Source organism: Flavobacterium sufflavum (assembly GCF_004016525.1).
Taxonomy (GTDB): domain Bacteria; phylum Bacteroidota; class Bacteroidia; order Flavobacteriales; family Flavobacteriaceae; genus Flavobacterium; species Flavobacterium sufflavum.
Genome location: NZ_SACJ01000001.1, coordinates 1 through 57671, shown reverse-complemented (window position 1 = coordinate 57671; position 57671 = coordinate 1). Strand labels below are relative to the sequence as shown.

Below are 57671 nucleotides of genomic sequence, written 5' to 3'. Positions count from 1 at the left end.
GACCTTTTGTGCCTTCTTCAATTTCGTGTACTCCAAAAACTTCCTGACCTGGAGTTTCAGGATCTAAATCGCTCACATGAAGGGCGTCACCATGTCTAAAACCTGTTGTGTACAAACCTTTTCCATCATTGTCAACAACCATTGAGCCATATACAATTTCGTCTTTTCCGTCATTATCCACATCGGCAACTGAGAGGCCGTGATTCCCCATTCCGGAGAACGGATTGTTCCCGTCTTTAGAATCAAAAATCCATTTTGAGCTTAGTTTTTTGTCTTTAAAATCCCAGGCTGCCATAACAATTCGGCCATAATAGCCTCTGCACATTACTACACTTGGATGTATGCCGTCAAGATAGGCAACGCAAGCGGTAAAACGATCCACTCTGTTTCCGGTTCGGTCATTTTTCCCGTTTCCGCCTTTTCCTCCCCATTTTCCAATATCGCCTCTTTCAGGAATATAAGGGACTGTATTAATAATTTTTCCCGTTTTACCATCAAATACAGTCAGGTATTCAGGGCCCTGTAAAATTTTACCAAAAGTAGCCGATTTTTGATCGGTATCTCTCCAGTCTTTTGAGGCGTCTCCAACTACATTATTGGCACTGTCGGTTGTTCCGTCGGCAGTTTTACAAACAAATTCGGCTATGCCATCTCCGTCTAAATCATAAACCATGAATTGGGTATAATGCGCGCCTTCGCGAATGTTTTTGCCTAAATTAATTTCCCATAAAAATTTCCCATCCAGAGTATAGGCTTGAAAAATAGGAGGGTCAGTTAATCCTGTAAAAGAATTGTCTTTTCCTATACCCGTCATGTGAACAATTAAATCATAACGTCCGTCTCCGTCTAAATCTCCCGTGGAACAATCATTAGGAGTATAACCGGATATCCCTTTTAACGGAATGGATAAATAGTTTTTATCGGGACTGTTGGCTGGAATGGTGAAGCTTCCTTTGGCTTCTTTTTCTACTCCGTTGATAACGGTTTTTACAAACCAACTATTCTCTTCGGCTGGATTGGCTTTATCATCAATAAGATTGGTTGCGCCGGTAATTGGTTGGTCGTTTACACGAACTGCTGCGTTGGTTCCGCTTTTTCGATACAAATTGAAAGCTAAATTATCGGCATCCGTACCTAAAACTCTCCAGCTCATATAAAAATGACCATTTTCTTTTACTGCAATCAATCCTCTGTCTAGGGATTCCATTTGTTTTTGACTGAATAATAAAGAACTGGATAGTTGGAAGACCAGTGCTATTATTAGGTTTTTATTCCAGGTATTTTTCATGTTTTTTTGTTGGTTTGGTTATAGAAAAAGCTGTATTTATCAATTTCTATACCATAGGACTAGAGAAAAGGGAATATGTTTAATGAGATAGCATCTTTTTTGTTAAATTTTTTTAAATGCATTAGCAATGATATTCTGTTTAGACTGATAAATTTTCGTTTTAATAGTTATAATTTTCTTTTTTGCTTGATCAAAAAAGAAACAAAAAAATCAAGTCTTTGCACCCTCGTCGGTCAAATTAGTTTTCGAATGCTAAAAGAAAAGAACTCGCTACGCTCAAACAGCTTTTCTTTTTACGCATTCTTCAAACATTTGACGCTCGACTGCGGCTGCTGAGGACGCTTAAACCTCACAATAATTGTAATAAAACAGATGTAAAAAAAAATCCTGAGAATTAAAAACTCTCAGGATTTAGCATATTAAAACATTTTTTCAAGACCTTCCCAGCGTACATCCCACTTCCCATCTTTAGGGAAACCCGGATTTTTTTCGGTAGTGCCATCCCAGCCCGCACACATCATCGCTACTGCCGTAAGCAGTCCTCCATTTCCTGGTAGGTAAATAGGCAAACGACCTTCCTGATAATTGTGTCCGTTAACCAAATACGTATTGGTTTGTACATTCATAAACAAGGCATCAACAGCTTTTTCAGGCATTTGTAAACGAGCTGCAGTCATGGCGGTCATTGGGAAATCCCAACCCCAGGTTTCTTTCCAGGACCAGGTTTTCCAAATCAAATCGAAGGTGTTCTTCATGATATTTTTGTCCAATAAAGTAGTTTCCGGCAGCATTCCGTATGTTCCAAAAACAGAAGGATGGTCGGTTTTGTATTCCGGATTGGTATAAGAATCGGTAGCACTTTCAGTAGCTAAATACACATTTTCCTGAACAGGCAGTTTAGATAATTGAGCAACAACATCCTTCCATTTGGCAACTTCCGGTTCGCCTAAACGTTTTTTCCATTCTAAGGCTGTATTTAAAGCCCAATTCCAATAAGCCAGTTCGTAGGTTGGGTTAAAGGTTTCTGAGGCTTTAAAGCGCTCCTGCGCCGGAATTACGCCGGGACCCAGAATGTATCTTTTTTTCTCTTTGTCATAATAAGCAAAAGAAGCCATGAAATCAGCAGTGGCAAAAACACGTTTTTTGTATAAATCCAAAGTGGCTTTGTCTTTATGATCGCGATACATTAATTCGGCAAAAGTGATAAAATGTGGCTGTTGCCAAATTAATAAGGCACCAATAGAAGAAGGTGCTTCGTTGCCATCAGGATCCGTCATTTTTTGCCATCTTACGCCATCATAACCTTGTCTTACGGCAATTTTTTTAGCATTGTCATAGACTTTGTTATACCAAGGCAGGCTTTTTTCTAACAAATTAGTCCTTCCCCATAGCGGATAATGAACGCCATGCCACCAGTGCATTTCTAAATGCGGTTTTCCATACCAACTATTGTAAGTCAGTCCTGTTTCCTGCGGCGGTTCGTTTCCTGCGCATTGAATTTTGGTTAAATATTGAGATAAAATTACTCTTCGTTCCAATTCGAAAGCACGGCTATCGGTACACTTAGAAAAATCGACTGCTGCTCCGCTTTTCCAGAATTTTTCCCATCCCGAAATGCTGCTGGATTGTATGGCTGCAATATCTGTAGTTGCCAATTTCCCTTTATGTGCCGGTGCAAATTCGCAGCTGAAAGCAAATTCACTGTTTTTTGATGGAGTCAGGATATAATAATGCACTTCTTTTTGGGCAATAGCCGCATTTCCGTTCCATTTCAGACCGATGTTATACGTAATCGAATCCATTTTATGCGTAATAATGGCTTCGTTTTTTCCTTTATTCGAAAGGGTGCTGGTATAAGCCAAATCGGCTTTCCACAGATTTCCGTTATCGCCCCATTTCATTGTTGGATAAGGAATGCGAAGGCGAATTTTCAATTGCCCTTTTTTCATCAAGTCAGAAGAGACTTTAACCCCAATAGCATCTTTTTCCTGATGCGAAGCCGTCCAGACTTTTACTGGAGTTCCTTCAAAAGTAAACGTACTTACAATTTCTCCTGTCCAGACATTCAGCGTTTGTTTGATATTTTTAATATCCGATGGATTGGCTAAAGCACCATCTTTTTTGTACAATTCAAAGCCTAAATTCCCTAATTGCAAACGATGTGCATTGGCACGAAAATATTCCACAGCTTTTGCAGCATGATCCGGTGTTTTTTGCTGTACAGAATAGGAAACTTTTCTCCCATTTTGGTCGAAATCCCTCAAGGTTTCTTCAAATTTATAATTTTCAGTATTGGGAACAGCGTTCCATCCCCATTCGGATTGCGTTCCCAATGGAACACCTGCCTGATAATAATCGGGGAAAGTTTGTAAACCGGTAGCGTCAACGGTAAAGGCAAAAGTTCCGTTTCCAACAGACAAAGATCCCAAGGTGTCAATTTTTGTAATATTAACATTGTGCCTGCTTACTAATGCTTTTCGGTCAATTTTTTCCTGTGCTTTTGCTGTGGTTATCAGCAAACACAAGGAGACTGCGATGAATACTTTTTTCATAAATTATAATTTAGTTGATTTTAAAGATAAAACCTGAAGCCGTTTCATATTTCCCACCTTGTGAAGCGGTAAACAGATAGGTGGCTTTTCCTTTTTGAAATAATAGTTGCGGTCTTTCGACTCTGCCGTAACGGTTTAAATGTTTTGGAGCCGGTGGTTGTGTAATGTATTTACTCAATTCCTGATAGCCAATTAATGGTTTTGACCAATGCTTACCATCTTTGGATTCCATGTATAGTCCTTTGTCAATTCCGTAAACGCCCATGTCCCGAGCTAACATTTTGAATTTCTTATCCTCGTACCAAACATAAGCATCTTCACATTGTTGATTATTTCCCATGTTGTGAAAATCCACAACCGGATTACCTTCGTATTTGACATAAGGCCCTTCTAGTGATTTGGCTATAGCCAAACCATATTTTCGATTCCCTTTAATCTCAAATTTTGGATGTACATAATCTTCGGTATCCAGTGATTTATAATACAACCAATACTCACCATTAGGATGTTTTATAAACGAAGGATTCGTAGTCAATAAATCATCCCATTCGCCTTCTTTTCCTGGAAGCAATAAAGGTTCGTCTGGTCTTGTCCAGGGGCCGTAAAGAGAATCGGCTGTAGCCAGACCAATGCGTTTGGTGTCCATTTTTCCATTGGAATTCCCTAAAAAGAATAAGGCATATTTTCCATCTACAAAATGAATACTCGGATTGTGGCAAGTAGTTGCATCCCAATAACCAGCGCCTCTCGGCGAAAGCACCGTACTTACATATTCATAAGGCCCTTCGGGTTTGTTGGCAACAGCATGAGCAATTTCAGAACTGCTGATCCATCCTCCCATGCCTTTGGATTTTGGCCAACGGGAAAAAAACACGTGAATTTTACCATCCGGTCCTTCAATGGGACTGTTGCACCAAACATAAAAATCTTCAAATTCTAAAGCGCGACCAACAGGACTCAGACTTTTTGCAAAATCGGAGAGTTTGGGTTGTTCGTCAGTTGTCAAAAAATCATGAGCATGTACAGGAAGTATAGCTGCTAATGAAGCCAGAAATGTGGTGCTGATAAATTCTTTTCTATTCATTTATTCCCGGTTTAATGTTAAACTCATAATCCCAATAATCACATCATTGGCAACGGCTTTGATTGATATGTTTTTTAAACTTTTATTTTTGTTCAACGGTATATCAATAATTGTTCCGGCTCCGCCTTCGATACCAAAATCACTGAAGCCTTTTATCGATTTAAAATCTTTAAAATCTCTGCTAATTGTTCCTGTTTTTAGATATACCCTTGGCGGTTTTTGCGCATCGGTGGTAAAAGCATAACCATCGGTATAATAATCCTGCTCAATAGGCCACCAATTTTCAGGATTTTTCAGTTCCAGTTTCTCGCTGCTTCCATCAGTGTAAGTTACTATAATTTCGCCATTGGTAAAACGGCTTTGCATTGGATTTGTCGTTCCCGCCATCATCAAATAAGCATGAGAGGCTTTTCCCGAAAGGGGAATTGCAAGTGATTCAGGAAAATTATCCCATTGGGAAACAAAAGCAATATTTTTATCGGCAGTGGACGTAGTTGTAAACGGAATACCCTCCGGACTGATAATTTGGTTGTTTGTTCCTGCTTTTGCTCTTAATCCCGAATCATCAATTATGGGTTTTATGAATGGATAACACCAGTTTCCAATTCCTTGTGTAGGAAGCTGAAGGCTTGGCGATTGCGCTCTAGGGCTGAGGTATTTGTTTTCAAAAATATTCGTGATTTTATCATTAAAAAGTCCATCCAGTTTTATAGCTTCCCATTTTGTTGTAGCATTGCTTGCAATATCCCAGTTGGTAAAACTCAATTTTGTTTTAGTTCCATCTTCAAAATTCATTTCAACCTGATTCGTTCCCGAAACCAATTGGTCTAAAGGAATTTCGATGCTGTTTTCTGAATTGGCTTTTAGACTGATTTTAGTATTGCTTGTTTTTTGATTCGAAAGAAGGAATCCATTTACTGTTTTAGACAAGTTGTTTTTGATGTTTACCATTGCATTTTGCCCTTTTATATAATTCGAAACAACTTCAAATTTAGGAGTGATTTTGAGGTCGATGGCTTGCCACCAAATCATTTCTTTTTGTTTCAATTTGACAAAAAATGACTTATTACCAACACCATTTGCCAATGCATTGATTTCATTATTGCTTAAAACAGTTTTTGCCAATGCGTTTTGGGTATCTTTTATTTCCAGAATAGTCGCTTTGTTTGTTGTAATACGAATGTTTTCGCCTTCGCAAATAGAGGAAACTACCGTTGGTTGTTCTAAGGTTTCATTACTCCAGATAATTTCGATTTTATATGCATCAGCATAAGGGCTTTCGATGCTTATTTTTGGACTTCCAACAGTTCCGTCAATCATTTTCCATTGTACTTCTTTTCCATTTATAGTCACTTTACTGATGCTTTCGTGAGTAGAGTTTACTACTAATTTCAAGTTCATTTTTGTTGAAAAATGAGGTGTAATTTGATAAATATCGGTATTTTTTGTTCTTTCGAAAGCAAAAGTTACATCAGGAATTTCAAGTGAAGCGTGATCCCAGGATTTTGGCAAACCGGGCTGAATAGTCAAAGTATTTTTGAGTGCAGCCGGTTGAATTCCGAAAAGACCTTCTACTAATGTTCGTCCTGCCATTCCTACCGGGTCGGCAAAATCGCGATACAATTCGCCACGAATCGCATCCTGAAACAGCAATTGTTCAAATCCACCCGGCGAAGCCCCCAGATACATACTTTCGATTAAACCACTTTCCCAAAGTTGGTATGCTTTTTCCGATTGTCCCCCTTGCCAATAAGCCAGTGAGGTATGCAGAATTTCAGCCAAAGCTACATTGTTTAGCGACCAGTCGTAAGGCTGCCAGTTGGTGGTGGAAATTATTTCCAGATTCTTTTTGTCTAAACCCTCGGCAGCAACCGGGATATGTGGGATTTCAGTATCTACATATCGTAGGACTTGATAGGCCTGAAAAGGATTCGCAATTTCGCTATCCAAGGCGTGATAGATAGTCCAGATAGCAGGCGTATCATGTGTGAATTGGTTGCCTAAAAGATCTTTATATTCGGCAAAAGTTCCTTTGTTGTTTTTCCATAATTTTTCCTGAATGGCCTGGTAAATATGAGCTGCTTCTTTGGTGTAAGGAGTGCCGTCTTCGCCTAGAATTTGAGCTAATTCTCCCGCCATTTTATTGGCAAAATAATTATAAGCGGAAGTATGTGTTACACCGCCACCGCTATATTGCAGTGCATCACTCGCCCAAATAGCCGCATAGGCATCGTACAATCCGTCGCCATCTACATCGTAATTTCTTTTTTCCCAGGCTAGATGTCTTTTGATAACGGGCCACATTTTTTTCAGGAAATCAATATCTCCCGTCCATTTAAAATGACGGATTAATTGGTCAATAAAAACCAAATTCATATCATAATGATGCGCCACTTTGTTGTTGTTCGGATTACGGCTAATGTAACCGCTGCTGAACATTGAAGTGCCCATTTTCTCCAGTTGACGGGCATAATTTCTTGTTGTATCAGGAACAACCGGACCAGATTCCGGCTCAATAACCTGTGAATTTCCATAGCTTTCAAAATGCGTTTTGGCTCTGTCATGCCAACCTAAAGGATCGGCAACATAGGCGCCACGCCAGGCGTTCAAGTACATTCTCCAGGCAACAGCTCCGTGCAGATAGGCTGGGTTTTCCCAAATAGCATCGGCAGCCATAGCTAATGCACCGCCTAAAGTATTGATGTAAGGATCGGGTGTGTTTACCTTGATTCGGTTAGCCAGAAGTTCGCTTTGAGCAAGGGCTTTTTTAAATTTTTCGGCTACAGCTTCCTGGCTGTTATTTTCAATTTTGCCTTTATTTTCAAATAACCAATAATTTCCGTCTTTCGAAAATTGATTCAATTGTCCCACAAGCATTGGAACAGAATCCGCTTTTGAAATATAGTTTTCTAAAGGTGTTTTTAAGAAATTGGCACTGGCTAAATGTGTTTTCGAATCCGGAAAAATGCCACTTATTGTTTGACTGTTCTCTGTTGTTTTTTTGTTGCTTGCAGAACCATAGGAAACACTAAAGCTGTTTTTGTTAATTTGGTATTGATTGTTAATGCAATATTCGGGTTGTAAATAAAACACCGATTCCGGATCACCGCCGATGTCTCCATTTCTTGAGAATTTTTTTCCACTGGCACCACCATAAGCCCAAATAAGCGAAGTGTTTTTAGGTACATTATTTCCAATAACTTTCAGAATAAAACCATCGCTGTCCGCCAAGGCAACAATTTGAATCGTCAAAGTAGCATTAGCGAGTAAGGCATCTTTTATTTGATATTCAACCGTTCCGGGAGTGTATTTTGTATTTATTTTATCGGCTTCGGTAATCCATTTGCTATTTTTTCCGTTGATTAATCCCAGTTTGAAATTACCGCCCATTCCGGGCATGTACATCGCAAATTCTGGTAAATCACCTGCTTCGACCCTAAAAGCGGTGTTTGTTCCGTATAAGGCACGATTGAATTTTCGGGTTCCATTTTTTAAAACAAAACTTTTGCCTTCAGGGGCATAATGGATTTTTCGTGTTTCTCCATGCCATAGTTTTTGACTTTGTGCAGACAAATTGGGTATAGCAAGAGAAAGACAGATAAGGGAAATGGAAACTTTAAATTTCATCGTATTCTTTGGTATCAAATAAAGTTTAAAAACGATGTACTTCAGTACATTTTTTACTTTAGCTTTTAAAATTTACACCGCAAATTCGCAAATTTTAAAAATAGTTGTAATTAGAATAATTTGCGAATTTGCGGTAAATATCGTTAATCCAATTTTGCTGATTTTGAAAAATCTACATTCTTTGAGTTTTCAATTTTCAGAGTCGAATGGTCTAAAGCATTTATAGTTACATTGTCTAAAATCCAATTGCTGCTATACGCAATGTTTCCAGCAGTTTCAGCTGTAATCTGTACGTTTTTCAGGTTTACGTTTTCGACAATGGATTCCTTTAATCCCGCTACCGAAATGGCTTTTTTAGCGCCTTTGATATCGATGTTTTTTAAATAAATATTTCTGAAAATAGGAATTCCTCTGGATTCAGGTTCTACCTTGGTCAACATTTTTTTCCAATGCGGAGGTAAAGTTTCTTCAGTATAACCGGCAGGAAGTTTAGAATAGCTGTAAGCAGGATTCCAATTCATCGAAACGGTGATAAAAGTACCTACACTTTCCATTTTTATATTTTCCATATAAACATCTTCCACAGTTCCTCCTCGATTAGTAGCTGACTTTATGTTCAATCCATTTTTAGTGCCATATCCTTGAATATTGGAAACATAGACATGACGAATACTGCCTGAAGTTTCGCTGCCTAAAGTGAATAAACCAGCGCCTTGACGCGCAATACAATCGCGAACCACCACATATTCAGTCGGGCGATTGACTCTTAATCCGTCCCAGTCACGCCCTGCTTTTAGACAGAAATTATCATCATTACAATCAATATCGCAGTTTTGAACTAATATCCATTTTGACGAATCGATATCTACTCCATCGGTGCTTGGACCATGTCCACCGATGTTGTTTCTTATTTTGATGCTATCAACGGTAATGTATTCCGAATACAATACCTGAACTGTCCAAAATCCTGCTCTTTGGATGTTTAAATCTTTAAGAAATACATTTTTGGAATTCGTGATTAAGATTGTTCTCGGACGTTTGGCATCATAATCTACAATCCATCGTAAATCTTTGGCTTCGTATTCTTTGCGCAAATTCCAATAATAATCCCAATGGACTTTTCCCTGACCATCGATAGTTCCTTCTCCATCAAGAGTTACATTTTTTTGATCTAAAACATTGACTAAAGCTGCTGGCCATTTCATTTCGATTCCAGCCACACGGGTATCGATTTCCGGGTAATCGGCAATGTTTTCGCTGCCCAAAATAGTAACTCCTTTCGGGACATTAAAATGCACGCCTTCTTTGATGAATAATGAACCGCTTAAGTAATTTCCGGGTTTGAAAGTAAGTGTTCCACCACCATTTTTACTGCATTCGTCTATGGCTTTTTGAATATTTTTAGTCGAAAGTGTTTTTCCATCATTTATTGCTCCAAAATCGTTCGCATAATAAATTTTAGACTTGATTTTGTTTTCTTTAGCGCCTACTTTGTTAATCCACTCAGGCTCAAAATTAGTCGAATGAGATGTTACCTGAGCTGTTTCTTTGCATGAAAAAAGCAAGAATAGTAAGGAGCTTAAAATGATATGGTATTGTTTCATTACAATTGATTTTATCTCCGAAAATCTTTATTTCATATCAAAAAGGTATCCTGTACTTGCCTGATTTTAAACTAAAATTATATAAATTGATAAAAACGGGATAGTTTTGGATAATTTAGTTTTGATTTTCGAACAAGTTATAGCTGTTTTAGTTTATTCACCGCCTAAGTTTACTTCTTTTGCGTCTTTTTGGAATTGTTCTTCCAGTTTATTTTTTAGTTTATTGGCTAAATTTTCGTGTTCCAGAATCAGGTTTTGTTTCTCTTCAGGATCTTTTTCGATATTGAAAAGTTCAAAAATGGTTGGGGCATTTTTATGTCTGGTACGGATTAATTTCCAGGGTTTTTCAGTAATACTTTCCTGTAAATGTCCTCGAATGTAGATGGATTGATTCGGGATAGAATCGTTAGTAACAATGGAGTTCCAAATGTTTTTTCCTTCCACTGTTTTAGGGATTGTTTTGGCTCCGGCCAAAGACAAAATAGTAGGCATTAAATCGTTTACCGAGATGTAATTTTGATTTAAAGAGCTGTTAATTTTGTTTTTCCAATAGATAATTGCCGGTACTCTTACTGCTCCTTCATAATTTGTGGTTTTCCAGTCTCGCAGCGGATAGTTGCTTCCTAAAACGTCATTTGCAGCATGTCTTCCTTGGTATTGGTTTCCCGGAATCCATTTGTCCATTGCACCATTGTCGCTCATGAAAATAACAACGGTATTTTTGTCTAAATGCTGTTGTTTTAAAGTTTTTAATATTTGCCCGATGCTGTAATCTAAATGCGACATTGCAGCGGCATAATCTCTTCGGGAGTTGTTTTTAATGGTTTTTAAATAAGGTTTTTTCCATTTGTCTTCTTCCTGCAAAGGAAAGTGCGGAGCGCTATAACTCAGCTGAATGTAGAAATTTTTAGAAGGGTCTCTTTTAGTTTTAAGCCAGCTAATGGCTTCGTTTTCGACCAAATCAGTAACGTGTCCTTTTTCGGTAATAAACTGTCCATTTCTGTGCCAACTTGGATCTCCGTTTTTGTATTCGTGGCTGTATTGGTCAATTTGCCCATGCAAAAAGCCATAGGAATAATCAAATCCATAGACTTTAGGACCACTGGATGGATTTAAGCCCAAATGCCATTTGCCAAACAAAGCGGTTTGGTAATTTTGCTGGTGTAAGGCTTGTGGTAAAGTGGTAACATCACTTGGAAGACTTAAATTGCTTTTGTCACTTATAGGCGCTACAATTCCCATACGACTGGAAGGTCTTCCTGTAAAAAAGCTGGCTCTGGATGGAGAGCAGGTAGGAGCAGCGTACAAGCGGTTGAGTTGTGCGCCGTTTTTGGCAAGCCAATCAATATTCGGAGTGTGAATTTCCGAACCATTATAGCCCACATCATTCCAGCCTGCATCATCAGCAACAATAACTACAAAATTAGGTGTAACAGGAGGAACGGTTTTCTTTTCAGTTGTTTGACTAAAAGTTGAACTCCATAAAAATAATGTTGTTATGCTGCTGATGACGAGTCTGTTCATGAATTGTATTTGAAAATTATTTACTGGCTTTTTAATTGTAATGAGCTGTCGTTGATATCAAAATTATTGTTTTTAAGCATCAGAATAATTTCTGATCCGGCTAAAATTACTGGTCCATAACCATGAGCTGCAAAAACATTAATTGGACGGTAGTAGTAAAAAGCAGGGTCAAATCCCATTCCGGTTCCTACACAAGTTCCTTCCACTTCTCCTTTGTCGTTTACTTTTGTAGCAACGGCATTCCAGGCTAATAATGCCGCAGGAGCATAAGCTGCTTTGTCAATATAGCCTCTGTTGATAGCGCGGGTAATAGAATAAGCATAAATGGCAGTTGCCGATGTTTCTAAGTAAGTATCATTACGGTCAATCAACTGATGCCAAAAACCGGTTCCATCCTGATAAGAAACCAAACCTTTGATATGTGCTCTTAGCTGATTTAAAACCATATTGTATCCCGGATGGTCTTTTGGTAAAACTTCTAATAGTTCCACCATCGTCATTACTGCCCAGCCATTGGCACGAGCCCAATGAAATTGTGGATGTTCTTCCATTGATTGCACCCAGCCGTGCATGTATAAGTTTTTTTGGCTGTTAAACATTCGTTCTGAGAATTGTTTTACTTGTTTAACGGCATCATCATAATATTTGACATCTCCTGTTAGTTTACCCATTTGTGCCAAAGCTGGAACTGCCATAAATAAATCGTCTAGCCATAAAGTGTTGGGTTGCGGTCTGTTTCTGGCCAAGGTTCCATCGGTAAGACGAAATTCCTTAGTACTGATGTAGTTCATGAAATCATCAATTAGTGGTCTCAAATCAGTTTTTGATCCTGCTCTTTGTGCTTTAATCATCGAGGCAGTAACTGCACCACCATCATCCAAAGCATGCGGCATTAAAAAACCATGAACTGGTGAAGGGAATTTACTGTTTTTTTGCAGTTCTTTTTTGTAATAAGGAGCAATATCAGCGATTAATTTTAATCGTTTGTTAGTATAATCGGCATATTTTGGATCGCCTGTTGCTTCAGTAGCCAAAAGCATTCCGGCATAAGTTACTCCCCATTCGTAGCTGGTTAGTCTAAAAGTTCCGGGAGCAAATATGGTGTTTTCATTCAGTTTTTTCAGGTCGGTTACTTCCTGCTTTGTTTTGCTGTCTATCAGGCTGGCAGGAGTTGTTTTTTCTAAAAAAGTATATATTTTATCTATAGTTGCTTTGATTTCCTGCGTTGTTTTTGCTCCATAAGGAGTTGGATAATCGGGTTGCAAAAGATGCAACGGTGCTGTAACATCGTTAGCGGGTTGCTGCGCATTTGCAAGCGTTGGAATTGCCATTATTGCTGCCGCAACGCCTATTTTAATTCCAGTGGTGAATGCTTTGGTTCTCATTTTACTAAAATTTTGGTGGTTAGTTAGATTTTTAATAGCTATCATTTTACGGCCACATCCCAGACTTTTGACAATTGGGAAGTCCCTTTTGGTCCTTGAATTTTTAAAATTACAACATATTTTCCGGCTTCTTTATATTGATGAATCGGATTTTGTTCAGTTGAGGTAGTTTTGTCTCCAAAATCCCAATTCCAGGATTGGATTTCGCCTTCAGATTCATCGACAAAGGCGACTTCTCTTTTGTCCATATTGACTACTTTAAAAGACCATTTGGCTTCGATATCTTTTTTGAATTGTTTTTCCAAAGGCATTAGTTTAAAAGGCAGACTGTAGGAAGCATTTCCATACATTTTATGTTCTTTTGAAAGGTTCCAAAAGCCGTTGTTTTCCTCTTTTTTAACATTGTCATAATCGATAATTGCCCAGCAAAGACCTATGTTTTTGTTTTCTGTCAATATGGATTCCACCGCTCTTGAAGGATCATTTCCTGCATAATCAAAAGGAGTTATCCAGAATTCCAGGGTTAATTTTCCGCCTTGTCCCGGTTTAAAATCATAATGATACGATGCATTGGCATAAGGCAGATTTTTAATCCAAGGCTGACTGCCCCAAACCATAGTCCAGTCTTTTTCGACGGCAGGAGTAAAAATATGATAGTTTTGTGCATGAACTCCTTGATAGGAAAAATAGGCGTCCATTGTGTTTGTCAGAGTTGGATTTGGATGAAAACGATCAATAAACGGACCGCCAGACTGGTCGGCATCGACTATGAGTTCGAAAGTATCGTTATGTAATCCCGGAAGCGAGAAATCCCAATAATCATCATAAGCTTCATAAAGAAAATACAAACGATTGAGTCCTTTTACCCAGCCTACTTTTACGCTAACATCAAGGTTTTTTGAGTCGGCTTTGGGCTGTTTTCCACTGTCGTCCCATAATTGATCCATGCCTACCACGTAGTTTTTAGGGACCATTTGCCAATCCTCGCTATTTCCATCAATCGTTGGAATTTTATTGGCAGGAAATTGAAAAACCTGAAAACTTCTATTGTCCTGAGCATTGGTTTGGATGCCAATGAATAGCAGTAATGTTAAAGACAAGCCGTATTTTGCTTTTGTTTTAAAATTGAAAAAGGATTTGATTCGAAAAATCATTAGTTGTTGATTGAGAACTGTTTGGATAGTAAAAATATTTATAAATATTTGATTGTTAAAATAATGTTTTCTGTTTTCTAAAAAGCCCCAACAAAATGTCGGGGCTTAAACTAAAAACTCACTCTAAAACTAAACTAAAAACTAAATTATTATTGTCCTAAAAGGATTAAATTTCTCTTTTCTTGAACTTGATAAAAAATCAAGTTTGACTTTTTTTATAATATTCAAAAAATTAAACTGAATTAATTTTGATATTATTAATACAACAATATTAGAGTTTTGATTTGATATTAGAGTCCTGTACTATCCTGTTTTTTAAAGAATAAGGGAGGTTTTGTGAAAAAAAACAGCCAACAGTATTAAAAAAATACTGTTGGCTGTTTTAAAATGGGGCGTATTAAATTTAAAAAGATGTTTTTTAAATATACTGATTGATGATATTTTCGAAAAGTTCTTGTTTTCCGCTTTTTAAATCCAATTCACCGTTTTCTAAGGCAATTTTGTATAGATCTTCTAAGCCTAATTTCCCGTTTTCGAAGTCTTTCCCTTTTCCAGCGTCAAAAGAGCTGTATCTTTCAGTTCTTAATTTGTCATAAGGAGAAGAAGAGATGATTTTATCAGCAGTTAGTAAGGCTCTTGCAAAAGTATCTGCACCACCAATGTGAGCTAAGAATACATCTTCCATATCAGTTGAGTTTCTTCTGATTTTAGCATCAAAATTAACTCCACCACCTTGTAATCCACCTGCTTTTAAGAAAACTAGCATCGCTTCAGTAGTTTCCTGGATATTGTTAGGGAATTGGTCTGTATCCCATCCGTTTTGATAATCGCCACGGTTTGCATCTAAACTTCCAAGCATTCCGGCATTGGCAGCTACTTCAATTTCGTGTTGGAAAGTATGTTGTGCCAGTGTAGCGTGATTTACTTCGATGTTGATTTTGAAATCTTTCTCTAAACCGTATTTATGCAAGAAACCAATTGCTGTAGCCGAATCAAAATCATATTGATGTTTCATTGGTTCCATTGGTTTTGGCTCGATAAAGAAGTTTCCTTTAAATCCTTGAGCACGTGCATAATCTCTGGCTTTTACTAAAAATTGTCCCATGTGGTCTAATTCACGTCCCATATCAGTATTTAACAAAGACATATAACCTTCACGACCTCCCCAGAAAACGTAGTTTTCACCGTTTAATGCAATAGTCGCATCCAAGGCTAATTTTACCTGTCCACCAGCTCTGGCTAATACATTAAAATCAGGATTAGTAGAAGCTCCATTCATGTAACGTGGATTTGAAAAACAGTTTGCAGTTCCCCAAAGCAATTTAATTCCTGACTCGGCTTTCTTTTGTTTTAGATATTCAGTGATAGCTGCTAATCTGCTTTCTGATTCTGTAAATGTTGCTCCTTCCTGAACTAAATCGTAATCATGGAAACAGAAATAATCAAATCCCATTTTGCTAATGAATTCAAAAGCTGCATCGGCTTTGTCTTTAGCTGCCTGAATTGGGTCGTTTGATTTATCCCAGGCAAAGTTTTGAGTTCCAGGTCCAAATGGATCTGAACCTTGTCCGCAGAAGGTGTGCCAGTAAGCAATAGAAAATTTAAAATGCTCACGCATTGTTTTTCCAGCTACGATTTGGTCTGGATTATAATATTTGAATGCTAACGGATTGTCAGATTCTTTTCCTTCAAATTTGATTTCGCCAATACCCTTAAAGTATTCTTTACTTCCTATAATTGCCATTTTTTTGTTTTTAGTTTATTTATTTATAATTAGTTCTAGTTCTTTTTTCCAGTTTTGATATGCTATTAAATAAGGAGTGCTATTTTTTAATGGCATAAATGTCATTACGTGGTCGTTTTTGATGATGTTATCACCAAAAGTTTCGTAATCACCATCAATTAAACCCACTGCTCTTGCAGCTCCAACAGCTCCGGTGGTGTTGTAGATTTCTATTTCGTGTCCAATTAATGTGGCTACGGTATTCGAAAAAATTTCGGAGCGGAATAGATTGTCGTTTCCCGCTCGGATAACATTTATTTGTGCATTATCGGCTTTCATGATTTCCATTCCGTAAACAAAAGCAAAGGCAATTCCTTCCAGAGTAGCGCGGTACAAATGTCCATGCCCGTGTTTGTTGAGGTTTAAATTCAAGAAATGACTATCAATGTTTTTATTGTTAAACATTCTTTCAGCTCCGTTTCCAAAAGGAATCACAATAACACCATCTGAACCTACCGAAACTTCTTCGGCTTTAAGGTTCATGTTTTCATAAGAATCCATTCCGCAATGGTTGCGTAACCAGCGGTATTGAATTCCTGCTCCATTAATACACAATAATTTACCTACTGTAGGCTTTTCGTTGGTATAATTAACATGTACAAAGCTGTTGATTCTGGAAGTTTCTTTCGATTTTAATTTATCAGTAACTGCATAAATAACTCCCGATGTTCCTCCAGTTGCGGCTACTTCTCCAGGTTTTAAAATATTCAGTGATAAGGCATTGTTGGGTTGGTCACCAGCACGATATACTACAGGAATACCAACAGGAAGTCCTGATTCTTTAGCTCCTTTTTCGTTCAGGAAACTTTGGTTTGTGAAATTGTCTACAATCGTTGGGGTCATTGATGAGTCAATTCCATAATATCTCAACAGCCAATCGGCTACTTCGTTTTCTTTGTAATCCCAAAGCATTCCTTCGGACAGACCGTTTTTGGTTGTGTTTATTTCACCTGTCAATTTGTAAGCTATAAAATCGCCAGGCAACATGTATTTGTAAATTTGATCGTAAATTTCAGGTTCGTTTTCTTTTACCCAAGTCAATTTGGATGCCGTGAAATTTCCCGGTGAATTCAGTAGGTGAATGGCACATTGCTCTTCGCCTAAGTCTTCAAATGCTTTGTCGCCAATTTCTACTGCCCGGCTATCGCACCAGATAATGGAATTTCGCAACGATTTTCCATCTTTGTCTACTACAACTAATCCGTGCATTTGGTACGAAATACCAACGCCGGTTATTTTTGAAGCATCAATATTGGCTTCTTTGATAGCTCTTTTGCTGGCAATACAACAGTATTCCCACCACATTTCAGGATCTTGTTCCGCCCAGTCTTTATGATAAGCTGTAATTGCCATTTCATCGGCTGGTTCATGCAACGTGATGATTTTTTTTCCAGTTGCTGCTTCAACCAAGGCAACTTTGACTGAGGAGCTGCCTATATCATATCCTATATAATACATAATTTATAATGATTCTCTTATTATTAAGTTTGTTGGTACGTATGTTTTTAAAGGTTCATCTTTAGTGACAAATTCGGCTGCTTTTATTCCTAATTGGTTAAAATCAGTTGTAACAACTGAAATTCCTTTGTAGATGAATTTTTTCATTGGGGTTTCATTATAGGATAAGAAACCAATGTCTTTTCCGGGTTCTAATTTTTTTTCTCTACATTGTTCTAAGAATATTCCCAGAATGCGGTCACTTACACTTATATATGCTGTGTTTTCCTGAAGAATGAAATCGCTAAGTTTGTAGATGATTTTATGTTTGAAATTAAAATCAGAACAGAATTTTTTGAAATAATCCAAAGTCTCTTTAGGGTGATATGTAAATGACGGATAGACAAAGATTATTTCTTTGTATTTTTTAAATAAATCCTCTCCTTGTTTTAGGGCATCATAAAAAGCTTTACCAAAATCTTGAAACACATAATTGTTTTTAGATTTTGAATGAATATTCCAGTCAATCAATAATAATTTTTCGTTGGATATTGATGTTAATGTCGAGGCGACTTCTTTGTCATCAAAGTTCATCACAACATATTTATAGTATTTCCCAATGCTGTTGTTAATGATAGTTTTGAAATTATCAATATTATAATGATGGAATTGTACATCTACAATGATGTTGTCGGCCAAATTATCAATGAAAGAATGATAAAGTACTTCTTTGTATGCTTTGAAGGTATCAAGGACTAATAATACTTTTCTGGTTTCCCCTGCAACAAAGTAACCTTTGTTGGGTACGGAGTCAATTAATTTTTGCTCTTTTAAAATTGAATAGGCCTTGAAAACAGTGTCTCTTGATAATTTGTTTTTTTGACAGATGCTATTGACAGAAGGTAGGAGTTGGCCTTTTGCGAGTATGTTTTCGGCAATGGCGTTGTTTATAGAATTGACTAATTGCTGATATTTAGGAATATCGCTTTCGTGATTAATTTTGAAAGTAAAATTGCTTTTCATTTTTGTGCTGTTCTGTTCCGGTATGCAAATTTAAACTTTATTTCTAATAAATAATATAGGTAGAGGTGTTTTTTTAATTTTTTTTAGGTTTTTTGATTTTGATGATAAGTTGTTGAGGTTGTTTTGTGTTTGTTGGATTTTTAATTGAAATGATTGCGTTTTTTTTAAGTGCCTGATAGTTAGGTGATTTGTGTTTTTTATCTTTATTGTTGTTTTGATGAAATCTTCTTGTTTAGTTTAATCAGAAAGGTAAATATTTTAAGGTGTAGTTATAAAAATGAAATTCTAACCCTTTGGTTTTTGATTAATTAACATGTTTAATCTTGATAAAAATATATTTGTTTAAGACCTTGGGAATTATTAACAAAAGATTGGTTTTATTTTGGTACAGGACAGTATAGCGAAATTCTGTATTATGATTTGAAATATTTTCTTAATTACAAAATATATGTTAAATTAATATATATGTTTTTTGTGCATTTATTTAGGGGGGTGTAATGTTTTATAAGCCTAATAAATTCAATGTTTTTTCTATTCTTAAAATATTAGGAAATACAATGTGATATGTATATTTAATGTTGTTTTTTTTTATATATACATGAAAAACAGGATACGGCAGGATAGATGTAATAAGTTGAACATATAACTTTGAAAAGTTAAAACTTAGCAAAAAATAGTTAAAAAAAACACAAATTAATTTATTCACCACTTTATAAGCTAACCAAATAATGAAGAGAAAAATTAACTACTATTTATTAATCATGCCACTTCTGGCTTTATTTGCCAGTTGTAGTCGAGACGCATTTGATGAGTACTATGGGCGTCCGGATTATCTCGAAGATCCAATTTACCAGCAGTTGGATACCAGAGGTAATTTTAAAAATTTTACTGCTTTAATTGAAAAAGCAGGCTACAAAGATATCTTGAGTAAATCAGGATATTGGACTATGTTTGCACCTAATGATGCTGCTTTTACTAAGTATTTTCAGGAAAAAGGAATATCTGACGTAAGCAAGATTGATGATGCTACTGCATCTAAAATTGTTAAATACGCACTTGTTTATAATGCTTTTAGAAAAGACCAGCTTTCGGATTACCAATCATCAAAAGGATGGGTGGCAGATAATGCTTTTAGAAGGAGAACTGCCTTTTATGATGGTTACGTTACAAGAGATGTTAATGGAGTTCCTACCGTTACAGTAGCCGCTAATCGTAATGGAGCCTGGTTTGCAGGAGATAATAATAATAAGTATGTTACTTATTTTACAGATGAATATTTTGCTGCTAAAAATTTGAGTGCTACTGATTTTAATTTTTTCTATCCAAGTGGTCAATATACGGGTTTTAATCTTTTTGACTCTAAAGTAGTACAAACTGATATTGTTGCTGAGAATGGTATTATCCATGAGGTTGATAAAGTAAATCTTCCATTATTGAATATCGAACAGTATTTAGAAGAAGATAGTAAAAAAGCAGTTAGCAAATACAGCGAGTTTCGTAAACTTATAGAGAATAATTTAATTATTTATGGTCTTAGTCAGACTGCTACAACTAATTACTACAACTACACTGGTAAATCGGATAATGTTTATGTAAGGTTTTATGATCCTACTTTGGCATTCTCACCTAATAATGAAAATTATGTGAAATTAGAAGATAATGATGGTCAGGCCGATGCCTATACTTTGTTCGCACCTGAGAATAATGCTTTTATAGATTTTAGAGATAAAATTTTGCTTAAGCATTACTCCTCTGTTGCTGCGCTGCCTAGATATGTGATACAGGATTTAGTCAATGCTCACATGGTTCAGGGGGCTGTATGGCCAAGTTTAAAAGAGAATTATATCAATGGTTTAAAAGAAGAATTACGATTTGATTTCAATACTGATATTACAGATAAACAAGTTTTAAGTAATGGATTCTTTTACGGAACTAATAAAGTTCAAAAATCTGATTTATTCTATAGCGTTTATACTTCGGCATATTTAGATCCTGATTTTTTGCTTGCTACAAGATTGTTGAATGAAACTCCGGAAAATTATAAAGGAATGGTTAGTGATATCAGTCAGAAATTCACTCTTTTCTTGCCTTCTGATGCAGTGTTGAAAAGTTTAGGGATTAGCTATGATTTTGATAAATCAGCTTGGGTCTATAGTACTAAGACTGATCCCCGTAATAAGTTATTAAGACTTTTGTATAACTGTATTGTTCTTACACCAAATGGAGAGTTGGATAATATTGGAACTACTTCGGGTATCATTCGTACCGGAGATGATGAAATTCCGGGTGAGTACATAAGATGGAATAATAATAAAATTTATGCTGCAGGAAATGATGAGGATGGTACTTATGTTAACATAGTAAAAAAAGAGGTGCAACAAAATGGTACTGTTTATTATATTGATAATTTACCAAAATATGCTGAGAAACTACAAGGTTTGGCAATAGAGAAATTAGCACCAAACAGTACTTCGCAATTTTATAGCTTTGTCCAGTATTTAAAAAATTCATCTATTTATACTGCAGCTACAGGTAAAATTGAAGGTGTTGAGTTGGGTAGTTCTTATACTTTTATAGTGCCAAATAATGCTGCAATTGCGAAGGCGATTACTGATGGAGTACTTCCGTCAAATCCTGCTACTACAGTACAAGGAGAGAAAGATTTAATTGCCGATTTTATCCGTTACCATATTATAGTTAAAACTGTTTCAAATGATGGACTTTCAATAGGACAGTTTGAAACCTTAAGGAAAAATAGTAAAGGAGATAAAACTTATGTTGGAGTGAGTAGCACTCCGGGATCATCTAGTGTCCCTGGAACATTGACATTTAAGGATGTTTCTCCAGTAACTAATAATAATGCGGCTGCTAAAATTATTGTAGCAAGCAGTAATAACTTAGCAGATAGATCTTTAATTCAATTAGTGGACAACTATCTTAAATATACGGAATTCTAATGAGACAACAAATTACAAATATATTACGCAGTTTTACATTTGCCTTAGTTATTTTGGCTGCTTTACCTGCATTAGCACAACAGCCTAGTACTGCTCTATTAGTTCGAGGTCAGGTTATAGATGCTAGTGATAATCAAACCATTCCTATGGTTACTGTTGCTGAACAGGATACTGATAATCGTACTGTAGGAGGTGTGGTAACTGATATTGATGGAAATTTTGCCATTCGTGTTAAAAATCCAAATAATAAATTATTGATTTCAACTATAGGTTATAAATCTCAAGTTGTATCGATTAATGGGAGGCAGTCCATTAAGGTTAAGTTGGTTTCAACGGTAGAATCTTTAAAAGAGATTGTTGTTACTTCTAAAAAATCATCAGATAATGGATTGATGAGAATTGCAGATCGTGATCGTACTACGAGTTCGGTGAGTATTAATGCTGCGGATTTAGAAAATACGCAGGCAGCGTCTATTGATGAGGCTTTACAAGGACGTTTGTCAGGTGTGGATATTGTGGCTAATAGTGGTGATCCAGGAGCAGGTATGCAAATCCGTATTCGTGGTACTTCTTCTATTACAGGTTCTTCAGATCCATTAATTGTTGTTGATGGTATGCCTTATGAAACTTCAGTACCTGAAGATTTTAATTTTGGTTCAGCTGATGAACAAGGTTATGCAGCTTTAATTAATATTGCTCCTTCAGATATTGAAACCATTACTATTTTAAAAGATGCAGCTGCTACTGCTATTTGGGGTTCTCGTGCAGCTAGTGGGGTTTTGTTAATTACTACTAAACGTGGAGGAGTAAGTGCACCAAAGATTACTTATACTTATAGAGGAACTTATTCTAAGTTGCCACCTACTATTCCAATGTTAAATGGAGATCAATACTCGCAATTGATTCCTGAGGAATTTATGAATAGAAATGGAGTGCCTTTGAATACTTTAAACGTAAAGGAGTTTCAATACGATCCACAAGATGTATACTACTATAAAAACTATAGCCAAAATACCAATTGGGTAGATGCTATTACTCAAGTTGGTATGACTGGTGATCACAACCTTTCTTTAAGTGGAGGAGGACAAAAAGCCAGATATTTTACTTCTGTAGGTTATCTTAAACAGAAAGGGGTTACTATAGGTACTGGTTTAGAAAGGGTAAATGCAAGGTTGAACTTAGATTATGTGGTTTCTGATCGTATTAAGTTCAAGACCGATATTTCTTATACTCATACAGATACTGAACGTAATTATGTTAATTCAAAGGATACTGAAGACAAAATAAGAAGTGTTGCTTATACTAAAATGCCTAATATGAGTATTTATGAATTTGATGCATCAGGTAATTTAACACCTAATTACTTCTCCCCTGCAGGGAATGTTCAGGGAACCTATGGAAGTACTTACAATCCACTTGCTATGGCTGAATTAGCTAGTAACGATATCTCAGAGGATCGTGTTGTACCTCACTTTAATTTGAGTGTAGATATTATTCCTAAAGTATTTATGTCGACTTTCGACTTACAGTTTGATTATTTGTCCAGAAAAAACAAATCTTTTTTACCTCAAAGTGCGACAGGTCGTCCATTTACTGAAACAGTAGTAAACAGAGCTGCAGATGCTGATTCTGATCAGGCTAGTATTATTACTAAGACGAATTTTATTTATACGCCTAACATAGGGGAAAACCAGACTTTTCAAGCTTTATTGTCATTGCAATCTAATGATTTCCGTTATACTTCACATCAGGCAATGACCTCAAATACGGCTTCGTCTTTATTGACTGATCCATCAAATCCTTCCAGAGCAGAAACAGGAACATTGTCTGCTTCTAATACACAGGCAAGAAATGTAGGAGCGGTGTTTAGTGCTCAATATGGCTTGTTAGATCGCTATATTATAAATGTGGGTATAAGAGCTGATGGTAATTCAAAATTTGCTGCAAACAACAGATATGGATATTTTCCTTCTATATCTACCCGTTGGAGGATTTCAGGAGAACCTTTTATGAAGAATATAAAAAATCTGGATGACTTAAGTATGAGGTTGAGTTATGGACATTCTGGAGGAGCACCTAAATATGATTATCGGTTTTTTAATATTTATGATAATTATGACACCCAATATTTAGGTATTAATGGTATTATTCCAACAAATATGCAATTGACTAATTTACGTTGGGAAACAAAAATTGGTAAAAACTTAGGATTCAATCTCCAAATGTTTAACAAACGTTTGAGTATAGATGCCGAAATATACCAAACGACTACTAAGGATCTTCTTTTTAAAGATCTTGATGTGAGTTCGGTTTCTGGGTTTACTAATGTATCTGACCAAAATGTAGGAACAATGAAAAATAGAGGATGGGAAATAGGAATTAATGCCACTCTATTGAAAACTAAAAAATGGAAAATGGATTTTAATTTTAATATTTCTGCTAATCAAAACATGATTACTGAAATATCAGAGTATTATCCAAATGAAAGTGGAAATACGGATAGAAATGGAGAATTCAAACGTTTTCTGCAAGTAGATAATCCTTTTGGGTCATTTTATGGATATAGATTTAAAGGAGTTTATAAAGATCTTGAGGCAACTAAAGCCAGAGATGCCAGAGGAAATGTAATTGTAGGACCTAATGGTCAGGATGTATTGATGCGTTTCAATTACCCATTAACTGATTATACCTTTCAACCAGGAGATGCTATTTATGAAGATATCAATAAAGATGGTAACATTGACAGTCGTGATGTAGTGTATTTAGGAAACAGTAATCCTAAACTATCAGGAGGTTTTGGTCCAAATATAAGTTTGAACAACCAATGGAAACTAAATCTTTTCTTTACGTATCGTTTGAATTATGATATTGTTAATGATACAGATATGAAAACCACTAATATGTATGGCTGGAGCAATCAAAGTACAGCAGTTTTGTCTAGATGGCGTAATCCGGGTGATGTGACTAATATGCCAAGAGCGGTTTATGGTACAGGTTATAACTGGTTAGGTTCTGATCGTTATGTGGAGGATGCTTCTTTTGTTCGTCTTCGTTCAGTAAGTCTTAGCTATAGTTTTGGTAAAAATCTATTGAAAAAATTGAATTTAGATGAAGTAAGGTTGAACGTAATTGCAGATAACCTGTATACTTTTACAAAATACAGAGGTCAAGACCCAGAGGTGAGTATGGGACCTGGTCCTTTTGGGATGGCTTTAGATAAGGCTTCTACACCAGCTACCAAACGTTTTTCATTTGGTCTAACAACTCGTTTTTAAAAAAAATATATTTATGCAAACTAAAATAAAAACAATATTAGCAATCTTTATACTTTTTGTTTCGGCAAGTTCGTGCGACAATTATTTAGATTTGCGTCCTCAGGATGGAATTGTTCGTGATGAATTCTGGAAAACCAAAGAGGATATACAAGCTGCTGTAATAGGAATTTATTCTTCTTTATTGAGTTCTCCTCCAGGTGTAAGTGATAATTTTACAATGACTGAATATTTATTCATGTATGGTGAGTTGAGAGGAGGTATGCTGGCGGAAGGACTTAATGTTACTGAAGATCAGAGGGATATTATGAATTCTAATATTATAGCCTCAAATGAGGTGACTAGTTGGGCAGCTTTTTATAGAACCATCAATTATTGTAATACGGTTATCGATTTAGCTCCGGCAGTTAAAAATGAAGATCCAACTTTGACTGATACGCAATTAAAGCATTTTCTTTCTGAAGCATTGGCAATTAGAGCTTATTTGTACTTTACTTTAGCTCGAACTTTTAAAGATGTACCTTTAAAATTAAAAGCTACTTTAAGTGATGCCGAAAATTTTCAAATCCCTACAAGTACTCAATCTGAAATTTTTACTCAGGTAATTAAGGATTTAAAATTGGCTGATGAATATGCTGTTGAAAATTACGGAAGTGCCGCTTCTAACAAAGGGCGCATTACCACTTATGCTATTAATGCTATGTTAGCGGATGTTTATTTATGGACAGAAGATTATCAGGGAGCTCTTGATGCTACAAAAAAGCTAACGGATTCAGGAAAATTTGCATTGATAGAAACTTCATCGAGTACTTGGTTTAATACTGTATTTGCCAAAGGGAATTCAACTGAAAGCGTATTTGAATTTCAATATACAACATCTAATTTAGGACCGTTTTATAATATTTTTTCATTACGTCCACAATTTAAAGGGGGAGCACTTTTAATGGATCAGGTCTTTGGAATTGATTCTAATAATGCTGAAAATAGAGATATTCGTGGAGATTTTGCATCATTAATTAGTGCAACAGGTGAAATTTATAAATTCACTGGTCTAAATAATTTTGAAAAGAAAACGCTGCAAGAGGCAGATACACATTGGTTTGTGTACCGTTATGCCGACGTACTGTTGATGCAAGCAGAAGCCTTAACAAGATTAGGAGGCCAGGTGAATGGACAAGCAGCACTTGATATTATTGCTGATATCCGATCAAAACGTAGAGCTATTTCACAAACAGCTAAAACTATTACTGCAACTGCAACTAATAAAGATGACATCATAGATTATATCTTAGCTGAACGTGCCCGTGAATTAGCTTTTGAAGGAAAACGTTGGTATGATGTATTGCGTGTTGCTCGAGCTAATAATTACGAACGTAAACAACTGTTAATTGATTTAGCGGTAGCCACTGCACCTGTAAATCAACAACAATCCATTATTGCAAAAATTAAGGATCCAAATAGCCATTATTTACCTATTAATGCGAATGAACTTTATACCAATAAAGCCCTAGTACAAAATCCATTTTATAAATAAAAAAAAATTAAGTCATGAAAAGATTATTAAGATTGCCTAGCCTGTTGAGACTTACTTTAGTATTTTTAATAGCTTTAGTGTTTCAAAATTGTTCTGAACAAAAAATAAAAGAAAGTACCGATGAAACTCTTAATATTACTGGATATATAAGAGAAAATCCAAATTATTCTATGTTTTTAAAAATTTTGGATCTTACTAATTCTGCATCATTTATGAATACTTATGGTACTTATACCTTATTTCTTCCTACTAATGATGCGGTAAAGCAATATTTAACAGATGTTGGTGCTACTTCATTAAGTGATGTGCCATTAAAAGATTTGCAGGATATAGTTAAACTGCATATTTTAGATAAAAAAATCAGTACTACTGAATTTACTGATGGAAAAATTGCTGTCCCAAGTTTATATGGTCAATATTTGATAACCGGTGCTGCTAATATTAATGGAGTTTCCAGTGCAACGATTAACAAAACTTCCAATGTTTTAACCTCAAACCTAGTAGTAGGAAATGGTGTGATTCATGTAATTGACAAAGTGTTACGTGTTGCCGATAAAACTCTGGCTCAAACTATTGAAGCTAATCCAAATCTTTCATTGTTTACTGAGGTTTTAAAAGCTACAGGATGGTATGCTAAATTAAACCAGCCAGTTACTTATGATGCAAACAATGTAGGTAGCCATCTAACTGTTTTAGCACAAACAAATGCGGTGTTTGAAGCAGCTGGTTTAGGGACTTTAGATAAAATTAAAACAAGATACAGTAAGCCAATTGCACCTGCAACAACAAGTGATCCTACTAACGCAAAAGATAGTTTGAATTTATTTGTACAATACCATGTATTGCCTCGATTGAATTATATGGCTGATGTAGTGTCAAGTTCTGTTCTTGAAACTGCTGCACCATTAGAGGTTATTAGTTCCAAATTAGACGGGGAGAAGATATTGTTAAACCATGATATTTTTAATGGAGTACAGGAAGAGGGGGTTAAAGTTGTAAGAAATGTTAGTGATGTAACTTGTTCAAACGGAGTATTGCATTATGTAGATGGAAATTTCTCAATTAAAAAACGTAATCCAATGCCAGTTTATTTTGATCTTTGCGATCAACCGGAATTTGCAAACGATCTTGTTAATTATAGAAAGACTACAACATCATTTAGACTAGGTCCTGTATTTAATGGGATTACCTGGACAGGTAATCAAACTGCTGCTTATGGACCGATTTGGAAGCCTACAACTGGAGCGTTTAATGGTGACCTTTTTGATGTTTTCCGTTTTCGTGATGGTTCTGGTGGTACTACTAATTTTGAATTTACTACCCCTGTAATTATTAAGGGACGTTATAAAATATGGGTTTCTTATTATTATATTGATACAAAATCATCTTCCAGCACAAAGGTGTATTTTGATGGTGTAGAAACTTCCAGAATTATAAATGCCAGACAAAAACCAAATGACGCTGATAGTGATAAAGTAATTGAATCCCAAGGTTACAAGCGTTATATTTTCCCATTTGTTAGTGGAGACAGACTTTTTTCAAGATTGGTAGGTATAGTCGACGTAACAACTACAGGACGTCATAAAATCAAATTTTATTCAACTTCTGCAGGTACTGGAGGTAGTGGAGATCATGTAGATATGTGGGATATGGTTGAATTCCGTCCGGTAGATATGGATCAGATATGGCCTAAATTTAAAAAAGGTTTCCCATCAACAATAACAGGGAGTAATTTAGTTCAAAGAGCAGATGTAAAAACTGATAATGGGCCAAATTAATTAGACCCGGAATATTTCAAATACAAACTTAATCAAGTAAAAAATGACTTTATTAAAATTAAATTATAAAAGATTATTTGCTAGTGTTTTATCACTAGCAATAATCTCTTGTACAAATCCTTGGGACGATCGTGAAAACAATGGTGATGCTAATCTAAGTGTTAATTTGGACGAGGCAATTACCAATACTGCCGAAGTATCCCAGTTTGCTGAATTATTAGTTGAAACTGGTTACGATAAAATATTGGCCGCTTCAAAAACCTATACGGTTTTTGTACCTACCAATGAGGCGATGAATCAGGTAGACGATGCAATATTGAGTAATCCAGAAACGCTTAAAAAATTTGTAGCTAATCATATCGCTTTAACTGCTTATTCATCGATAAGAACTAAAGAGCAGGAAAAAATCAAGATGTTGGGTGATAAATACCTTATATTTAAAGGATCTACTACAATTGATGATGCCACTATTGTTACTGCTGATCATTATGCTGCTAATGGAGTGTTCCATATTATAAATAAAGCCTTGACTCCTAAATTAAATATTTGGCAATATATTCAATCGCAAGCTGGACTTTCGGCAAGCAGTGACTATTTATTGAGTTTAAAAGATTTTAGTATTTATAGTGCGGATATTACAGCTAAGGCTATATCTGCTGAAAGAGGAGCAGGTTATCTATCTGATTCTTTGACCAATTCCTATTTGAAAAATGTGTATAATTTGAACAATGAGAAAAATTCATACACCTTGTTTTTAATGCAGGATGCGGGTTATAATGCAGAAGTGACTAAAATGAAACCGTATTTGATTAAAACATCAAATGTTCCTACAATCGATTCAACAGCTATTTATGCTAAATATTTTACTTTGAGGGATTTGGCTTTTTCTAAAAAATACGAAAAAAATGAGTTACCATCAAAATTAACTTCAAGGTTTGGTGTAGAATTCGATGTGGACAAAACACAAATTGTAGGAGAGCCTATCCATTTGAGTAATGGTATTGTTTATATCATGAAAAAAGTTGATGTTGGGCTAGCTAAACGTTTGGTTACTACAAAAATTGAAGGAGAAAACAATATAAGTTATTCTAACGGAGCTAATACTAATATTTTTTATCGCGATAATAAAGTATCAAATGTGTTTTTCAATGATGTTGTCACTGATAGAATATCAATTAGTTTGAATTACAACGCTAAGGATTTATACAGTACCACCTATAAAGTTTATTGGAGAGCCATAAACGATTTCCGAACAACTGCATTAACACAAAGTTTATATTTTTATAATAAAGCATTTGGAAATAATACGACTACTGATGTAATTATGAAATTTGATAATCAGGTTGTTCAACCTAACATTTATACTGATGTATATATTGGTGATGTCACATTAACAAATGCTCGTAATATCGATTTGATCTCTTTAATCGCAGCTAGTACAATAAGTAAGTATTCGCTTACGCTTGATTATTTGAAACTTGTACCTGTCCTTAAATAATATTCTATAAAAAATTAGTTATGCTAAAAAATATAAAACTAAGCTGCTTAGCGGGTCTTTTTTTTGCTGGTGGGCTTTATATACCATTGTATGCACAGGAAGTTAAGGATTCAACAGCTACTGCAACTACAACTATAAATAATAAAGTAAAAGGAATTTTTGTAAAAGGAGTCGTTAAAAGCTCCAAAACCAAAGCAGCTTTGTCAGGAGTAAATATTGCCGTCGATGGTTTTTCGGCAGCCATTACCAATGATGATGGTAGCTTTGAAATTAAAGTACCAAATTTAGAAGCACTACTAAAAATTAGTGCTGAAAATTATCAGACAAAAGTATATGCTTTGAGAAGGCAAGAATCAGGAATAGAAATTTTCCTGAGTGAGCCAAACTATGCACCTTCTTATGAAATAGCCAATTTGACTGCTGGTGAAAAAATGCAATATAACAATACAAATGCAGCCAGTGTTGTTAATTTCAGGAATGATCAATGGTCTAGTCCTATTAATGAATCGGTAGGTGGTTTTCTTCAAGGGAAGGTTGCCGGTTTAAATACGGTTAGAAATTCAGGTACTCCGGGAGCCGGAACTTATTTGTCATTAAGAGGTTTTAATTCATTGTATGCTACTAATAAACCTTTAATCATTGTTGATGGAATGATTTATGATGATGAGGATTATGGTTCGGGAATTATACAAAATAATATTTCTTCGCCTTTAACTAATATTGATGTTAAAGATATTGAGGATGTAACCGTAATTAAAGACGGAACTTCTTTATATGGAACAAAAGGGGCTAATGGTGTAATTAAAATTACAACTACCCGTGCAACAGAATTATCAACTAAAATTGATTTTACAATGTATGGCAACGCAAATCAAACTCCTGATGAGCTGCCTTTACTTGATGCTAATGCTTACCGTGTCCATTTATCTCAACTAGAAACTACTCGTGGATTATCACAACAACAAGTTGCTGCATTGCCATATATGAATGATGAACTAGGTTCGGCCGGATATTATAAATACCATAATAATACAAATTGGCAAGATCAGGTTTTTAAAGCAAGTACAAGTCAAAATTATTTTCTTAAAGTTCGTGGAGGAGATGAAATTGCAAAGTTTGGTTTGTCAGTAGGTTATTTGGATAGCAAAGGTATTGTTGATAAAACTAATACAAAAAGATACAGTACGCGTTTAAATGCTGCTTTAAAATTAACAAATAGACTAAGTGTAGACGCTAACTTATCTTTCATTAATAATGTTCAGGAACAATGGGATCAGGGTTTTGCTTATAAAACAAGTCCAATTTATTTAGCATTGACTAAGTCTCCACTTTTAACAACAAATGAAGTTGATGATTTAGGTGAAGTATCTCCTAATTTAGCTGATGTAGATTACTTTAATGTCAGTAACCCAAATGCAATTCTTGAAAATGGTTTTGGAAGAAATAACCACTATCGTTTCTTTGGTGACTTGAAATTCAAATATACTTTAAATAAAGATTGGGATATTAACACCATTTTTGGTTTGACTTTTAATAAAGAAAGAGAAAGTTTTTTTATTCCGGACTTTGGGGTAGCTAATATTATTCTTCCTACTGCTATAGGAACCAATCGTTCAGGTAGTGAAGTTCAAAGTTATAAAAGTATTTATACTGATACTTATGCTAACTATTTTAAAAATTTTAATAACGACCATAATTTAGATGTACGTTTTGGAATTAGAACTCAAACCAATAAATCGGAGAGTGATTTAGGTTTAGGTTTCAATTCTTCTACAGATGATTTTACTTTGGTAGGTGCTGGATCAAACTTATTGCGTCAGGTAGGAGGGGCTTTAGGAGAGTGGAATTGGTTGAATATTTATGCTAATGCCAATTACAATTACCGCAATAAATATTTCTTGACAACTAGTTATGCTGTAGATGGGTCAAGTAGATTTGGAGATAAACTCAATGGAGATAATAAATATGCATTGATGACTTCTTTAACAGCAGCTTGGTTGGTATCTTCTGAAGGTTTTATGAAAAATTTAAAATCTATTGATTATCTTAAATTGAGAGCAACTTATGGATATAGCGGGAATGACGATATAGGAAACTTTACTGCTCAAAAATATTATGTTTCTCAAAATTTATTGGGGATGCAGGGCTTAGTAAGAGGAAATATTGGTAATCCAAACCTACAATGGGAGACTGTTAAAAAATTCAATGTTGGTGCCGATTTAGGTATATTTAATGAGAGAGTTAATGCTTCTATTGATTTATTTTATAATAGAACAAGAAACATGATTGTTTATGAATCTATCAGTAAAGCAACAGGTTTTGATTATATAGCATCTAATAGTGGTGCCATGCGTACTTTAGGTGCTGACTTGGAATTGAACGCTCGTGTTATTAAATCAAAAGATTTTACTTTAGATTTAGGAGTGAATGTAAGTCATTATAAAAATGAAATTGAAGCTTTGCCTAACGGAGATATTTTGACTCAATTTGCCGGAGCTACATATATAACTTCTGTAGGAGAAAATGCTAACTCGTTCTATGGTTTGAAAGCAAATGGTGTTTATAGTTCAACAGCCGATGCGGCTGCAGCCGGTTTAAGCAGACGTTTGACAAATGGGCAATTAGCACCTTTTGCAGCAGGTGATATGAGATTTGTTGACTTAAATGGCGATAAAATTATTGATAACAATGACCGTATGGTGATAGGGAATCCTAATCCGGATATGGTAGGTAGTTTTTCTGCTAATATTACTTTTAAACGTTTTAGTCTTCAGGGATTATTTAATTTTTCTGTTGGTAATGATATTTATAATGGTGTGCGCTATAACTTAGAAAAAATGAGTGGTTATGAGAATCAAAGTGCTGCTGTTGCTAATCGTTGGATAGCTGAAGGACAAATTACCGATTTGCCGAAAGCAACATGGGGTGATCCAATGGGGAATGCTGAATTTTCAAGCAGATGGATTGAAGACGGTTCTTATTTAAGATTGAAAACTTTAGTGTTAGGATATGATTTTAAAGTTAATGATATGAATTATATAAAATACATAAAGCTTTACGCTACTGCTAATAACCTGTTTACTTATACTAAGTATCTTGGTTATGATCCTGAATTTAGTGCTACTTCATCGATTTTTGGTCAAGGAACTGATATTGGTTTAGCTCCTCAGTTTAGAAGCTTTCAACTTGGATTGCGTTTAGGTCTTTAATTATATACACTATAGAAGAAACATACAGATGATAACAACAATTAAAATAAAAACAACAAAAAGCATCGTATCGATAGTGTCGGCTATGACGCTATTATTTAGTCTTGGCTCTTGTCAGGACTATCTGGATGTGCAACCTGAAGATAAGCTTTCGGGAGATCAGGTGTATCGAAATGTTTACGATGCCGACGCTGCCGTATTAGGTATTTATGGTAAATTCATGGGACTTGCAGAAAAGTATGTAATTCTGAATGAAATGCGTGCCGATTTGATGACTACAACAGTTAATTCGAGTCCTTATTTAAAGCAATTATCAGAACATAATGAAACGGCTGAAAATCCATATATCAATCCAAGGCAATTTTATGAGGTAATTAATAATTGTAATGATGCACTTAAGAATTTTGACATCATGCTGGCTGATAAAAAGTTTACCCAGTCGCAATACGATCAACGTTATGCCGATGTAGCCTGCATTCGTTCCTGGATTTATCTGCAATTAGGAATTCAATATGGAAATGTACCTTATATCACTGAGCCTATTGAAAGTTTGGATGATGTAAAAAATATAAATAAGTACCCGAGGATTCCCCTTACGCAACTTGTGGATAAGTTGGTGACATTTACAGAAGGACTTACTTATAAAAAGCAATATGAACTAGGAAGTAGCTTAGTGGTTACTGTTGATGGTTATAATACTGCAAAGTTTTTTATTAATAAGGAGTGTTTATTAGGTGATTTAGAACTTTGGAAAGGAGACTATTTAAAGGCGGCTTCACATTATAAAACGGTATTAGAAACAGCAAGTACTAGTGTAAATCAGACAGAATATTTGGAGAGTTATCGTATTAGTAGTTTTGCTGGTAGTAGTAATAATGATCTATTAGTAGCATATTCAAGAAGCCCGGAACCGTCTACTTTGATTGATACTGACACTAGAGGTTGGAGGTCTATGTTTTCACGAACTAGAGATGCAGTTTGGAATACCGAATGGATTTGGTCTTTGCCTTTTGATAGCAAATTTGCTCCTGCAAACCCTTTTATTGCATTCTTTTCGAAAACGTCAGGTAATTATTTGGCTAAACCATCACAGCGTGCAATGGATTTGTGGAATTCTAATACGCAAAGTAATGGAATTCCTTATGATGCCCGTGGTACTAAATTAACTTATAAAATGGTAGGCGGGGATCCTGTAATTATGAAATACCTATATAAATTTGAAGCTGCTGCCGATCAGTTTAAAAAAGATGGTGATTGGTATTTATACCGTGCTGAAAAATTACATTTGCGTTATGCAGAGGCTGCTAATAGAGATAATCAGCAAAAAATTGCCTTTGCTATTTTAAATAGAGGATTTAGGTCAGTTTATAGTACAGGTGCTACAAACGTTACTAATGAACAACAAACATTCTTGCCATTTCCTTATGACTTTGATGCCCGTATGGGGGAAACTCCTTATTACAGAGCGCCTTGGCATCGTAATGGAGGTGTTAGGGGACGTGCAAATTTATTGGCTGTTGGAGCAATTGGAGATAATATGATTACCACTGAGAATAACATTATTGATGAAGCGGCATTGACTTTAGCTTATGAAGGGAACCGTTGGGAAGATTTAGTGCGTATTGCAAGACGTAGAAACGATCCTGCTTTCTTAGCTGATAAAATTTACGACAAATTAAATAAAGAAGGTAATGCTGAAGCTACAACAGTACGAGCTAAATTAATGAATCCAAGTAATTGGTACTTGCCGTTTACTTGGTAATGTATAATTAATTGATTAATTTGTAGAGAATTAGCCGTTTCAAAATTTTGGAACGGCTTTTTTATTGGTATAGTGTTTTTGTTAATGCCATCAATAAACAAAGAAGCCGTCTCAAATTTTAAGTTTTGAGACGGCTTCTTTTATTGTAAAAGAAAGAATTTTAAACGTTCTTCAAATTGATGATTTCTTGTTCGGTAAGTAATCTCCAGTTACCACGTGGTAGGTTTTTTTTAGTTAAACCTGCAAAAGCAACACGGTCAATTCTTAAAACATCATAATCGAAATGCTCAAAAATATTACGGACTACTTTTACGTTTGCTGTTTTTAATTTAAGTCCTATTTCGCTTTTTGCTTCACCTTCTATGTAGCTTACTTCTTCCACATAAACACGGTGTCCGTCAATTACCAATCCTTTGCTTATTTTTTCTAAATCTTCAAATTTCAAGTTCTTGTCTAAAGAAACTTGGTAGATTTTAGATGATTTTTGATTAGGTAGAGAAAATTTTCTAATCATATCAGTATCATTGGTAAACAATAAAAGACCTGTGGTGTTTTTATCCATTCTACCTACAGCCGCAATTTTTGCAGTAGTTGAACCTTTTACCAATTCCAATACATTTCTAAATTCCTGTCCTTCATCAAGAGCTGTAGTAAAGTTTTTTGGCTTGTTTAATAAGATGTATACTTTTTTCTCCGGAGTTAATTTCACTCCGTCAAAATTTACATCGTCACCAGGTTTTACTAAATAACCCATTTCGGTAACAGGAACACCATTTACTTTTACGTTTCCTGACTGGATGTAAATGTCGGCATCACGACGTGAACAAACTCCTGAGTTGGAAATGTATTTGTTCAAACGCATTTCATCTTTTGCCTTCGCTCTTTTAGGAGCCTGATTAGGCTTTTTTTCTATTTTTTTAGCAGCTTCTTCAGCGGCTTTTGTGCTTGGTTTTGCTTTTTTAGGTCCTTGTGCTCTTTTTGGCATCGCAGGTTTTGGCTTATTAGAACTTGGTCTGGAACTATTTGGTCTGAAACCGCCTCTTTTATTATTGCCTTCCTTATTATTCATAATATTCTATAATTTTACTTCATCAGTTCTGATTATATTAGAACTCGTGCCTGCAAAGATAGTATTTATATAGTTGTTAATTGATAATTGCCAATTATAAAACACTAACTAACTCGTTAATAAGAAGATTCTATTGTTCTTAAAACGACAGTAGTAGTTTTTTTCCGTGCCATAAAACACTTGGATTAATTAATACAATGCAAAAGACTCCGGATACAATCAGGAATTTAAGTACGTTGTGTAGTAGTAAGAATTGAGCTTTAGTATTGGATTTCCATAAATATTTTAAGAAAAAAACTAAAACAATCAGGCAGGAATAGAAATAGATATCCATATAACCCACATCGTATATTTCGATTAGAATATAAACAGGAAACAAGGTCAAAAGACTCAGAAAGCTGATTATTTTTTTTGAAGTTTCTTCTCCATATAAGATGGGAATGGTTTTGTAATTGTCAACAAGGTCACCTTTTATGTTTTCTAAATCCTTAATCATTTCTCTTATGAGTAACAATAAAAATAAAAATGTTGCATGTGAAAAAATAACCATGAATTGGTTTTTATAGCTTTCTATTTCATACAAAGGAAGTTTAGTGTAATAATACAATAAAATGGCGAAGAAAGGCAGCACAGCCATAAAAGAAGCAGTTAGGTTTCCAATTAATGGGTATCTTTTGATTTTATGGGAATAATACCAAATGAGAAAAATATAAACTGAAAAGAACAAAAAAGCACGCCAGGAAATGAACCAGGCAATAAAAGCAACGATAAAGTTTAAAGTAAAATAAACTTTTAGCTTAGTGCTTTGACTAACTAATCGGTCTAACATGGATTTGTTGGGGCGATTGATTAAATCTTTTTTACTGTCGTAAAAATTGTTGATTATATAACCCGAAGCGATAGTTAGTGAGGAAGTAAAAACAATTAGAAACAAATTAAAATCAAGTAAAATATCTAAAGCTCTTATCTCAGGAGCAAGGATAAATATAGCCGATAAATATTGCGCTAAAATGATGATTGGTATGTTGTAACCTCTAACTACAGAGAACAAACTGATAATTTTCATCAATAATAGTTTGTTTTTTCTGTTCAACATTTTTAAAAGTTAAAAGTTTGCCGTTCTGGGTTTTTTGAAGATTAAAATTGGTAAACTACTTCTAATTTATAATCTTTTAATGATGTTTTAGCGCGTTCTAGATCTTCTGTGAAACCCAGAATATAACCGCCACCACCAGAGCCGCACAATTTTAAATAATAATCATTGGTTTCAATTCCTTTTTGCCAGATTTCGTGAAACTGTTCCGGAATCATGGGTTTAAAGTTGTTTAAAACCACACGAGATAACTTTTTAGTGTTCATGAATAAAGATTTCATGTCGCCACCAAGGAAATTTTCTACGCAGGCATCGGTATATTTAACAAACTGGTTTTTTAGCATGGTACGGAATCCTTTGTCTTTAAGGTTTTCCATGAAAATATTAATCATTGGAGCAGTTTCGCCTATAATTCCGGAGTCTAACAAGAAGACTGCGGCTTTTCCATCGAAACTTTGATTAGGGATTCCTGTGGCTTCAATGTGGTCTTTAGAATTAATAAGAATTGGGATGCTCAAATAACTGTTTAATGGGTCTAATCCTGAACTTTTCCCGTGGAAAAAACTCTCCATTTGGGCGAATATGTTTTTTAGCTGCAATAGCTTTTCACGAGTCAAATTCTCCAAAACAGTGATTTTGTTTTGAGCATATTTGTCGTAAATAGCCGCTACCAGTGCACCGCTACTTCCTACACCATAACCTTGTGGAATGCTGGAATCAAAATACATTCCTGTTGCAATATCGTTTTTTAAGGACACTAAATCAAAAAATACCAGATTAGCTTTTTCCTCTTCTAATTTTCCTAAATAATCAGCAAAACGTTTTAAACTGGCGTTTGAGGCGATGGCTTCTGTCGAAGGATTTTCCTCTTTTTTCAATGCGCCATTATAGAAGTTATATGGAATAGACAATCCTTTAGAATCACGAATAATTCCGTATTCTCCAAAGAGTAATATTTTTGAGTAAAATAAAGGTCCTTTCATATTTTTATTTTAAGTCTTTCAATTTATTTGGGTTTTGTCTGGTGTCAAAAACAGAAACGATAACAATATGTTTGATGTTGAAATGATAAAACAAACTGGTTTGTTTACTAATAACAACTTTTCTAATCTTTTTATTTATGCTTGAAATTGGAAATAATTCCGGATTTTTAACAATTAATTGTATTGTGAAATTAATCTTATTTGAAAATTTTCTTTTTACTTCATTATTCCATTTTGCTTCTAAGTAGTTAAAAATTTCTTCTACTTCAATTTTAGCTCTAGGAGTAATTACAACTTCCCTTTTCATCTTTAAAGATGTGGTTTTATAAAATCATCAAAAGAAGAAAAGTCACCTTTTTTATATTCTTCTAAAGATTCGTTTATCGTATTTTGTTGCTCTTCTGTCAAATCATCCCACCAATCTTTCTTTTCTTTCCTGAAAATAGATTTGATAGATTCAATAATAGATTCGTCATTGGTTTCCAAGACTTTTTTTATTAATTCTAATTTTTCTAATTGAATGTTCATGATCTAAAATTTTACTAAAGATACAAAAATTACAATTGCATTGCTCCATTTCCAATTTCGTCACAAATGTACTGCGCATTTTGACAATAGTCAACTAATTCGTCTTTAATAAATTGCAATACTTTTTCTTTTTGGTTTTCAGGATATAAAACATGCACATTTGCACCGGCATCGAGTGTAAAACAAACCGGGATTTGGGTCTCATTTCTAAATTTCCAAATCGTATTGATGATTTGCAAAGTGTTGGGTTTCATTAAGATGTAATACGGCATGGAAGTCATCATCATCGAGTGTAATGTTAAGGCTTCACTTTCAATTATTTTAATGAATTCTTCCAAATTACCATTTTCAAAAAGGGCAATCAGTTTATCTAAGTTTTCATGCGCTTGCGCAAATCGCCTTTCGGCAAAAGGATGGTCGTGCATCAAATCATGTCCTACAGTACTGGAAACCTGTTTTTCGCCTTTGTCAACTAATAAAATAGTATCCTGATAGTTTTTGAAATTTTCGTGAATTGCAGATGGAAATTCAACTCCAAATAAATCCGAACTCCCTTCAATATTAGCTTGTTGTCCCCAGGCTACCACTTGTCCTTTTATACTTCGGCATGCACTTCCTGAACCCAAACGCGCTAAGAAAGAAGCTTTTTTGTAAAAATAATCATCCGTCATTGCAGGATTTAAGGTTTTTTCTAAACTCATTAAGTTCATTGCTAAAGCGGCCATTCCCGATGCCGATGAAGCAATCCCTGAACTGTGCGGGAAAGTATTTTGGGTATCAATGGTAAAATGATAGTCTTTCAAAAACGGCAAATAGCTTTCGATTCTTTCAAAGAATTTTTGGATTTTTGGCTTGAAATCTTCTTTGGGTTTTCCTTCAAAAAGCAAATCGAATGAAAACTTATTTTCTGTCCCAATGGGCGGAGTCGAAATGTGTTTTTTGGCGAAAGTCAATTTGGTAATCGTTTTACAGTTGTTCAATGTAAAACTTACCGAAGGATTTGCGGGAATCTGATTGTCTTTTTTTCCCCAATACTTCACTAAGGCTATATTACTGGGTGCACTCCATTGAAATTGACCGCTTTCTATAGATTGAGTATATGGAGTAGGAATAAAATCGTTTGCTGTAAACATGAATGATAAAATTTGCGCAAAGATACTTTTTTTGCTCTATAGGTTGATTTGTTTATTTGTTCAAGTATAAAGTTTTTGATTATTTTTGACCCAAATTGAATCAGATGAATAAGATTACTAAAATAATTTTTGCTGTTGTTGCTTGTCTTGCTGTTGGCTATTTTTCTAGTACTGTGACACGTAATGCTATTTTAGACTGGTACCCAACATTGGAAAAACCAAGCTTTAATCCGCCCAATTGGATTTTTGCACCCGTTTGGTCTGTGTTGTACATTATGATGGGAGTAGCCGCAGGCTTAGTTTGGGATCGAATTGCGTATGAAAGCGAAATTATTCAGAAAGCCTTGTTGTTTTTTATAATTCAGCTGGGATTGAATGCTTTGTGGTCGTACATTTTTTTTGGATTGCACAACCCAATGTTAGCCGGATTGGAAATAATTCTTCTGTGGTTATTAATTTATGAAACTTACATTCAGTTTGCTAAAATCAATAAAGTAGCAGCTTATTTGTTGATTCCATATTTAGCCTGGGTAAGTTTTGCCGCTGTATTGAATGCGAGTATTTGGTGGTTGAACCGATAAAATTTCAATATCAAAATACAATGGCAATGTCAAAAAGCAAAATTATTCCGGAGCATGTATCTTCTTGAACTCAAGACTTTTTTTGTAAAGAAAATCCATTAATATCAAATCGTTTGAGTTTTCGGAGATTGTTTTTTTTGATTCGGGATCAAAATTGCAAAAACTAAGAAAGGGTTCTATTTCTTCCTTTTGTAATTTTAAAGTCTCGGTATAGAATTTTTCATTAAAGCTAGTTTTAGCCACTTCTTTAAATTCTTCGGGATTAACCGCTTTTTCTTTTTTGTCTTTGAATAATCCACCAAAAAGCATTTTTCCAATTTCTACAAAATCCATTCCGTTCTCAATTGTACCATTATTGACACCTTGAACTTTTAAAGCCCTTGCTTTTTTGAGTACCTCAGCTTCCTTTCTTTTTTGTCGCTCTAATTTTTCGTCAAATTTCCAATCGATATCTACTCTATGAATAACAACTTCATTAAGTTCTTCCGGTTTTTTATCAATCCGAACAATTATATTATTGGTTTTTAAATCTTCTAAACTTAGTTTTATTCCTTTTAAATTATAGTCTTTAACATAAAAAAGAATACTATCGTTTACACTTGCCGAAAGTATAAATTCTCCCCTTTCATCGGTTTTGGTTCCTGTTTGTGTGTTTTTATTGATTACATCAACATTTTGAAGTAAAAAATTGTCTGACATTACTTTCCCTCTAATCAATTGATGGGTTTGAGAATATAGAAACGGACTGGTACAAGCGAACAGAAGTAAGAGTAATTTTAGTTTCATTTGAATAATGATTTGTAAGTAAAATTACTTTTTTTCACTAAAGTATTTTTAGCGTTTAGTGTAAAGTTATGTTAAATTGCATTTGCCAGAATAAACCCGCTTGTCCAGGCATTCTGGAAATTAAAGCCTCCTGTAATAGCATCGATATTTACAATTTCACCGGCAAAATAAAGATTTTCATGTAGTTTGCTTTCCATGGTTTTGAAATTGATTTCTTTTAAATCAATTCCGCCGGCGGTAACAAATTCTTCTTTAAAAGTACTTTTTCCATTGACCTGAAAAGAGGCATTTGTTAATTGTTTGGCTAAATTTTGAATTTGAATTTTAGATAAATCGGCCCATTTGGTTTCTGCAGGAATATTTGAAGCCAGAACTAAACTTTCCCAAAGTCTATTGTTTACTTCAAAAGGCGATTTTTTTGAAACCGTTTTTTTAGCGTGTTCTTGTTTTAAGTCTTTCAAAATATTCTCGGCATCATTTGTGTCCACATCATTGAGCCAATTTACTTGAATGCTAAATTGATAATTTTTATCATGCAAAATTCGAGCTCCCCAAGCCGATAATTTCAAGATTGCAGGACCACTCATTCCCCAATGCGTAATCAATAACGGACCTGTTGAAGCCAGTTTTGTGTCTTTGACTTTTACCGAGACTTGTGTGGCAACTCCGGGCAATTCCTTAATTCGACCATCTTTAATATTGAATGTAAACAATGACGGAACCGGATTTATAATTGCATGACCTTGCTGTTGTAGCATTTCCCAAATTTTGGGATTACTACCTGTTGCCAGGATGAGTTTTTCGACCAGATAATTCTCGTTTTGAGTTTCTATTTTCCAATGACTTTCTTTTTTGAAAATCGATTGTAGAGATTGTCCTGTAAGAACTGTAATTCCTAGTTTTTGAGTTGCTTTCAGGAAACAATCAATAATGGTTTGGGACGAATTAGAAACAGGAAACATACGTCCGTCTTCTTCTATTTTAAGTTCAACTCCGTGTTTTTCAAACCATTCTATCGTATCTCCAGAGCAAAACTGATGGAAAGGACCACGTAATTCTTTTTCGCCACGCGGGTAAAATTTTACTAATTCATTAGGTTCAAAACAGGCATGGGTTACATTGCAACGACCACCGCCAGAAATGCGTACTTTTTGCAAAACTTCATTACCGCGCTCCAGAATAGCTACTTTTATTTTTGGGTTTTTTTCGACAATATTTATGGCTGTGAAAAATCCTGCTGCGCCACCGCCTACAATTATTATGTCAAAATTTTGATTCATTTTTTAAATCATTAAGGGAGTTAAGAAATATTAAGTTGTTTTGTGTTTTTAAACCATTAAGAGAATTAAGAAATATTGAGTGATTTTTTCTTTTAAAATACTATAATGCTCTTATGGTTTAAAATAAATCCTGTCTGGAAAATCGGAGATGATCCCGTTTACGTTTAAGGATTGCATTCTTTTTATGTCGGACGCTTCGTTGACAGTCCAGGGATAAACATCAAAACCATTTTCTTGTAGTTTTTTGACGTTTTCTAAATTCAATAATTGAAAATCGGGATTGATTGCTTTTGCCTGAATTATTTTGGCGAAAGCCAAAGCCTTATCTAAATCTGTTTCGGTTAGTACAGCCGTTGGGATTTTAGGATTAATGAAGTCAATTTCTTCCAGGGCATCCCAGTTAAAGCTGGAAACCAAGAAATCGCTGTATTCCCAGTTTTTCTCGCTAATATATTTTTCGATTAATTGGACTACTTTGGCAGCGGTTTCAAAAGTTTTTAATTCGATATTGATAAAACAATGTCGGTCAACCAAATCAAAAACTTCGACTAATGTTGGTATTTTATTGTTGCCTTCAATGCTGAAATGTTGTAATTCAGCTTTAGTGAATTTATTGACTTCGCCTTTGCCATTAGTGGTTCGGTCAACGGTTTCATCGTGAATGACCATAAGTTCGCCATCTGAACTTAAATGCACATCAAGTTCAATAGCATCAACTTGCAAGTCGATTGCTTTTTGAAAACTGGATAAGGTGTTTTCCGGTTCATATCCTCTTGCTCCGCGATGACCTATTTTGAGCATAGTTTTGGTTTTTATACAAAGGTAATTAAAATAAAAAAGCACCAATTGAAAACGATTGGTGCTTTTGTGCATTATGCTAATTGTTTTATTCGAAATTTATTTTAACTCTAAAATCAAAGCCGATTTACCTTCGATAGGAATAGCTTTGGATAAATCAAAAATGACATCGGTCAGAACTTCTTTCGCCGTTTTGTAATTTTTAATGTTTTCCTGGAAACGCTTGGTATCAATAGTTCTGGTTTCAGGACTGTTGTTGATTATAATCATCACGCTTTTAGTGGCATTGTATCTGAAATAAACATATACATTGTTTTCAGGAATGTAATGAGTTGTTTTGCCAAAATGAACTGCATCATTGGTTTTTCGCCAATTGAATAATTTTGAGGTAAAATTGAAGTATTCATTTTGAAATTCTGTACGGCCTTCTTTGGTAAAAGCATTGTTGGTGTCTCCGTCCCAACCGCCAGGAAAATCTTTACGGATATCAGCATCACCTAAGTTTTGATCGCCTGCCATACCAATTTCGGAACCGTAATACAATTGAGGAATTCCTCTAATGGTTGCCAGCATGGTCATTGCCATTTTGTATTTTCGAATATCGTTTTTGTAAATTTGATTGAAGCGTTTAGTGTCATGGTTTTCTGCAAAAATCAATAGATTACTTGAATTTGGAAACAGAAAATCTCTGGCAATAATATCGTAAACTCTGGTTACTCCTTTGTCCCAGTTGCCATCATCTTCATCAAAAATAATTTGCAAAGCATCAGAAAGGGCAAAATCCATAACACTAGGTAAATGAGAATTGAATTTCTGGATTTGACCTATAGGGCTGTCTTTTTGCCAATAGGAAAGTAAGCCTTGATTGCGCAGCGTGATTTCGCCAACCAGATTAAAATTAGGATATTCGTCGGTAATGGCTTTAGTCCATTTTGAAATTCCTTCGGGTTCAGAATAATTATAAGTATCTACTCTAATACCATCTAAATTAGCATATTCAATCCACCAAATTGCATTTTGACAAAGATACTTGAGAACCAGAGGATTCATAATGTTTAAATCGGGCATTGAGGGAACAAACCATCCATTGATGCAAATGTCCCTGTCGATTTTAGAAGCATTGGTATCACTTATCGTACTTCTTTTATGGTTGGTTTGGGTGTAATTATCAAATTGGTGAATCCAATCTGGAGTAGGTAAATCTTTAATCATCCAATGTTGCAATCCCCAATGGTTAGTTACATAATCCATGACTAATTTCATGTCACGTTTATGCATTTCTTCGCCTAAGCGAACATAATCTTCGTTAGTCCCAAAACGGGGATCTATTTTATATACATCCGACTGACCGTAAGTGTGATAGGAATATTCCGCATCATTGTCTTCGCAAAGTGGGGTGCTCCAAATGCTTGTTGCGCCTAATGAGTGGATGTAATCCAGATGTTGAATAATTCCTTCAATATCTCCACCGTGTCTTCCTCCGGGTAATTCACGGTTGTATTTTTCGGTTGTGCTGCTGTCGTTATCGTTGTTTTTGTTTCCATTGGCAAAACGATCCGGCATTAAAAGATACATCATATCTGAGGCGTCAAAACCTTTGCGTTGGGCAGAATTTTTTCTTCTTTCTTTTAACTCATATTTTTGAGTAAAGCTTGTTTTGTTTTTGTTTTTAAATGTAAAATCGACAGCAGTTCCAGTAACTTTTTTAGTGTTAATGGTAATGAAAATATAGTTTGGGTTTTCAGTACGTTTCACATTAGTAATCACCGCCGGATTAGCTGTCGAGACCTGGTATTGTGCAATATCTTCGCCGTAGAATAAAATTTGGACTTCTGGATTATGCATTCCGGAAAACCAAAAGGGAGGTTCGATTCTTTGTATTTGTGCGTTTAACGAAATATTCATAAAGAAAATCATTAAGATCGGGACATAAAAAAACCGAACTGATATATTTGGAAATTGAATTTTGTATTTCATAATTCAGATATTTATTGCTTTAAACTAATTCAATGATGAATTTAGCTTGATTTAAAGAATTAATATTCTGAATCCTAACCAAACGAAAATAATAAAAATAATTTACTTTTAAGTTGGTTAGGATTCAGAATCAAGGAATAATGATTTTTTTAATCCCGTATTGATTAAATAGGAAATCTCTACGGGATTATTTATTTAATTAGCAATAATACTGATGGCATATCCTCCACCTGGAGCAGAAAACTGAGACAATTTTGATTTATTGGTAACAGTTATTTTTCTAATGGTATATGCCTGTGGATTTGTTTTGTAATGAGCATCTTTTCCATCTGCATAAATGGTTGCAGTGTATTTTTTTCCTTTTTCCAGAAAATCAAATGCAATGTTTGAAGTTCGGGGAGTTTCACCATTTACATTTCCTATAAACCAATTGTTGCTTCCTTTTGCTTTACGGGCAACGGTAATGTATTTTCCAGGTTCAGCTTCTAAATAGTTGCTCTCGTCCCAATCAACCGCTACATCTTTAATGAATTGAAAAGCATCAGGGAATTTTTTGTAATGTTCGATGATATCAGCAGCCATTTGTAAAGGGCTGTACATGGTTAGGTACAATGCTAATTGATTGGCAAGTGTACTGTTTACATGAGAATGATTATCAGGATTTAATTTGGTTAAATCCATTTCGAAGATTCCGGGAGTATAATCCATTGGTCCACCAATTAAACGTGTAAATGGCAATACGGTTACGTGATTTGGTTTGGAACCACCAAAAGCCTGATATTCTGTTCCTCTGGCAGCTTCGTTACCAATTAAGTTAGGATAGGTTCTGCAAATTCCTGTTGGACGAATAGCCTCGTGAGCATTGACCATGATTTTATAATCGGCTGCTTTTTCAATAGCATATTGGTAATGATTTACAATCCATTGGTTGTAGTGATTTTCACCTCTTGGCAAAATATCCCCAACATAACCGCTTTTTACAGCGTCATATCCATTGTCTTTCATGAATTGGTAGGCTTTATCTATGTGACGCTCGTAGTTGCGAACAGAACCTGAAGTTTCATGATGCATGATTATTTTTATTCCTTTTGACTTAGCATATTCATGCAATCCTTTGACATCAAAATCCGGATATGGAGTTACAAAATCAAAAACATAATCTTTTGAATGACCAAACCAATCTTCCCAGCCTTCATTCCAACCTTCGACTAAAACCGCATCAAAACCATTGGCGGCAGCAAAATCAATGTACTCTTTTACATGAGCATTGTTAGCACCGTGTTTTCCGTTTGGTTTTGCTTTGCTATAATCCGTTACGCCTAATTGTACCGAAGGAAATTCATCAGTGTAAGCCCAGGAACTTTTCCCGGTAATCATTTCCCACCAAACTCCGATGTATTTTACAGGTTTAATCCATGAAGTATCGTCAATTTTACAAGGTTCGTTTAAGTTTAAGGTCATTTTTGAAGCCAAAATAGTTCTGGCATCATCACTCACCATAATAGTTCTCCAAGGCGACTGACTTGGTGCCTGCATGTATCCTTTATCTCCTTTGGCATCAGGAGTTAACCAAGATTCGAAAATCATGTTTTTATCGTCTAAATTCAAATGCATGCAAGAATAATTAATCAAAGCGGCTTCGTGAAGATTGATGTATAATCCATCTGCCGATTTCATCATCAATGAAGTTTGTACGCCTGTAGGTGAAAATGATTTTTGTGATACATTTTCGGTATATGCTTTTTCAGATAAGCCTCTGATTTCAGATAATTTTGATTCGGTGTAATCGTATTCCTGAGTGTCATAATCACCAGGAATCCAAAATGCAGTGTGGTCTCCCGCCATGGCAAACTGACTTCTTTCTTCTTTAATTACAAAATAAGTCAGGTTTTTTTGTGATGGGAATTCATATCTAAATCCAAGACCTTCATCAAATAAACGGAAGCGAATTATGATTTGACGGTTTGTTTCATTCTGGTTTAAAGTTACTGCCAATTCATTGTAATGATTGCGAATTGATTTTACTTCGCCCCAAACCGGTTTCCATGTTTCATCAAATGTGCTCGATTTTGTGTCCTGGATTGTGAAATCATTCAGTAATGATTTTTTATCTGCTTTTAATTCTAATCCTAGCGTACTGGTTTTAATTACATCTCTGCCTTTGTATTTCAGATTGTAAGTAGGCGTTCCGTCATTTTTAAGCGAAAAATCCATTGTCAGCAAGCCATTTGGCGACTTTAGCTGTTGGGCATTTGTGTTGTTCCATACTAAGAAACAAATGCATAAGGTTAACATATATTTTTTCATATTCTTGAGATTTAAAGAGTCAATATCTTTGTAATTAAGCTGTAACTGTTTTTGATATAATTGTTTCTTTTCCATTCACAACAATTGCTAAATCAGCATCGCTATCAACTGAAAAAGTGGTTTCATCATGATTTACCATCACCGTTAAAATTTGGTTTCTGAAATTAATTTTAAACGAATAGGCTTCCCATTCTTTAGGGATTTTTGGCGAAAAATGAAGACTGTTGTCTTTGACTCTCATGCCGCCAAAACCTTCTACAATACTCATCCATGTTCCGGCCATCGAGGTAATGTGGCAACCTTCTTCGACTTCCTTGTTGTAATCGTCTAAATCCAGTCTTGAAGTTCGCAAATAAAAGGCGTATGCCATATCCATTTTGTCCAAAAGTGCCGCCTGAATCGAATGAACACAAGGTGAAAGCGAACTTTCATGAACCGTAAAAGATTCATAAAATTCGAAATTACGTTTCAATTCTTCTTTAGAAAAATGATCTTCAAAGAAGTAAAAGCTTTGTAAAACATCAGCCTGTTTGATGTAAGGTGAGCGCAATACCCGATCCCAGGACCATTTTTGGTTAATTGGTCTTTGTGATGCATCCAAATCTTTTACCCGAATTAAGTCTTTGTCTAAGAAGCCATCTTGTTGAAGAAAAATCCCTAAATCCTCTGATTTTGGGAAATACATATTGTTTGCCACTTTTTCCCATTCATCAATTTCAGCTTCAGTCAGCTTTGTTTTTTCAATAATTCGACAAAAATCAGTGTTGAAATCCGTTTTCACTTTCTCGATTTGTTCTACTGCATAATCAATACACCATTTTGCAATATAGTTGGTGTGGAAATTATTGTTCACATTGTTTTCGTATTCATTAGGCCCTGTAACTCCTAAAATGACAAACTGATTTTTCTCTTTTGAAAAATTAGCTCTTTGATGCCAAAAACGAGCAATACCAATTAATACTTCCAATCCTTTTTTAGGAATATAAGAGTAGTCACCAGTGTATCTGTGATAATTATAAATTGCAAAAGCAATAGCACCATTTCTATGAATTTCCTCATGGGTGATTTCCCACTCATTATGACATTCTTCTCCATTCATAGTTACCATTGGATATAAAGCGGCACCATTTTTAAAGCCCAGATTATTTTGGGCATTTTCAATGGCTTTCTCTAAATGATTATACCTGTAAGTTAATAAATTTCGTGCTACTTCCTGATTTTTTGTAGCCATATAAAATGGAATACAATAGGCTTCGGTATCCCAATATGTGGAACCGCCATATTTTTCGCCTGTAAATCCTTTTGGCCCAATATTTAATCGGCTGTCCTTGCCTGAATAGGTTTGGTTTAACTGAAAAATATTGAAACGAATGCCTTGTTGTGCTTTTACATCTCCATCAATAGTGATGTCTGACATCTCCCAAATTTTAGCCCAGGATTCTGCCTGTTCTTCCAATAGTTTGTCATATCCTTTATCTACGGCTTCTTTAATGGCTTTTTCAGCTGCTGATAAAGTGTTGTTATGATTTAATGAAACCGTATAACCACCTATTTTTTGTATCGATGAGGTTTGTCCTTTGCCAATAATCGTTCCATAGGTAAATTGAATTTTATCCTGTTTTGAATCGATGGATGAAGCAGAAATATTGATGTTTTCACCATTTGCAAAAATGCTGTTGTGCATAAAAGTGCTAACCTTAAAATGTGTTTTAAAGGTTTGCGCTGTCAAAAAGGCTTCGTTGGTTCCTTTTTTTATTTCTAGCGGTTCCCAGAATTTTTCTTCCCAGTTCGCATCTTCGTTAGAAACCCCGGCATCAATATAAGGTTTGTAAACTATTTTAGAGTCTTTGTTTAAGGGTGTGATTTCGTATTTAATTACTCCTATTTCGTCTAAATTTAAAGAAAGAAATCGACGCACATTCACGGCAATTTCGGTGCCGTTTTGCAATGTAGCTTCAAAAGAACGATTATACCAACCTTCTTTCATGTTCAATTCCCTACGGAAATTTGTCACTTCAGGACAACTATTCAAGTCAAGACTTTCGCCATTAATCTCAATGTTAATTCCAATCCAGTTAGGAGCATTTAATACTTTGGCAAAATATTCCGGATAGCCATTTTTCCACCAGCCCACTTTAGTTTTATCAGGATAATAAATTCCTGCAATGTAGCTTCCCTGAAAAGTTTTACCCGTATATTTTTCTTCAAAATTTGCCCTTTGTCCCATCGCTCCGTTGCCTATGCTAAAAAGGCTTTCGGATGATTTTACATTTTCAGGATCAAATCCTTCTTCTATTATTGACCAATTGTCTGGTTTTATATAATCTCGATTCATTTTATTTCATTTAAACATTTAAGAAATGCATAGGAATGACTTAAAAAGCAACTCCTGACTCTTTATTTCTTTTTCTACTAATTTTTCTCTCCAATTAAATTCTCAATGAAAGAAGTAGAGATTTGGGTAAAATTCTCAAAGATATATTTGGCTTCATGAAGTGTTTTTGTTTCTCCAATTCCAATACTGGTCATTTTTCCAATGTTGGCAGCCTGAATTCCAGCTACTGAATCTTCAAAAACAATGGCGTTTTTAGCTTCGGTATTTAGATTTTTGGCAGCAATCAGGAAAACTTCAGGGTCTGGTTTTGCGTTAGTGACATCGTTACCGTCCACAATGGTGTCAAAATAATGAAGGATTCCCGTTTTCTCAAGAATGGGTCTGGCATTTTTACTGGCCGAACCCAGTGCGATAAGTTGTTGTTTTTCTTTTAAAAAATCTAAAACTTTCATGACACCCGGCAAGATTTCGTTTTTATCCATATTCACTAAATAGGATAGGTATTCTTCATTTTTTTCAATGAGCCATTTGTTTTTATCTTCCTGTGAAGCTTTGATATTTCCTAATTCTAAAATAATATCAAGCGAGCGCACACGACTAACTCCTTTTAAGAGTTCATTGTCTTTAATTGTGAAATTTATATTTAGTTTAGAAGCTATTTTTTGCCAGGCCAAATAATGATATTTAGCGGTATCGACAATTACGCCATCTAAATCAAATAGAAAAGCTTTTTTGTTTAACGAGTTCATTTTGTGATGTGTAATTTATTGTTGGATGTCGTCGACATCTTTCACTTTATAGACTAATAGGGCAGCGATTAAAAAGCTTAATCCGCTGGTGATTAGTGCATAAATAGCGTCTCCATTATAGAGGTATTTTACAATTGGTCCACCAATAAGCGCATTGACAATTTGAGGTATTACCACAAAAAAGTTGAAGATTCCCATATATACGCCCATTTTTTTAGGCGCAATTGAACCGGCAAGAATGGCGTAGGGCATAGCAAGAATACTCGCCCAGGCAACTCCTACGAGTATCATTGGTAACACGACCCAATTTTCATCGGGCATGAAATAAATCGAAATTAATCCGATACCTCCAATAATTAAGGAAAGAGCATGAGTCGATTTTCGTCCAATTTTTTTAGCGATATAAGGCAGGAAGAATAAGGCGATAATTGCCGAAACTAAGTTGTAAACGCCAAATAATATTCCTACCCAGTCACCGGCATTTTGGTATTGTTGACTCGAAGTATCTTCTAATGGTAATCCATAAATATGATGTGCAATGGCGGGAGTTGTAAAAACCCACATTCCAAAAAGTCCAAACCACGAGAAAAATTGTACCCAACTTAATTGGCGCATCGTGGTTGGCATTTTGGCAAAATCTGTAAAAATATCAGTTAGTTTTGATGTCCCTGTTTCCTGAATTTTTGTTTCTTCTTTTGGGTTTTCAAAAGCATCAAGTTCTTCAGGAGTGTACTCCTTGGTTGTTATTAGGGTTACCAAAATAGAACCAACCAGAGCTACAGCTCCAATGATAAAAGATAAAGCAAGATTCAAAGGAACACTACCGGGAACGGCGTTGTTCGAAATCCCAAACCAGTTGGTTAATACATAAGGTAAAGCCGAACCAATAACTGCCCCAAATCCAATTAGTGCTGTTTGAATGCTAAACCCAGCTGTACGTTGATCGGTTCTTAAATTGTCTCCCACTAAAGCGCGAAAAGGTTCCATTGCAATATTAAAAGATGCATCCATAATCATCAGCATTCCGGCTCCAACCCATAAAGATGGTAAAACCGAAATAAAAATGTCGGCTTGCGGCATCAGGATTAATCCAACCGAAGCTAAAATGGCACCAATTAAAAAGAAAGGTTTTCTTCGTCCGAAACGTCCCCAGGTTTTGTCGCTATAATGTCCAATTATAGGTTGGACAATTAAACCCATCAATGGGGCAATTATCCAAAACCAGGATAATTCATGAACATCGGCTCCAAAAATTTGAAGAATTCTGCTTGCGTTTGCATTTTGAAGTGCAAACCCCATTTGAATTCCCAAAAAACCAAAACTCATGTTCCAGATTTCCCCGAAACTTAATTTACGCTTTTCCATTATCGTAATTTTATATGAATACGATAAGCGCGATGCTTATCAAAACTAACTTGTTTTTCGAAGTAAAAGTAAAAGCTTTGATTAGGGTAAAATTATATGTAAAATTTATGTTTTTGTTTTTAACGGCTAATAAAATGCTGTTTTTTCAACTACAAGGTTGTAGTAAAGCTTGTTTTGAAAGTTTTAGATTACACTTCTGTCGATTCGCGTTCAATTAGATGTGTTTCAATTACTTCTGTTTTATAATTTTCATCGTCACTATCTTCTGATTCTAGTCTCTCGATGAGCATTTTAGCTGCTTTGTTTCCCATTTTTATTCCGCTTTGACTTACCGTAGTAATAGTAGGCGTTGCATATTTTGAAATGATTCCGTCAGTAAATGCAATCACGGCCAAATCCTCCGGGACTTTAAGTCCTATTTTAGTGGCGGCTTTAATACTGGTTACTGCAAAAAGTTCATTTACAGCTAAAATTCCGTCAATGGTTTTGTCCTTTAAGAATTGCTCGATTGTGATTTCACAAGTGTCAACATCTTCAATTTTAATAATCAGATTTTCGTCAAAAGGAATTTCGTTGTCCCATAATGCTTTAGTGTAACCATCAGTTCTGAGTTTGCCCACACTTACATAGTCTACTGTTGTTACCAATGCAATTTTTTTTCGTCCTTTGTCAATTAAACTTTGAACCGCATCATAAGCAGCTTGTTTGTCGTTAATGATTACTTTATCGCAAAGGATTTCATTGGCAACCCTGTCAAACATTACAACGGGCATTCCCTGGTTGATGACTTCGGTAATGTGATGAAAATCTTCTTTGAATTGGGTTTCTTTAGAAAGCGACATGATAAAGCCATCGATGCTTCCATTAGCCAGCATTTCCATGTTGAGGACTTCTTTATCGAATGAATCATCCGAAAGGCAAATAATAACACTATAACCATTTTCATTGGCTACCTGTTCGATTCCATTGATTACTGTAGAAAAGAAATAATGGACTATTTCAGGAATAATAATGCCTATGGTTTTTGATTTTCGGTTCTTTAAGCTTAAGGCAATATTATTGGGTTTGTAATTATAAAATTTGGCAAAAGCCTGAACTTTTAATCTGGTTTCTTCTCCAATGTCTAAACTGTTTCTGAGTGACTTAGAAACGGTTGAAATGGAAACGTCCAGTTCTTTGGCAATTTGTTTAAGTGTTATCTTTTTCTTCATGTTTAGTGTTGAAAAAATTATTATTCGTAATAAAGGTATGTTTTATTTTTATTATTCAAAATTTTATCGATAAATTCTTAGTTATTGTGAAAAGTTTTCAACACTACCACGTTGTAGTTGCTCTTTTGAAAAGGCTATGTGTCGAACATGTTAATAAATCTATAATTTTATAACTCGAAGTAAAGGTAAAGGTGTTTAAAAACTATTAAAAACCTATTAATTTAAGTAAAAGTTATGAAAACAATTTATACAAAGTTGTTGTTATTATTTTTAATATTACCTTTTAGTGTTCTTGCTCAGAATTCGTTGGGAGGTACTGTTTTAGATAAAGTTTCGAAACAACCATTACCAGGAGTAAATGTAAATGTTGAAGGTACCACAAATGGTGTCTCGACAGATTTTGACGGGAATTTTAAATTGCCCAATGTTAAGAAAGGAGATAAAATAGTATTCTCTTTTATGGGGTATAAGAATTCAGTTGTAGTTTTTGGAACCCAAAAGAATCTGATTGTTTCTTTAGAAGAAGATTCCAATCAATTACAGGAAGTTGTTGTACAGGTGGGATATGGAAGCGTTAAGAAAAAAGATGCTACCGGATCGGTTTCAGTTATAAAAGCTGAAGATTTCAATAAAGGTCCCAACGTAACTGCCGAAAGTTTAATTAATGGTCGTGTAGCTGGAGTAAATGTAACTGGAGGAGGTTCGCCAGGTGCTAAGGCAGATATTAGAATTAGAGGAGGTTCCTCTCTTAATGCTTCTAATGAGCCATTGATTATTTTAGACGGTTTGCCTATGAGTAATGCGGTTCCTAGTGGAGCTACAAGTATATTGTCTACCATTGATCCTAATGATATTGAAAGTTTTACAGTTTTAAAAGATGCTTCAGCTGCTGCCATTTATGGTTCTCGTGCCGCCAATGGTGTGATTGTAATTACAACCAAAAAAGGAGCTAAAGGAGCTATGAAAGTAGCCTTTAATTCTCAGGTAGGAATTAGCAAGCTTGCTGATAAAGTTGATGTTTTAGATGCAAATCAGTTTAGAGCATTAGTAAATGAGAAAGGAAATACAGCACAAAAATCAATTTTAGGTACTGCAAATACAGATTGGCAAGACGAAATATTTAGCACAGCAATCACTACCAATAATAACATTTCTGTGAGTGGTGCTTTGTTTAATAAATTACCAGTTAGGCTTTCTGTAGGACATACTACTACACCGGGTATTTTAAATAATACCAGTTTTGAAAGAACAACTACGTCAATAGCATTGAACCCAACATTTTTTGATAATCATTTAAAAGTTGACATCAGCGGAAATTTATCTTTTGGTAAGAATGAATTCCAAGATGAGAAAAAGGTTATTGGAAGCGCTATTTCTTTTGATCCTACCCAATCTGTTTATCAGACAGGTTCTCGTTACGGAGGTTATTTTGAATGGTTAGAAGCCAATGGAAATGTGGCTTTGTTACCGGCTAAAAACCCTGTTGCTATGTTGAATCAAATAGAAAACAGAGCGACTTCAACCAGAAAATGGGGGAATATTAGATTAGATTATAAATTCCATTTCTTCGAAGATTTACGATTCATCGCCGAAGCTGGAATTGATAGATTTGATAGTAATGGTTTTATAAAAGTTAGCGATCAAAGTATAACAGGCTACCAGCCAAAATCGTTTAGTTCTGGGGAATGGGTTAATCTTGGTGGATATTCACATTATACTGATGCACGTGAAAATAAAAACTTGAATACCTATTTCAATTATATAAAAGAAATTGGGAAATTTAAAGTTGATGTTACTGCAGGTTACAACTACCAATTGTTTTCAAGAGTGGGATTTGATAGTTTTCAAACTGTAGATCCTTCAGCCAAAGATCCAGATGTTATCACAGATCCCGATATTAATTTACAATCTTATTTTGGGCGTTTCAACATTGGGTATGACGGAAGATATTTGCTTACTATTAATCATAGAAGAGACGGTACTTCCAGGTTTTCTGAGGATAACAGATGGGGAAATTTCTCAGGAGCTGCATTTGCCTGGAATATTACCAATGAATCTTTTATGAAAGACAACAAAACCTTTTCTAATTTAAAATTAAGATTGGGTTATGGGGTAACAGGACAACAGGATATTACTGCTTCTTATGATTATTTAAGAAGAGTTACTTTGGGTACAACAAATTCGCAATATATTTTTGGAAACACAGCTTATACTGTTGCAAAAATAGAAGGATTTAACCCTAATATAAAATGGGAGCAAACCAAAGAATTGAATATAGGTTTAGATTATGGTTTGTTTGATAATAGAGTGAGCGGATCGCTTAATTATTTCCATAAAAAATCAGATGATTTATTAGCTTCTATCGCTTATCCTGATGGGGCTAACCTGAGAAACGAAGGTTTTGCTAACATAGGTAGTTTTAGTACTAAAGGATTCGAGTTTAGTATTGAATCGGATATTATTAAAACTGATAATTTGAAATGGAATGTTGCTTTTAACACTACTCATTTAGACCAAACAGTAGATGACTTAGGGATTACTGTTCCAGGTTTCCAAGGATATACTACTGGAGATATTAATGGAGGAAGTAATAATAAAATTCAAATAAATACTGTAGGTTATGCACCGCGTTCATTTTATGTTTATGAGCAAATTTACGATGCTAATCACAAACCAATCCAGGGTTCTTATGTAGATCGTAACAAGGATGGTGTAGTGGATAATTTAGACCGTTACAGATATAAAAGCCCTACTGCCGATTATACTTTTGGATTCACAACAGCATTGAATTATAAGAAATTTGATTTCTCAATGAACTGGAGAGCAAGCGTAGGAAATTATGTTTTTGACAACATCAGTTCTGATAAGGGATATTTACAGGCTGCTTTAAGGAGAGATACAGATTTAGCTAACATCACTACTGATTATTACAACACAGGTTTTGATTTTGAAGACAACGGAACCTCAAGATACCTTTCTGATTATTTTGTAAAAGATGCTTCATTTATAAAATTAGACAATGTGACTGTTGGTTACACATTAGATAAATCATTATTAAAAACATTTTCATTGCACTTTACCGCCGGTATCCAAAATGCTTTGATAATTAGCAAGTACAAAGGATTAGATCCGGAAATTTTCTCAGGGATTGATGGTAATATCTATCCGCGTGCAAGAACGTATGTGTTTGGCTTAAATGCTAATTTCTAGTCTTTATTACCAAAAATGAAAATGTCAATAAAATTTAAAAATATACAAAAATGAAAATATCATTTAAAAATAGTAGTTATTTATTCCTATTGATTTTAGGATTAAATATGTTGTTCACTTCGTGTTCAAATGATTTGAATGTTACCCCTAAGGACGATGATGAATTCCTTTCAGAAACATTCTTTAATGATCCGGATTCTTATAAACAAGTATTAGCTAAATTATATGCAGGACTTTATGTAGGTGGAAATGATGGGGATGCATCTGCAGATATTGCAGGTATTGGAGGTGATTTTAGCAGTTATCTAAGGTTGATTTTTTTAATGCAGGAAGTAACTACCGATGAAGCTGTTATAGGATGGGGAGATGGTACTTTGCCAACATTAAATACGCAAACCTGGTCTCCAAGTAATGAGTTTCTATACGGTATTTTTTCAAGATCATATTATGAAATTAGTACGGCTAATGAATTCTTGAGACAAACAACAGATGAAAAATTAACATCAAGAGGAGTTTCTAATGAATTGAAAGCAGAAATTCAGTATTACAGAGCTGAAGCGCGTTTCTTGAGAGCCTTTTCATATACGCAATTGATGGATTTATTTGGAAATGTGCCTATCACAACCGAAGATGACCCAGTTGGATTCTTTTATCCAAAACAAAAAACCAGAGCAGAAGTTTTTGCCTATGTAGAAAGTGAATTGAAAGATTTACAAACTGCTCTTAAAGCTTCTAAAACAAATGAGTATGGAAGAATAGACCAAACAGCAGCTAAGTTTTTATTGGCTCAGATTTATTTGAATTCTAAAGTATATACAGGAGTTGAAAAAAACAATGAAACGGTAACTTTATGTAATGATATCATTACTACTTCAGGTTATACTTTTGCGAATGTACCTTACCGTTATTTGTTTGCGGCCGATAATAATAGAAATGGTGCTCAAACCGAAACTATCTTCCCAATTGTTTCTGACGGACTTTTAATCAGAGCTACCGGAGCAGGAATGAGTTTTATTTTACATGCTTCTATCGGTGGAAGTATGGATGCCAGCGCCAGCGGTATGGATGGTGGATGGTGGGGTCTTAGAACAAGAAAAGAATTTGTTCAAAGTTTTCCTGATGCCACTGCTACAGGAGACAAAAGAGGAACTTTTTATACTAATGGACAATCATTGGATATCAATGCTATAGGTTCTTTTACCGATGGATATGCTGTTACAAAATATAAAAACGTGAATGCTAATGGTACAGCTGCACAAAAGAATGATATTCCTGATACTGATTTTCCAATGTTTAGATTGTCGGATGTGTATTTGATGTATGCTGAGGCTACATTGAGAGGCGGTACCGGAGGAAATTTAACCACAGCTTTGGGATATATTAATGCTATTAGAGCCAGAGCAAATGCGACTCCAATTCTAATCGGAGCTTTGAATCTTGATTTCATTCTTGCCGAGAGAGGAAGAGAGTTATTCTGGGAATGTCACAGAAGAACTGATTTGATTCGTTTTGGGAAATTTACCGGCGGAAGTAAGCTTTGGCAATTCAAAGGAGGAGTTCAGGCTGGTGTTGCAACTCCTGCTTACAGAGACCTAATGCCAATTCCTGCGACAGCAATTCAAGCGAATCCAACATTAGTACAAAATGATGGTTATGTGAATTAATTTGGTTATTTAACGTGAGTTCGATATAATCACGTAATAAATACGTAAAAATAATTGTACAAAAAAGCAAAAGTTAGTATATTTAAAGTGCTTAATTTCAAACAAATACTAAACTTTTGCTTATGCTTTCG

36 protein-coding genes (1 of these 36 running past the window's edge) are annotated in these 57671 nt (G+C 35.0%); 10 read left to right on the top strand and 26 right to left on the bottom strand.

Features of this window, described 5'->3' with window-relative positions; all coding sequences use genetic code 11:
* From EOD40_RS00180 to EOD40_RS00130, 11 genes are all read right to left on the bottom strand, one after another.
* Positions 1–1207: the 5' portion of a rhamnogalacturonan lyase gene (locus EOD40_RS00180; RefSeq protein WP_196781400.1), read on the bottom strand. The gene continues 572 nt to the left of window position 1, outside the view; only the first 1207 of its 1779 coding nucleotides appear in the window; it begins with the start codon at positions 1205–1207; the stop codon falls past the left edge of the window.
* Positions 1208–1707: 500 nt separating this feature from the next.
* Positions 1708–3840, bottom strand: coding sequence for a hypothetical protein (locus EOD40_RS00175; protein ID WP_128192886.1), 2133 nt, complete (start codon positions 3838–3840; stop codon positions 1708–1710).
* 10 nt (positions 3841–3850) lie between these two features.
* The gene (locus tag EOD40_RS00170; RefSeq protein WP_128192885.1) at positions 3851–4924 is read right to left on the bottom strand and encodes a glycoside hydrolase family protein; all 1074 of its coding nucleotides are present in this window, start codon (positions 4922–4924) and stop codon (positions 3851–3853) included.
* Positions 4925–8551 (bottom strand): DUF4450 domain-containing protein, encoded by a 3627-nt coding sequence (locus EOD40_RS00165; RefSeq protein WP_128192884.1) that lies wholly within the window; start codon positions 8549–8551, stop codon positions 4925–4927. It lies immediately after the preceding gene.
* 143 nt (positions 8552–8694) lie between these two features.
* Complete coding sequence (locus tag EOD40_RS00160; protein WP_128192883.1) at positions 8695–10155, bottom strand: glycoside hydrolase family 28 protein; 1461 nt, start codon at positions 10153–10155, stop codon at positions 8695–8697.
* Positions 10156–10308: 153 nt separating this feature from the next.
* Positions 10309–11679 (bottom strand): sulfatase family protein, encoded by a 1371-nt coding sequence (locus EOD40_RS00155; RefSeq protein WP_128192882.1) that lies wholly within the window; start codon positions 11677–11679, stop codon positions 10309–10311.
* Positions 11680–11699: 20 nt separating this feature from the next.
* On the bottom strand, positions 11700–13064 hold the full coding sequence (locus tag EOD40_RS00150; RefSeq protein WP_196781399.1) for a glycoside hydrolase family 88/105 protein: 1365 nt from the start codon (positions 13062–13064) through the stop codon (positions 11700–11702).
* A 41-nt stretch (positions 13065–13105) separates the two neighbouring features.
* Complete coding sequence (locus EOD40_RS00145; protein WP_128192881.1) at positions 13106–14218, bottom strand: PKD domain-containing protein; 1113 nt, start codon at positions 14216–14218, stop codon at positions 13106–13108.
* Positions 14219–14636: 418 nt separating this feature from the next.
* Positions 14637–15962, bottom strand: coding sequence for a xylose isomerase (gene xylA / locus EOD40_RS00140; protein WP_128192880.1), 1326 nt, complete (start codon positions 15960–15962; stop codon positions 14637–14639).
* Positions 15963–15977: 15 nt separating this feature from the next.
* On the bottom strand, positions 15978–17459 hold the full coding sequence (locus EOD40_RS00135; protein ID WP_128192879.1) for a xylulokinase: 1482 nt from the start codon (positions 17457–17459) through the stop codon (positions 15978–15980).
* 3 nt (positions 17460–17462) lie between these two features.
* Positions 17463–18461, bottom strand: a complete 999-nt coding sequence (locus EOD40_RS00130; protein ID WP_128192878.1) for a GntR family transcriptional regulator — start codon at positions 18459–18461, stop codon at positions 17463–17465.
* Positions 18462–19189: 728 nt separating this feature from the next.
* On the opposite strand from EOD40_RS00130, the gene EOD40_RS00125 reads away from it, so the two are divergent.
* From EOD40_RS00125 to EOD40_RS00095, 7 genes are read left to right on the top strand one after another with little or no spacing between them, the layout of a single operon-like run.
* Entirely contained in the window at positions 19190–21418 is a 2229-nt protein-coding gene (locus EOD40_RS00125) for a fasciclin domain-containing protein (protein ID WP_128192877.1), read from the top strand.
* A complete protein-coding gene (locus tag EOD40_RS00120) occupies positions 21418–24693 on the top strand; it encodes a SusC/RagA family TonB-linked outer membrane protein (protein ID WP_128192876.1) in 3276 nt (1091 codons plus the stop codon). The genes EOD40_RS00125 and EOD40_RS00120 overlap by 1 nt, the downstream gene beginning before the upstream one ends.
* A gap of 13 nt (positions 24694–24706) precedes the next feature.
* Complete coding sequence (locus EOD40_RS00115) at positions 24707–26224, top strand: RagB/SusD family nutrient uptake outer membrane protein (protein ID WP_128192875.1); 1518 nt, start codon at positions 24707–24709, stop codon at positions 26222–26224.
* Positions 26225–26238: 14 nt separating this feature from the next.
* A complete protein-coding gene (locus EOD40_RS00110; protein ID WP_128192874.1) occupies positions 26239–28002 on the top strand; it encodes a fasciclin domain-containing protein in 1764 nt (587 codons plus the stop codon).
* A 43-nt stretch (positions 28003–28045) separates the two neighbouring features.
* Positions 28046–29500, top strand: a complete 1455-nt coding sequence (locus EOD40_RS00105; RefSeq protein WP_128192873.1) for a fasciclin domain-containing protein — start codon at positions 28046–28048, stop codon at positions 29498–29500.
* Between the two features lie 20 nt (positions 29501–29520).
* The gene (locus tag EOD40_RS00100) at positions 29521–32709 is read left to right on the top strand and encodes a SusC/RagA family TonB-linked outer membrane protein (protein ID WP_128192872.1); all 3189 of its coding nucleotides are present in this window, start codon (positions 29521–29523) and stop codon (positions 32707–32709) included.
* 28 nt (positions 32710–32737) lie between these two features.
* The gene (locus EOD40_RS00095) at positions 32738–34471 is read left to right on the top strand and encodes a RagB/SusD family nutrient uptake outer membrane protein (RefSeq protein WP_231129544.1); all 1734 of its coding nucleotides are present in this window, start codon (positions 32738–32740) and stop codon (positions 34469–34471) included.
* 160 nt (positions 34472–34631) lie between these two features.
* Here EOD40_RS00095 and EOD40_RS00090 read toward each other — a convergent pair whose 3' ends face one another.
* From EOD40_RS00090 to EOD40_RS00065, 6 genes are all read right to left on the bottom strand, one after another.
* Positions 34632–35540 (bottom strand): pseudouridine synthase, encoded by a 909-nt coding sequence (locus tag EOD40_RS00090; RefSeq protein ID WP_128192871.1) that lies wholly within the window; start codon positions 35538–35540, stop codon positions 34632–34634.
* 139 nt (positions 35541–35679) lie between these two features.
* A complete protein-coding gene (locus EOD40_RS00085; RefSeq protein WP_128192870.1) occupies positions 35680–36636 on the bottom strand; it encodes a geranylgeranylglycerol-phosphate geranylgeranyltransferase in 957 nt (318 codons plus the stop codon).
* Positions 36637–36677: 41 nt separating this feature from the next.
* Positions 36678–37616 carry a mevalonate kinase family protein gene (locus EOD40_RS00080; RefSeq protein WP_128192869.1) on the bottom strand — a complete coding sequence of 313 codons (939 nt, stop codon included), beginning with the start codon at positions 37614–37616 and terminating at the stop codon, positions 36678–36680.
* Between the two features lie 4 nt (positions 37617–37620).
* Positions 37621–37923, bottom strand: a complete 303-nt coding sequence (locus EOD40_RS00075; protein ID WP_128192868.1) for a type II toxin-antitoxin system RelE/ParE family toxin — start codon at positions 37921–37923, stop codon at positions 37621–37623.
* A gap of 2 nt (positions 37924–37925) precedes the next feature.
* Positions 37926–38144: a hypothetical protein gene (locus EOD40_RS00070; RefSeq protein ID WP_128192867.1), complete on the bottom strand. Its 219-nt coding sequence runs from the start codon at positions 38142–38144 to the stop codon at positions 37926–37928.
* Between the two features lie 29 nt (positions 38145–38173).
* Positions 38174–39277, bottom strand: a complete 1104-nt coding sequence (locus EOD40_RS00065) for a diphosphomevalonate/mevalonate 3,5-bisphosphate decarboxylase family protein (RefSeq protein WP_128192866.1) — start codon at positions 39275–39277, stop codon at positions 38174–38176.
* Positions 39278–39381: 104 nt separating this feature from the next.
* Here EOD40_RS00065 and EOD40_RS00060 point away from each other — a divergent pair, with 104 nt between their 5' ends.
* Positions 39382–39858: a TspO/MBR family protein gene (locus EOD40_RS00060; protein WP_128192865.1), complete on the top strand. Its 477-nt coding sequence runs from the start codon at positions 39382–39384 to the stop codon at positions 39856–39858.
* A 42-nt stretch (positions 39859–39900) separates the two neighbouring features.
* On the opposite strand, the gene EOD40_RS00055 is transcribed toward EOD40_RS00060, so the two are convergent.
* From EOD40_RS00055 to EOD40_RS00015, 9 genes are all read right to left on the bottom strand, one after another.
* Positions 39901–40644: a carboxypeptidase-like regulatory domain-containing protein gene (locus EOD40_RS00055; RefSeq protein WP_128192864.1), complete on the bottom strand. Its 744-nt coding sequence runs from the start codon at positions 40642–40644 to the stop codon at positions 39901–39903.
* Positions 40645–40715: 71 nt separating this feature from the next.
* Positions 40716–41924: a BaiN/RdsA family NAD(P)/FAD-dependent oxidoreductase gene (locus EOD40_RS00050; protein WP_128192863.1), complete on the bottom strand. Its 1209-nt coding sequence runs from the start codon at positions 41922–41924 to the stop codon at positions 40716–40718.
* Between the two features lie 111 nt (positions 41925–42035).
* Positions 42036–42725 carry a glycerophosphodiester phosphodiesterase gene (locus EOD40_RS00045; RefSeq protein ID WP_128192862.1) on the bottom strand — a complete coding sequence of 230 codons (690 nt, stop codon included), beginning with the start codon at positions 42723–42725 and terminating at the stop codon, positions 42036–42038.
* 96 nt (positions 42726–42821) lie between these two features.
* Positions 42822–44699, bottom strand: a complete 1878-nt coding sequence (locus EOD40_RS00040) for a glycoside hydrolase family 13 protein (RefSeq protein ID WP_128192861.1) — start codon at positions 44697–44699, stop codon at positions 42822–42824.
* A gap of 195 nt (positions 44700–44894) precedes the next feature.
* Entirely contained in the window at positions 44895–47006 is a 2112-nt protein-coding gene (locus EOD40_RS00035; RefSeq protein WP_128192860.1) for a glycoside hydrolase family 97 protein, read from the bottom strand.
* A gap of 34 nt (positions 47007–47040) precedes the next feature.
* Complete coding sequence (locus EOD40_RS00030) at positions 47041–49341, bottom strand: glycoside hydrolase family 65 protein (RefSeq protein WP_128192859.1); 2301 nt, start codon at positions 49339–49341, stop codon at positions 47041–47043.
* Positions 49342–49418: 77 nt separating this feature from the next.
* Positions 49419–50090, bottom strand: a complete 672-nt coding sequence (pgmB, locus tag EOD40_RS00025) for a beta-phosphoglucomutase (RefSeq protein WP_128192858.1) — start codon at positions 50088–50090, stop codon at positions 49419–49421.
* 15 nt (positions 50091–50105) lie between these two features.
* On the bottom strand, positions 50106–51455 hold the full coding sequence (locus EOD40_RS00020) for an MFS transporter (RefSeq protein WP_128192857.1): 1350 nt from the start codon (positions 51453–51455) through the stop codon (positions 50106–50108).
* A 188-nt stretch (positions 51456–51643) separates the two neighbouring features.
* Complete coding sequence (locus tag EOD40_RS00015; RefSeq protein WP_128192856.1) at positions 51644–52666, bottom strand: LacI family DNA-binding transcriptional regulator; 1023 nt, start codon at positions 52664–52666, stop codon at positions 51644–51646.
* 234 nt (positions 52667–52900) lie between these two features.
* Here EOD40_RS00015 and EOD40_RS00010 point away from each other — a divergent pair, with 234 nt between their 5' ends.
* Positions 52901–55876 (top strand): SusC/RagA family TonB-linked outer membrane protein, encoded by a 2976-nt coding sequence (locus EOD40_RS00010; RefSeq protein ID WP_128192855.1) that lies wholly within the window; start codon positions 52901–52903, stop codon positions 55874–55876.
* Between the two features lie 50 nt (positions 55877–55926).
* On the top strand, positions 55927–57540 hold the full coding sequence (locus EOD40_RS00005; RefSeq protein WP_128192854.1) for a RagB/SusD family nutrient uptake outer membrane protein: 1614 nt from the start codon (positions 55927–55929) through the stop codon (positions 57538–57540).
* Positions 57541–57671 lie beyond the last annotated feature (131 nt).

Coding starts and splice junctions, on each gene's coding strand:
- EOD40_RS00175 (WP_128192886.1), bottom strand. CDS start 3,840: ATGAAAAAAGTATTCATCGCAGTCTCCTTGTGTTTGCTGATAACCACA.
- EOD40_RS00170 (WP_128192885.1), bottom strand. CDS start 4,924: ATGAATAGAAAAGAATTTATCAGCACCACATTTCTGGCTTCATTAGCA.
- EOD40_RS00165 (WP_128192884.1), bottom strand. CDS start 8,551: ATGAAATTTAAAGTTTCCATTTCCCTTATCTGTCTTTCTCTTGCTATA.
- EOD40_RS00160 (WP_128192883.1), bottom strand. CDS start 10,155: ATGAAACAATACCATATCATTTTAAGCTCCTTACTATTCTTGCTTTTT.
- EOD40_RS00155 (WP_128192882.1), bottom strand. CDS start 11,679: ATGAACAGACTCGTCATCAGCAGCATAACAACATTATTTTTATGGAGT.
- EOD40_RS00150 (WP_196781399.1), bottom strand. CDS start 13,064: ATGAGAACCAAAGCATTCACCACTGGAATTAAAATAGGCGTTGCGGCA.
- EOD40_RS00145 (WP_128192881.1), bottom strand. CDS start 14,218: ATGATTTTTCGAATCAAATCCTTTTTCAATTTTAAAACAAAAGCAAAA.
- xylA (WP_128192880.1), bottom strand. CDS start 15,962: ATGGCAATTATAGGAAGTAAAGAATACTTTAAGGGTATTGGCGAAATC.
- EOD40_RS00135 (WP_128192879.1), bottom strand. CDS start 17,459: ATGTATTATATAGGATATGATATAGGCAGCTCCTCAGTCAAAGTTGCC.
- EOD40_RS00130 (WP_128192878.1), bottom strand. CDS start 18,461: ATGAAAAGCAATTTTACTTTCAAAATTAATCACGAAAGCGATATTCCT.
- EOD40_RS00125 (WP_128192877.1), top strand. CDS start 19,190: ATGAAGAGAAAAATTAACTACTATTTATTAATCATGCCACTTCTGGCT.
- EOD40_RS00120 (WP_128192876.1), top strand. CDS start 21,418: ATGAGACAACAAATTACAAATATATTACGCAGTTTTACATTTGCCTTA.
- EOD40_RS00115 (WP_128192875.1), top strand. CDS start 24,707: ATGCAAACTAAAATAAAAACAATATTAGCAATCTTTATACTTTTTGTT.
- EOD40_RS00110 (WP_128192874.1), top strand. CDS start 26,239: ATGAAAAGATTATTAAGATTGCCTAGCCTGTTGAGACTTACTTTAGTA.
- EOD40_RS00105 (WP_128192873.1), top strand. CDS start 28,046: ATGACTTTATTAAAATTAAATTATAAAAGATTATTTGCTAGTGTTTTA.
- EOD40_RS00100 (WP_128192872.1), top strand. CDS start 29,521: ATGCTAAAAAATATAAAACTAAGCTGCTTAGCGGGTCTTTTTTTTGCT.
- EOD40_RS00095 (WP_231129544.1), top strand. CDS start 32,738: ATGATAACAACAATTAAAATAAAAACAACAAAAAGCATCGTATCGATA.
- EOD40_RS00090 (WP_128192871.1), bottom strand. CDS start 35,540: ATGAATAATAAGGAAGGCAATAATAAAAGAGGCGGTTTCAGACCAAAT.
- EOD40_RS00085 (WP_128192870.1), bottom strand. CDS start 36,636: ATGTTGAACAGAAAAAACAAACTATTATTGATGAAAATTATCAGTTTG.
- EOD40_RS00080 (WP_128192869.1), bottom strand. CDS start 37,616: ATGAAAGGACCTTTATTTTACTCAAAAATATTACTCTTTGGAGAATAC.
- EOD40_RS00075 (WP_128192868.1), bottom strand. CDS start 37,923: ATGAAAAGGGAAGTTGTAATTACTCCTAGAGCTAAAATTGAAGTAGAA.
- EOD40_RS00070 (WP_128192867.1), bottom strand. CDS start 38,144: ATGAACATTCAATTAGAAAAATTAGAATTAATAAAAAAAGTCTTGGAA.
- EOD40_RS00065 (WP_128192866.1), bottom strand. CDS start 39,277: ATGTTTACAGCAAACGATTTTATTCCTACTCCATATACTCAATCTATA.
- EOD40_RS00060 (WP_128192865.1), top strand. CDS start 39,382: ATGAATAAGATTACTAAAATAATTTTTGCTGTTGTTGCTTGTCTTGCT.
- EOD40_RS00055 (WP_128192864.1), bottom strand. CDS start 40,644: ATGAAACTAAAATTACTCTTACTTCTGTTCGCTTGTACCAGTCCGTTT.
- EOD40_RS00050 (WP_128192863.1), bottom strand. CDS start 41,924: ATGAATCAAAATTTTGACATAATAATTGTAGGCGGTGGCGCAGCAGGA.
- EOD40_RS00045 (WP_128192862.1), bottom strand. CDS start 42,725: ATGCTCAAAATAGGTCATCGCGGAGCAAGAGGATATGAACCGGAAAAC.
- EOD40_RS00040 (WP_128192861.1), bottom strand. CDS start 44,699: ATGAAATACAAAATTCAATTTCCAAATATATCAGTTCGGTTTTTTTAT.
- EOD40_RS00035 (WP_128192860.1), bottom strand. CDS start 47,006: ATGAAAAAATATATGTTAACCTTATGCATTTGTTTCTTAGTATGGAAC.
- EOD40_RS00030 (WP_128192859.1), bottom strand. CDS start 49,341: ATGAATCGAGATTATATAAAACCAGACAATTGGTCAATAATAGAAGAA.
- pgmB (WP_128192858.1), bottom strand. CDS start 50,090: ATGAACTCGTTAAACAAAAAAGCTTTTCTATTTGATTTAGATGGCGTA.
- EOD40_RS00020 (WP_128192857.1), bottom strand. CDS start 51,455: ATGGAAAAGCGTAAATTAAGTTTCGGGGAAATCTGGAACATGAGTTTT.
- EOD40_RS00015 (WP_128192856.1), bottom strand. CDS start 52,666: ATGAAGAAAAAGATAACACTTAAACAAATTGCCAAAGAACTGGACGTT.
- EOD40_RS00010 (WP_128192855.1), top strand. CDS start 52,901: ATGAAAACAATTTATACAAAGTTGTTGTTATTATTTTTAATATTACCT.
- EOD40_RS00005 (WP_128192854.1), top strand. CDS start 55,927: ATGAAAATATCATTTAAAAATAGTAGTTATTTATTCCTATTGATTTTA.